Genomic DNA, 57,671 nt, shown 5'->3' with positions numbered 1-57,671 from the left:
TTTCGGATTGGCGTGATTTTTGCCTACTGATGTCTGTAAGCGGTACGGTTGAGAGAAAACAGGATCATGGACACTAAGGGAATCGACCAGATGTTGAGTGTGCTTCGGGCGACCGCAGCACAAGCCGGTGGCAAGCCTGCCGAGGTTTCGGAGGGCGGCGCAGGCTCCGTTGATTTTGCGCAGGTCTTGCAGAATTCGATCGCGCAGGTCAATCAAACGCAGCAACAGGCGGAAACGATGGCGGCAAATTTTGCCGCCGGAGACAATTCGGCGAATTTGCATGAGGTCATGGCCTCGTTGCAAAAGGCGAATCTTTCGTTTCAGGAAATGGTGCAGGTTCGAAACAAGCTCGTGACGGCCTATCACGACGTGATGAACATGCAGATTTGAGTGGCTGTTACGAAGTATGTGGTAGTAATAACGGCACCGGAAGGTGCCGTTATTACATCTTGCCAAGTCCGCTGAGTCGGGCCTTGCGTTCTCGCTCGATTCGGGTGATGTAGCGCTGGACCATGTTCAGCCGGGATTGCGGTGTGTCTGTAAATTCGCAGCCGACCCGGACGAATTGACCGCCGCTCCGTGTCGTGACATCGAATTTGTTGCGGACGATCATGTTGGCGACTAACAGGCCTTCGTCCGGGAGTTGAATTCGGCAATCGGCCAGTGGGTCACCTCTTTCGAAACTGGCAGCAATTTCCGGGTCGGTCATCAGACCGACGCCGCCGCCGCTGATATCGAATAGCGGGATATCGACGCTCAACGGGCTTCCTTCTGGCGATTGGATGATTGCGCTCATGATGACGGGCGTGGCGATCGGCGTCGACAGGCGGAAGAACTCCCGACGCTGCAGGCGTAGCACCGCATCGGGCAATTTTCCCTGGAAAGCCGGGCGCCCCTCGTATTCAATCGGCGTCAACCCGTCGGCACTGAACTGGACTTTGACCTTGTCCACGACAGCGGTCAGGATGAGCTTGTCGGCCAGTGCTGCGCGCTGGTTCATCTCGCGACTCGCCCCGACATCGAGGATGAAACCCGTGTCGCTATCGGTGAGTGCGAGCATTGTCGTTAGCAGGAAGGACTTGCCATGATCAAAATGAACCGTGATCAGCGCTGCTTTTTGGATCAGCGTCCGCAACACTGCCAGGATCTCCGAGCGCGAATAGAGCAGGTAACGGCTGTAAATGTCCGTCTGCTCGAGTTCGATCCGGGGTGGTGCGTTATCGGGTTCTGGAAGAACCTCGGGGTCTGCCATGTTCGATCCTGTCCACGACGTTGGCACGAGAGTGTACTGTATATTCTAGGCCGGCGGTGCCACCAAATTATCGTTGTTTTGATTGATTTGTAATCGGTAGAGGGAGTGCGGCAAGGGGAGCGGCGGCCCCTGTTCCGTTTTCGAGTCGGTAGATCCAGGCAAGTAATTCGGCGACTGCGACATAGAGCTGCGGCGGAATTCTTTGGTCGAGGTCAACCTGCATCAGCAGTGACACGAGTTCCGGCGATTCGTGCACATAGACGCCGTGTTCTTTGGCGCGGACGATGATCTGCTCGGCAATGATCCCCCGCCCTTTAGCGACCACCCTCGGGGCGGCATCCGTTTGCGTATAAGTCAGTGCGACGGCGCTTTTTAGCGAATCACGCTTGCTCGCCATGTGCGTCCTCCTCTGCGCTAGCGCTGACGCCGAAACTTGTCAGCGCAAGGCCCGCCGCATCCAGTTGTTGCGTGAGCAAATTGCCGTTGGCGCGCAGGAGTTGCTCGGTGTCAGCATCTCCCGTTCGAAGCGAAACGGTGATTCGGTTACCTCGTAATTGAAGTTGTGCTTCGACCTCGCCAAGCGATGGTAGCCTCAGACGAAGACGCGTGGCCCAAGCCATTCCGCCCGGCTCGTCGGTTTGCGCGTGCGAAGCATCTTCGTCGATTTCCCACTGCATGTTCTGCCCTGGCCAAATTTGACCTTGCCAGACAAAGTGTTGAGTGGCGAGCGCTTCGAGTTGTTGTTGGACGAGTGATTGGAGTTGCGGCGCGATCGTTTGGGCCGGGGATTGTGCCGGCGTGCTTGTCTCGCTACGGACGGCATTGCTACCGGTACTATCGGTCGCCGGAGAGTTCGCCGGCTGTCCAGCCACATTGACCGAGCCAGCGGGAAGCATTGACGCTTGGTTGTCCGTTGTCGGTACGGTGGCGGGCGTCAGTTTTCCTTGTGGCTCGCGCAACAAATCTGCCTTGTCCAGACGGCCTTCCACCCATTCGGCCTGGTGCGATTCGTAGAACATGCCGCTCTGCTGGAGTGCCTGCTTAAGCAAGGGCGCGATTTCGCCGCCATTTTCGGGGGCTGCGTTCAATATCGGCAGGTTGCTATTGAGGGTCAGCATGGCCTCCTTGTCAGTCGGCTTGCGGGCATCGGAATACAGGCTGCTGATGAGTTGGGCGGTCTGGCTCAATGTGGCCGATGCTGACGTCGTTGCAGCCTTGTCACCATCCGGCCGGGATAGCACAGCGAGCGCAAGTTTTCCGTCCGTCTCAGTGACTTCGAGTTCGAGTGAATCCCCTGCCTTCGCTGAGAACGGCAAAGCCAGCGTGACTGAGCGCTGTGCGATGACAGCGCGATAGACCCCATTGGGCAGTATCGCTTGAATCTCGGCCACCACTTTTTGGCCAGCGACCAGACCGGCTAGCTTGTCGCCGATGTCGTTGGTGTGCGACGAGGCCCCGCGGGTGGCGGAAACCGAGTTTTGCAACTGGCTGACAACGTCTGCTGGGATCATGAGGTACTGGTGCTCGCGAAGGGCAAGGCGTTACTGGCCGGAGGTTTCCGGTGTGCCGGAAGGCTCAATCTTCAGCGTCTGGCGCCGGAAGGGGGTGCGTCTTGAAGCTCTGCAGCAAGGGGCGGGCTTGCTCCATCCAAGGGAGGATGCGATCAAGCATGCGATTTTGCAGGGTCAGCACCCGGTGTAGCGATTGGAAAGCCGCGTCCCGTTCGGCCTGCGGCAATGCCGGTAGTGTTATTCTTTTCAGATCGGCGAACTTTCGGGCCGTGTCTGGCCACATTTGCGTGACGCCATCCCAATCGAGTTGGTCTGCCAGGCTGGCCATGCGTTCGTGGCTGGTCTCAAGTTCTTCCAGGAGTGCGCGTGCGGTTGTCATATCTCGGCGAGGACTAGGAGGACGACGCCCCGTTAGTCTTATCGCCGATCGAAACCCAGGCTTCGTGGATTTCTGACAGCAGTTTGAGAACTTCGTCGAGCGCGGCCGTGTCGTTTTTAAGGTTGGCGTGCAGCAGTCTGCGCGCCATGTAATCATAAAGCGCATAGAGGTTTTGCGCCACATTGCCGCCCTGCTCGAGGTCGAGGCTGGCCCGCAATCCGTTCAGGATGATATCGATCGCCCGAGTAATCGCGCTCCCTTTTCTCGGAACGTCGCCGGCTTCGATTCCGGCGCGGGCGACGAGAATTGCCTGTCTTGCCCCTTCGAACAGTAACGTGACCAGTCCGTGCGGACTCGCGCTCGCGACGTTGGTCTCGATGCTGACGTTCCGGTAGGCGCTGATAGGTGTGCGACTTGTTCCAAACATCGGAATGTGCTTTCGAAAGACTAGGATGAACTGCTCTTCGACAAGGATGAGAGTTGTTGTGTCAGGTATGTCGATGTTGTTTGCAACGATGACAGCAATGTTTCCAGCGCGGTGAACTGGGCCTCATACCGGGCCTGCACGGTTTTCAACAGACGCGTCATTGCATCGATCCGATCGTTCAGATTTGTCGATGTTGTGCTCAGACCGCTGATACGGTTGGAGATAAGTCCATCCGTATTTGTCATATTGGTCGTGAGCGTGTTGAATGCGTCGCCGTAGGCTGCAACAGACTTGGCTACGGAAGCAAAGTCCGATGTCATTGCGGTTTCAAGCGTGCTAGTGTCGAGGCTCAGTGTGCCGTCATTCGATGACGAAATGCCGAGTTGAGACAAATACTGGTATGAACTGCTGACGCCGGAAGGAGAGGTCGATAACAGGCTTCTTAACTGGTTGAGTGCCGTGGCGACCGTGCTGTCGCCATTCAGTACACCGGTACTCGATCCTGTGGAGTCGTATTGTGAAAGCGTCTTAAGCGTGCTGCGCGCCGAGTTGTAAGCGTCAACGAAGGCCTTCGCCTTGGTCTCGAGGCCTGACGAGTCGTTGGCAACAGTGAGTTGGGTCGTGCTGCCGCTTCCTGTCGTTCCCTTTAAGGTGAGTGTCACGCCGGTAACCGCGTCGGTGATTGTGTTCGACGTGGTGTTCGCGATCGTGATGCCGTCGATTTTGACGATGGCATTCTGAGCGGCGGTCACCTGGCTCATGTTTTCCGATGAACTGGTGTTGTCCGGGTCGAATCCCAAGCCGCTGATGGTGGAATCGATCTTTATCTGGTTGGTCTCGCCGCTTTCCGAACTGGTGACGACAAGATGATTGCCGTCCGAGCCGCTGATGACGGTCGCAGTAACGCCTGCATTGGCCGAGTTGATCGAAGAGGCGATGTCTGACAGCGAGGCATTGGCGGCAACGTTGACTGAAACAGCCGATGTTCCCGATTTCTCGACGAAGCTTCCGGAGGCAGTGCTGCCGAGCTGGATGGTCAGCGTGCCGCCAGAAGAAGTGTCGATACTCGCGGATGATTTGAGCTTGTGGTTGGTGGCGAGTTGGTCGACTTCCAGGCTGTACGTTCCGGCAACAGCGCTGGATGTCGTCGACGCCGAAGCAATCGAGGTGTCGGCGACGCTTCCGGTGTAGGTGTAGAGGTCGCTGCTCGTTGCAATCGCGCTCGCCGCATCTTGTAGCGAGGCAATCGCGCTCTTGACCTTGCCCATTGCCGAAATCTGACTCTCGACCGTACTGAGTTGCGACTGGAGTCGGGTCAGCGGCGCCTTTTCGACAGCCATGAGCTGCGAGACGATGCTCGCCGTATCGAGTCCGGAGGCAATGCCGGTTGTTGTTTTTACCCCCATGTTTTGACTCCGTCGGGAATGCCGATTTCTTTTTAGGCTTTTTGCCTAACTAAAATACCCTGCAGCTTGTCAAGCGCCTTGGCCAGTTGAATCATGTCTTCGGACGGAATCTGAGTGATTGTCTCGTTCGTCGAGCGATCGATGACTTTGATAACCGTTACACCCAGATCCTTATCCACCGTGAACTCTAACTCATTGGTGGCGGAGCCGACAAATTGTTTGACCTTGTCGAGTGCGGAATTGAGGTCGTTCGAGTCGTTCTCCGCTTTTCCTTTCGTGGAATTCGCGGTGACAGCTTGCTGGGTCAGGGACTCAGCGGCGATGGCATTTTTTCCGGCTGCAGCCACGGATGAGGCCGATACGGCACTCTGAGCGCTTTCGGAAGGGCTCGCTTGTCTGGGAGGGGCAGTGATATTGGTGATGCCGTTGATTTCCATGATTCTCTCCGCTAACTGCGCGAATCCGGCACAGAGAAACTCTGCGCCGGACTCAAGATCCTACCCGTCCTGATTACTTGAGCAGGGACAGGACGTTCTGCGGCAGCGTGTTCGCTTGCGAAACCATGGCGGTACCCGCTTGTTGCAGAATCTGCGCGCGAGTCAGCGAGGCGGTTTCCGCGGCGAAGTCGGCGTCCAGGATGCGGCTTTTTGCAGCGGTCTGGTTTTCGATCGCGCCTTCCAGGTACGAGACGGTGAAGGTCAGACGGCTTTGCGAACCGCCGATTTGCGCACGGTTGGTCGCGACGCTACCGAGCCAGGCGTCAATGCTGTCCAGCGCTGTCGAGGCGTTGCTGCTGGTCGTGACGTCGGTTCCCGTAACTCCAACGCTCGTGAATGTGCCCGCGACGGTATCGCTGGCGCCAGCGCCGACCTGGAAGGTGAAGGTGCCGAACACGGAAATGTCGTTAAGCTTGGCGGCGCCTTGAATACGTGACGCTTCGTTTTGCAGCGCCGTGTATTCTTCGTTGATCTTCGAGCGTTCGGAGTCGGAAAGCGTGCCGTTGAGTGACTGTGTGGCCAGTTCGCGCATCCGTTGCAGTTGGTCGGCGACAGTTGCCAAAGCGGTGTCGGCCGTTTGGGCGAACGAAATGCCGTCTGAAGCGTTGCGCGAGGCAACCGTCATGCCGTTGATCTGCGACGTCATTTTGGTGGCAACCGCCAGACCGGCGGCGTCGTCCATTGCCGAATTGACGCGAAGACCCGAGGACAGGCGCTGAATGGCGGTCGTAAGCTGGGATTGCGACTTGTTGAGATTTCTCTGAGCATTCAGCGACAGGATATTGGTGTTGATAACTTGTGCCATTTCAAAACTCCTCTTCGGTTGGTGTCCTGCGCTTGTCAGTCGAAGCGCCTAGCATATTTACGAACGGTTTGGTCCGCCGTCAGGAACTCTCACGGCCATCTTTCAGAAAACTTTAGGGGAGGATGAAAAAACATTGCATTTACCCTGACGCCCCGTCGCTGAACGGCCTATCACTTCTTTCTGACGTGCTGATAGACTTCGATGCTAGGAGTGTTCTTGGGAATGTGGCAATGATGATGCAGTACGGTCCGGATCGTAGGCAGCGTCTGATGAGATTTGCCGAATGCTTTGATCGAGGCGCTTATGAGGAAGCGGAAGAGTGGATTCGGCCGCTCTTCGACTCGGCAGGCGCTGATGGCGAGGCGCTTTTTGCATTGGCACAGGTGGTGTTTCGACAGGGGCGTCGGGATGAGGCTGTGGCGCTGATGGAGCGCTTGTTGGCATTGGATCCTGTTCAGGCCGTTTACCATAATGACTATGGCGTGATGCTCGGCACACTGGAGCGCTGGCCGGATGCCGAAGCGGCGCATCGCGTCGCCCTGGTGTTGGACGGCGCCAATGTGGATGCCCGTTTCAATCTGGCGCTCGCGCTCTTTCGTCAGCAGCGGGATGGCGAGGCATTGACCGTTCTCGATGAGCTTCAACGGTTGGCGCCTTCTTTTGCCGAGCAATATGTATTACGTGGAGAGTTGCTTCAGTCGAAAAAACAACATGCCGATGCCGTTGCCGCGTTTTCCCGGGCTGTCGAACTTGGCCTGGAGCGTGCCGATGTTCTGGTGAATCTCGGGCTTGCGTTAAGTGATGCAGGCAACAAGAACGAGGCGCTCGCCTTGTTGGTGACGGTCGATGGCTTGGCGGGTGACGACGCGACGGCAAGTTTCTCGCTGGGCAATCTGCTTCGGGATCAGGGAAAACTTGACGAAGCCATCAGATGCTATCGCAAGGCTGTCGCTTTGCGGCCCGATTTTGCCGAGGCCCACAATAACCTCGGGCTTGTCCTGCAGGCGCAGGGGGATACGGTGGGTGCCGAGGTCGCTTTCGCGTGCGCGCTTTCGGCCGCGCCGGATATGGGGGCCGCCCATAACAATATGGGGAATGCACGAATCAAGCAGGGGCAGATGGACCTCGCTTTGGCCTGTTTCAGGAAAGCCATCGAGTTGTCGCCGGATTCTGCCGAAGCTTGGAACAATCTGGGCGAAACCTACTACTGCTTGTTGTGTCTGGATGAAGCGGAGGCTGCGTTTTTGCAGGCGCTGTCGATACGCTCCGATTGCCATGAAGCCCGGCTGAATCTTGGGATATTGTTGTTGCTCAAAGGTGATTTCGAAAGAGGCTGGGACTATTACGAAACGCGCTGGGAAATGCCCCGGCGACGCGAAAATCGTCCTCGTTTCGTTCAACCGGAGTGGACGGGGGAGCCACTGGACGGCAAAGCCTTGCTGATTTACGTCGAGCAAGGCATGGGCGACAACCTTCAGTTTGTCCGCTTTTTACCAGAACTGCGACACTTGTATCCGAACGCCCGGTTGTATTACTGGGGCCTGCGCCCTCTGATGCGCTTGTTCGACGACCTGGCGACGCGTTACGGGATTGAATTGTTGCCGGAAACGGTTGCTGGCGGCGTTCCTCCGATTGACTATCACATCGCTTTGTTGTCGATTCCGCGTTGTTTGGGCACGACCTTGGAGACGCTTCCAGCAGCGGTACCTTATCTTGCTCCTCCGAATGATTTGCAGGCGAAATGGTGCGATAGGATGCGTGCCTTGTCTGGCTTCCGGGTCGGTTTGGTCTGGGCTGGAGGCGATGTGTATCAGTTCGACGTGTTCCGGACCTTGTCATTGTGTTCGCTCATGCCTTTGTTCGATATCGAGGGGATTTCCTGGGTCTCCTTGCAGAAAGGTCCTGCGGCCGGTCAGATCGAGGTCGAGGGCGTGAAAGGTCGTTTGGCGGACTGGATGGATGAGGTCGACGATTTTGCCGATACCGCTGCGATCGTTTCACAACTGGATCTCGTTATCAGCGTCGATACTTCGGTCGCGCATCTGGCAGGGGCAATGGGCAAGCCTGTCTGGTTGCTCAATCGCTTCAACACCGATTGGCGTTGGATGTTGGATCGGGCTGACAGTCCTTGGTATCCGACGATGCGCATCTTCCGTCAGGCATCGTTCGGCGATTGGGGATCCGTCGTTGCATCGGTCGTCGATGCGCTGCGTCAGTGCTGCGTAGCTCATCGCGGCAATACGACCGCCTGACGGGCAAACGCGCGCGCGAAGCGAATTTCTTTTACTCGACCAGAAGGCGTCGATATGATGATCGCCTTCGAGCGTAAGGGGGCAAACAGAGCGGTCGCATCGATCGATGTGCCAGGCGATGTCTTGTGGATGCGGGGCCATGACGAACTTTGATTCTCCGATGATTGATGCGGGTCTGGCGGCGCTATTGAGCAACCGGCCGGGCGATTATCGGGCACTGTGCGAATATGGGCTCGTCAGCCAGCGGCGGGGGGCGTTCCAGATAGCCCGGCAAAGCTACGAGGCGGCAGAGCGAATCGCGCCGCCGTCGCGCGAGTTGTCGCACAACCTCGGCGTCGTGTGTCGTCGTCTGGGCGATGTCGATGCGGCCAGAGCTTGCTTCGAACGGGCGTTGGCGATCGATCCGCATTCGCTTGCGTCGCTTGAAGAGTTGGCGCGCGTTTGCCAGGAGTCTGGCGATATCGCGGGCGCGCTGCAGTGCTATGAACGGTTGCTGAGCGCAGATCCGCACCATGCGCGCTCCTATGCCGGCATGGGAATGGCTTTTTCCGATGCTGGTTGGGAGGCGGATGCGGTTCGCAGTTTCGAGACCGCCTTGTCGATCGAACCGAATAACCTCGAAGCGCTGAATGGTCTTGCCGTCGTTCTCAAACGACTGGGACGCTATCCGGAGGCTATCTCGCTGTTCGAGCGGGCTTTGACGCAGAGTCCCGGCGAGGCGGGCGTGCTATGTAATCTGGCGATGTCCCTGGGGGCTTGCGGCTGTATGGCAGAAGAGGAGGCGATCTATCGCCAGATTCTTGCCCGCGATTCTCAGGATGTTCGCGCGCATTTCGGACTCGCCTGCGTATTGCTCGTGACAGGCCGGTTGGCGGAAGGTTGGCGCGAGTACGAATGGCGTTTTGTGGCGGGCGAAGAAGAGGGGGCTGTCCGTCCCCCGCCGACGCGCTTGCCGCGCTGGTCGGGCGAGCCGTTGGTGGCGGAGTCAGCCGGGCTGGTTATTTATGCGGAACAAGGCTTCGGCGACAACATTCAGTTCAGTCGCTTTGTTCCCCTGGCAGCCGAGCATTTCGGCCGAGTGCGACTGCTGACGCGCAAACCCTTGTTGCGATTGTTCCAAAGGACGTTCGGCGATATTGCTGTGGTACTTGACGATGCGCCCGATGAAACCGGTTTTACGTACCATTGTCCGGTAATGAGTTTGCCGCTCGCCTTGGGGACGACGCTCGAATCCTTGCCGAATGTGGTGCCGTATTTGAATCCCGACAGCGCACTTAGGGCTGCGTGGCAGGGAAGGCTCTCCGCAGCGACTGGGTTGCGCGTCGGGGTGGCGTGGGCGACTGGCAAGAGCGGGCGGCACAAGCGCAATTTCGAGCTAACGCCGGAAGAATTGTCGCCGTTGCTGAAGGTTCCGGGCGTTTCCTGGGTCAGCCTGACCAAGGAGCCGCCGATGCCGGCAATGAAGGATGTATTGGCGTCGCATGGGGTTGCCGACTGGACCGACGAACTTTCGGATTTCGACGATACGGCGGCGCTCATCGATGTGCTCGACCTGGTCGTGTCGGTCGATACGGCGGTGGCCCATCTGGCCGGGGCGATCGGCAAGCCAGTATGGTTGTTGAAGCGCGCCGAGAACGACATGTTCTGGTTGCGTGAGCGCGAGGATTCGCCCTGGTATCCGACGATGCGACTGTTTCGCCAGCAGCAAAGCCGGCAGTGGGCGCCGGTTGTGGCGGCAGTCGTACAAGCCTTGGTTGCGCTTGCGGAGACAAAACGATGAGTGCCGCCAAGAAGGCTGCGGCAGCGCAGCTGTTCGCCGAGGGGCTTGCGCATCAGCGCGCCGCTCGCCTGGATGAGGCGAGGCATTGCTACGAGCGCGGCCTGGGGTTGGATCCCGGGAATCCGGATGCCCTGTTCTTGTTAGGGCAGGTGTTGTTCGACAGCGGCGACACCGGCCTTGGTGAGCGGAAAATGCGGGCCGCCCTCTCGGTCCGTCCGACGGCCGGGAATTACCGCGGCGGATTGGCGATTTCCTTGTTCAGAATTGGCAGGTTCGCCGCTGCCGCGAGCGAATTTGCTGAAGCGCTTCGATATTTGCCGGGTGTCGCCGAACTCTGGCGAGGCTTGGCCTTGTCTTCCGCTCAGGTCGGCGATGCGGCGACGACCTTTCGCGCCGCGGCCGAATGGCAACGGCTGGCGCCGTCGGATGCCGATGCGCCCGGTGTTTGGCGTTCGGCGGGAGCCCAGTTGGCGTATCGGGAAGGGCTGAAAGAGGACGAGCGGGGGTGCTTCGAATCAGCAATCGAGGCGTACGGTCGGGCGCTGGAATTCGATCCGCTGGCCGTGGCGATTCAGGTCGCGCGCGCCAATCTTCTTGCCCGGATGGGGTGTTCGGCTGACGCCAGGCACGCCTACGAGGCGGCGGTGGCGGTGCATCCCGACAATGCGGCGGCGCATTTCAATTTCGCCATGTTCCATCTTGACGAGGGGCGCCGTCTGGATGCGCTTGATCATTTGGAGATGGCGGCGCGCCTCGATCCGGAGAACGGTCTTTTTGCCACGCATCTGTTGTTTCAACTCATGCACCTGTGTCGTTGGGCGGAGATGGAGGATCTGATTCGGCGGGTCGTTGCGGCGATCGAAGAGGATTCAGCGGATATTCCGCCGTTTATCGTGCTCTCGATGCCTGGCACAACGCCGCGGTTGCAGCGAAAGTGTGCCGAGAATCATAGTCGGCGGTTGAGTCGTGTTGATGCCGGAAGCCCGTCGAAAAGTGTGCGGGTAAGGCGTCCGGGGCGGTGGCGAATCGGGTATCTGTCGTCCGATTTCAAACAGCACGCAACGGCATTCCTGATGATCGAAATGCTGGAAGCACACGACCGATCGCGCTTCGAAACCTTCGGCTTGTCCTATGGCGTCGATGATCGAAGTGAAATGCGCGGCCGCATCGGTCGGAGCTTCGAGCATTTCCTGGAGTTGTCCGCAGCGCCGGAAATCGAGGCGGTCGAGCGAATTGGTGCGCTCGATCTGGATGTTCTGATCGATCTGAAGGGCTATACCGAGGGGAATCACAGCGAATGGTTGCAGCATCGGTTGGCGCCGGTGCAGATCAACTGGCTCGGTTATCCCGGCACCCTCGGTGCGCCCTGGGTCGATTATCTGATTGCCGATGCCGTCGTGGCGCCCGAGGCGAGTCAGTGGATGTACAGTGAGCGGATCCTGTATTTGCCAGGGACGTACCAGCCGAATGCCCGTGTGCGGGACTGCGAGCCGGCAACGACGCGGGCGGATGAAGACTTGCCGGAAGACGCGCTTGTCTTGTGCTCCTTCAACCAGACCTACAAGATCACGCCGGAGATCTATGGCGTTTGGCTCGATTTACTGTGCTGCGAGCCACGCGCCGTTCTGTGGCTTTGGGCGTCGAATCCCTGGGCTGAAAAGGAATTGCGGAGCGTGGCGGCGCATGCGGGGATTGCACCGGAGCGCATCATTTTCGCTGAAGGTCGTCCGCAGGCAGCGCATTTGGCGCGTCTCTCCCTGGCCGATCTCGCCCTGGATACCTTTCCTTGCAATGGCCATACGACGACGTCGGATGCACTATGGGCTGGCGTTCCGGTCGTCACGCTCTGCGGCGAAGCGTTCGCCTCGCGCGTGGCGGCAAGTCTCTTATATGCTGCCGGATTGGGGGACTTGGTCGCTACGGATGCCGGTCAGTATCGCGCCATCGTCAAGGCGTGGCTTTCCGATGCGACGCAACGGAGGCGCCTGCGCGCTATCGCCGCGGAGTTCAGGGGGCAGTCGCCCGTGTGTGACAACCGGCGGTTTGTCAGAAATTTCGAAGACCAGCTGGCATCTCTGGTGTAAGTCAATGATTTTATTGTAGTTCGACGTTCTCCTTCGCTGGCGGATGAGGAACCTGTTTGGCGATGTCGTGTCCTATCGGGGATGGCGTTGGATGCTTTCCTGATTTGTCATCTATAGTGAAAACCCAGCTGGCAAAAGTGACAGGTAGGCACAATCCTTCGTCATCTCTTTTCAGGAATAAATGGCTAAAGTTTCCTGAATTTGTGCCGTATACAAATTAGGGTACTCGTAACGTTATGTTTTTTTTGAGTTCCTAATTTTTTGCCGGCGATTATGGGGGGGCACCCCCGTGGAGAAAATCATGACGTCATCCGTTGTTTCCTATTTGTCGACCGATCAGATTGCCGCGTTGTCGACATCGCAAATTGTGACGCTTACCACGGCGGACATTCGTGCGTTGTCCACCGCGCAAATTGCGGCCTTAACAACGGATCAAGTGGCGGCCTTAAAGACCAGCCAGATCGTTGCCTTGACTACAGGGCAGGTTAATGCGGGTTTGACGACCGATCAGGTAGTCGCGCTCACAACCGCGCAAGTGCAGTCGCTGACGACGTCAGAATTGATGGCCTTGTCGACGAGCCAGATCGCCGCGTTTGAAACGGCCGATGTGGCGGCACTGAAGACGGGCCAGTTGGCAGCGCTGACGACAACGCAGGTCAACGCCGGTCTGACGACGGATCAGGTGGTCGCCCTAACGAGTGTACAGGTCGGCGCACTGACGACATCTCAAGTCAAGGCGCTGACGACGGATCAGGTGTCGGCGATCGAGACTGCCGACATCGTGGCGCTCAAGTCGAGCCAGATACAGGCGCTGACGACGACACAGATCAACGCCGGTTTGAGTACGGATCAAGTAGCGGCGCTGACAACGACGCAGGTGGCGTCGTTCACGACGTCGCAGGTGAACGCAGGACTGACAAGTGATCAAGTTACAGCGCTGACCAGCTCCCAGGTGCAGTCGCTGTCGACCGCCCAGATTCAGGCGCTGACGACGAGCCAGGTAGCGGCGATCGAAACTGGCGACGTAGCCGTCTTGAAGACGGGCCAGATCGCAGCGCTGACGACAGCGCAAGTAAACGCAGGACTTTCCTCTGATCAGGTCGTTGCCCTGACAAGCACTCAGGTTGGTGCGTTGACGACGGCGCAGGTCAAGGCTCTGACGACGGATCAGGTGTCGGCGATCGAGACGGCGGATATTGCTGCGCTGAAGTCGAACCAGATTGCGGCGCTGACGACGACGCAGATCAACGCGGGTTTGAGCACGGATCAGGTGGCGGCGCTGACGACGAGCCAGGTGGCTGGTTTAACGACGACGCAGGTGAATGCTGGCCTGACGACCGATCAGGTGATCGCGCTGACGAGTTCTCAAGTGCAAGCCTTGACGAGTTCTCAAGTTCAGGCGCTGACGACGAGCCAAGTGGCGGCGATTGAGACGGCTGATGTGGCGGTATTGAAGACCAGCCAAGTCGCAGCCCTGACGACAACGCAAGTCGCTTCCGGTTTGACGACGGACCAGGTGGTGGCGCTGACAAGTTCGCAGATGCAGGCGCTGACGAGCACGCAAGTGCGTGCTTTGACGACGGATCAGGTCTCGGCGATAGAAACCGCGGACATCGCGGCGTTGAAGACCGGTCAGGTGGCGGCGCTAACGACGACGCAGATCAATCTAGGTCTGAGTACGGATCAGGTCGCGGCGCTGACTACTGTTCAGACACCTGCTTTGACGACGACGCAAGTGACGTCGGGTCTGACGAGTGATCAGGTGACTGCGCTGACGAGTGCGCAGGTACAGGCTTTGACGAGTTCGCAGGTGCAGGCGCTGACGACGGGTCAGGTGGCGGCGCTGGATACGGCGGACGTGGCGGTGCTGAAGACGGCGCAAGTGGCGGCGCTGACAACGAGTCAAGTGCATTCCGGCTTGACGACTGATCAGGTGATTGCGCTGACGAGTGCGCAGTTGCAAGCGCTGACGAGTACGCAAGTGCGTGCCTTGACGACGGATCAGGTGTCGGCGATCGAGACGGCGGATATCTCGGCGATGAAGTCGAGCCAGATCGCGGCTTTGACGACGACGCAGATCAACGCGGGTTTGAGTACGGATCAGGTGGCGGCGCTGACGACGAGCCAGGTGGCCGGTCTGACGACGGCGCAGGTGAATGCGGGCCTGAGCACGGATCAGATGATTGCGCTGACGAGTACGCAGGTTGGAGCGCTGACGAGTGCGCAGGTGCAGGCGCTGACGACGAGTCAGTTGGCGGCAATCGAGACAGGCGACATCTCGGCGCTGAAGACGAGTCAGATTGCGTCTTTGTCGACGACGCAGGTGAATGCGGGTCTGACGAGCGATCAGGTGATTGCGCTGACGAGTTCGCAGATTGGTGCGCTGACGAGTTCGCAGGTGCGTGCGCTGACGACGGATCAGGTTTCGGCGATAGAGACGGCCGACATCTCTGCCATGAAGACGGGTCAGATCGCGGCCTTGACGACGGGTCAGATCAACGCGGGCTTGGGTACGGATCAGGTGGCAGCGCTGTCGACGACGCAGATTGCCTCGCTGACGACGACGCAGGTGCAGGCGCTGAGTTCGGATCAGGTGGTGGCGCTGACGAGTACGCAGGTCCAGGCCTTGACGAGCGCGCAGGTGCAGGCGCTGACGACGAGCCAGGTGGCGGCGATCGAGACGGCCGACGTTGCGGTGCTGAAGACGGCGCAAATTGCGGCCCTGACGACGACGCAGGTGAATAGCGGCCTGACGACGGATCAGATCATCGCGCTGACGACGGATCAGGTCGTGTCGCTGACGAGTTCGCAGATGAAGGCGCTGAGCACGGACCAGGTTGCGGCGCTGGAGACGTCTGACATCGTGGCGCTGAAGACGGGCCAGATTGCGGCCTTGACGACGGGGCAGATCAATGCGGGTCTGAGCACGGATCAGGTGGTAGCGCTGACGACGACGCAGGTCCAAGCGCTGACGACGGCGGAAGTGGCGGCCTTGTCGACGAGCCAGGTGGCGGCGCTGGAGACGGCCGACATCGTGGCCTTGAAGACGAATCAGGTGGCGGCGCTGACGACGGGTCAGATCAATGCGGGCCTGAGCACGGATCAGGTGTCTGTGTTGACGACGGCGCAGGTGGCCGGGTTGACGACGACGCAGGTGAATGCGGGTCTGAGCACGGATCAGGTGATTGCACTGACAAGTGCGCAGGTGCAGGCCTTGACGAGCGCGCAGGTGCAGGCGCTGACGACGAGTCAGGTGGCGGCGATCGAGACGGCCGACGTGGCGGTGTTGAAGACGGGCCAGATTGCCTCCTTGACGACGACGCAGGTTAGCGCGGGTCTGACGAGTGATCAGGTGGTGGCGCTGACGAGCACGCAGTTGCAGGCGCTGACGACGACGCAAGTCAAGGCTCTGACGACGGATCAGGTGTCGGCGATCGAGACGGCGGATATTGCCGCGATGAAGTCGAGCCAGATCGGCGCGCTGACGACGGCGCAGATCAATGCGGGTCTGAGCACGGATCAGGTGGCGGCGCTGACGACGAGTCAGGTGGCCGGCTTGACGACAACGCAGGTGAACGCAGGTCTGACGACGGATCAGGTGATTGCGCTGACGAGTTCGCAGGTTGGCGCGCTGACGACGGCGCAGGTGCAGGCGCTGACGACGAGTCAGTTGGCTGCGATCGAAACGGCGGACATTTCTGCACTGAAGACGGCGCAGATTGCCGGGCTGTCGACGACACAAGTTGCTTCGGGCTTGACGACGGATCAAATGGTGGCGCTGACGAGTGCGCAGGTGCAAGTCTTGACGAGCGCGCAAATCAAGGCACTGACGACGGATCAAGTGTCGGCGATCGAGACCGCCGATGTGGCGGCACTGAAGTCGAATCAGATTTCGGCGCTGACGACGACGCAGATTAATGCGGGTCTGAGCACGGATCAGGTGGCGGCGCTGACGACGAGTCAGGTGGCCTCGCTGACGACGGCGCAAGTGCAGGCGTTGAGCACGGATCAGGTGCAGGCACTGACGACAAGCCAGGTGCAGTCGCTGACGACGGCGGAAGTGGCCGCCTTGTCGACGAGCCAGGTTGCAGCGATCGAGACGGCGGATCTGGCGGCGCTGAAGACGGCTCAAATTGCGGCCATGACAACGACTCAGATTAACGCAGGACTTTCGTCGGATCAGGTGATTGCACTGACAAGTGCTCAGGTTGCTGCACTCACGACGGCGCAGATCAAGGCGCTGACGACCGATCAGGTCGCGGCGATTGAGACGGCGGATATCGGCGCGATGAAGACCGGCCAGATCGAAGCGCTGACGACGACACAGGTCAGTGCGGGCTTGAGCACGGACCAAATGGCGGCACTGACGACGAGCCAAGTGGCGGCGCTGACGACCGGTCAGGTGCGCGCGCTCAGTTCGGATCAGGTACAAGCCCTGACGAGTTCGCAGGTGCAGGCGCTGACGACGAGCGATGTCATCGCGCTGACGACGAGTCAGGTGGCGGCGCTGGATACAGTCGATGTCGCAGCGTTGAAGACGGGCCAGATTGCGGCCTTGACGACGTCGCAAATCAACGCCGGTCTGACGAGCGATCAGGTGGTGGCGCTGACGAGCACGCAGGTGCAGGCGCTGACGAGCACGCAGGTACGTGCGCTGAGCACGGATCAGGTGGCGGCGATCGAAACCGCCGACATCGTGGCGCTGAAGTCGAGCCAGATTGGGGCGCTGACGACGACGCAGATCAATGCGGGCCTGAGCACCGATCAAGTGGCGGCGCTGACGACGAGTCAGTTGGTTGGCTTGACCACTGGGCAGGTCAACGCGGGTCTGACGACCGATCAGGTGGTGGCGCTGACGACTGCGCAAGTGCAGGCGCTGACAAGCGTTCAGATGCAGGCGCTGACGACAGGTCAGGTGGCGGCGATCGAAACGGCGGATGTGGCTGTGCTGAAGACGGCGCAGATCGCGGCCTTGTCGACGACGCAGATCAACTCAGGTCTGACGAGTGATCAGGTGGTGGCGCTGACGAGTTCGCAAGTGCAGGCGCTGACGAGTTCGCAAGTGCGAGCGCTGACGACGGATCAGGTTGCAGCGATCGAGACGTCTGATCTCGTGGCAATGAAGACCAGTCAGATTGCCGCGCTGACGACGACACAGGTCAATGCCGGTTTGAGCTCCGATCAGGTGGCGGCGCTGACGACGAGTCAGGTTGCGGGCTTGACGACGACGCAGGCGCGTGCGCTGAGCACCGACCAGATCGTGGCGCTGACGACCGACCAGGTCCGCGCGCTGACGACGGCCGAAGTGTCGGCCTTGTCGACGAGCCAGGTGGCGGCGATCGAGACGGCGGATGTGGCTGTGCTGACGACGGGTCAGATTGCCGGCTTGACGACGACGCAGGTGAATGCGGGTCTGACGACCGATCAGGTGATTGCGCTGACGAGTTCGCAAGTGCAGGCGCTGACGAGTTCGCAAGTCAAGGCACTGACGACCGATCAGGTGTCTGCAATCGAGACCGCGGATATTTCGGCGCTCAAGACGGCGCAGATTGCGGCACTGACGACGACGCAGATCAATGCGGGTCTGAGCACGGATCAGGTGGCGGCACTGACGACCATCCAGGTGGCAGCGCTGACGACGACGCAGGTGAATGCGGGCTTGGCCACGGATCAGGTGGTTGCGCTGACGAGTGCGCAGGTGCAGGCGCTGACGACGTCGCAGATGCAGGCGCTAACGACGAGCCAGGTGGCGGCGTTCGAGACGGCGGATGTGGCGGTGCTGAAGACGGCACAGATCGCTGCACTGACGACGACGCAGGTCAATGCAGGTCTGACGAGTGATCAGGTGGTGGCGCTGACGAGTGTGCAGGTTCAGGCGCTGACGAGTACCCAAGTCAAGGCGCTGACGACCGATCAGGTGTCGGCGATCGAAACCGCGGATCTCATCGCTCTGAAGACTGGGCAGATCGCTGCGCTGACGACGACACAGATCAATGCGGGTCTGAGCAGCGATCAGGTGGCGGCGCTGACGACGACCCAGATCGCGGCCATGACGACGGCACAGGCGCGTGCGCTCAGCACGGATCAGGTGGTGGCGCTGACGAGTGCGCAGGTGCAGGCGCTGACGACGGCGGAAGTGGCGGCCTTGACGACAGGTCAGGTGGCAGCGATCGAGACAGCAGACGTGGCGGCTCTGGGGACTTCGCAAATCCAGGCTCTGACGACGACGCAAGTGAACGCTGGTCTGACGAGTGATCAGGTGATTGCACTGACGAGCGATCAGGTGCACGCTTTGACGAGTGTGCAGATTCAGTCTTTGACGACAAGTCAGGTAGCGGCGCTTGAGACCTCCGATATCGTGGCGATGAAGACAAGTCAGATTGCAGCCTTGACGACGACGCAGGTGAATGCCGGTTTGTCGACCGACCAGGTGGTGGCGCTGACGAGTGCGCAGGTGCAGGCTCTGACGACATCGCAGGTGGTGGCCTTGTCGACGAGTCAGGTTGCCGCGATCGAAACTGGGGATCTCGTCGCGTTGAAGACCGGCCAGGTCGCGGCGCTGACGACAGCGCAGATCAATGCGGGTCTGAGCACGGACCAGGTGGCTGCCTTGACGACGAGTCAGGTGGTGGCGCTGACGACGACTCAGGTCAACGCGGGTCTGGCGACTGATCAGGTGATTGCGCTGACAAGTGATCAGGTTCGGTCTTTGACGAGCTCGCAGTTGCAGGCGCTGACGACGAGCCAGCTGGCGGCGATCGAGACGGCAGATGTGTCTGCGATGAAGACGAGTCAAATCGCAGCACTGACGACATCGCAGATCAATGCGGGTCTGACGACCGATCAGATTGTGGCGCTGACGACGGACCAGGTGTTCGCCTTGACGACCTCGGAAGTGGCGGCCTTGTCGACGGATCAGGTGGCTGCGCTCCAGACCGATGATATCGTGGCCTTGAAGACGAGCCAGGTGGCTGCGCTGACGACCGGCCAGATCAATGCGGGTCTGAGTACGGATCAGGTGCGGGCACTGAGCACGGCGCAAGTGTTGTCGCTGACGACGACGCAGGTGCATGCGTTGAGTACGGATCAGGTGGCGGCACTTGAGACGGCGGATATCGCGGCGCTGAAGACGAGTCAGTTGCAGGCTTTGACGACGGACCAGATTAATACCGGTTTGACGACGGATCAGGTGCAAGCGCTTACAACCGCGCAAGTGGTGGCACTGACGACGACGCAACTGCAGGCGCTCAACACCGATCAGATCCAGGCGCTGGAAACGGTCGATCTGAAGGCTTTGCAGACGAGCCAAATCCTGTCGCTGACGACGACCGAGATTCAGGCGCTGACGACGACGCAGGTGCATGCGCTGACGACGTTGCAGGTGGAGGCGCTGACCTCGACGCAAGTCCAGGCGATGACTACGGATCAGATCGGGCAACTGGCGTTTGGGACCCCGATCATCCTCGACCTGAACGGTGACGGCGTGTATTCGCAGAGCATCCAGTCGGGTGTGAGCTTCGATCTGTTCGATACTGGCACGGCGGTGAATACCGGCTGGGTGTCGGCGGAAGACGGCTTGCTGGTACTCGACCGGAATCAGAACGGGGCGATCGACAACGGTAGCGAACTGTTCGGCAGCGCGACGGTGCTGGCGGACGGAACGCAGGCGGCGGATGGCTACCAGGCCTTGAGCCAACTGGACTCGAACGGCGACGGTGTGCTCAATGCGTCGGACAAGGTGTTCTCGGAACTGAGCGTGTGGGTCGATGCCAACTCGGATGGCATTACCGAGAGTGGCGAGTTGAAGACCTTGGATTCGTTGGGGATCACGCAGCTCAACCTGAACGCGGCGAGTTCGTCGGCCAAGGACAATGGCAACCTGGTCGGGCTGGTGTCGAGTTACACGACGAGCGACGGAACGACGCAAGGCATGGCGGACGTGTGGTTCGTGGCGGACGGGTCGGCATCGTCGGGCAGCGGCGGAAGCTTGCAGTCGCAGGTGAGTGGCTTGACGCAGGCACTATCGAGCTACGGCACGGCGTCGGGAAGCGCTACCGGAACGAGCGGATCGCTGTCCGTGGATAACGGTGGTACGTCGGCGACGCAGGGCGTGGTGGCAAACGTCAGCGGGCTGGTCGATGCGATGAAGCAATTCAACGCTCCGGGTGCGGCAGCGGGAACGACAGGTGTGGTGACGGCGACGTCGCTGACGCCGCTGGACCCGACGCAGATCGTGCAAGCCGGTGTGTTGGCGGCCCCCAAGTAGTCGAACTTAGGGTCTTGTCGTAGTTAGGCTGGCAGCGCCGGGAGGTACTGCCAGCCTTTTTGCTTAAATTTGGTGCCCAGGGGCAAAGAAAGAAACCATCGGACGAAATTTGTTCTAAACATAAAGCGTGAAGGAAGATTCCGTGTCGCGGTGCGGGCGTGTTTCCGTGCAGGTGTCGTTGCTTCTCTCTAGGGGTTTGTCCAGACATTGTTTTCCTTGCGTTTTGACGGAGAATGTCGGATTGGCGTAGGGGTCTGCGGTGGGGGTCGTGGTGTATAGCGAATGGTGTTGTGAGCCGAAGGATTGGGTCGTTCAATGAATCGTTGCGATGCCTTGGCGGTTGTGATCGGTGCTGTTCGTCCGTGTGGCGGCACCGAGCATGAGTTCGTCCGGTAGGAGAGACGCATGGCATCAATTGTTATCGGCATGACGACGGATGAAATCGCTGCTTTGACGGCGGCGCAGATTGCCGATCTGAAGGCGGCGGATATCCGTGCGCTGACGACCGATCAGGTGGCGGCTTTTTCCGTAGACCAGCTCCAGTCGATGACGACGACGCAGATCACAGCCCTGACGGCGGCCCAGATCCGTGGGGGACTGACGACGTCACAAGTCGCCGGGATGACGACGACGCAGTTCGCCTCGCTGACGACGGCACAAGTGCGTGCGCTGACGACCGATCAGGTGGCGGCGATCGAGACCGAAGATATTGCCGCGCTGACGACGCGGCAGATGCAATCCCTGACGACGGCGCAAATGGGCGCGCTGACGACGGCGCAGATCGTTGCGCTGGAAACGAATCAGGTGATCGTCCTGTCGACGGCGCAGATGAAGTCGCTGACGACCGAGCAGATTGCGGCGATGGAAACGACGGATGTCGCCAAGCTGAAAGCAGCGCAACTGACGGCACTGACGACGGCGCAGATCGTCGCCTTGACTTCCCAGCAGATCGGCGCGCTCAGCACCAGCCAGGTAGCGGCGCTGACCGTCGTCCAGGTAAAAGCGCTGACGACGGATCAGATCGTCGCCCTGGAGACAAACCAGGTGGTGGCGCTGACGACGGCGCAGGTCAAAGCACTGACGATCGCTCAGGTGGCGGCGTTGGGAACGGAAGACATCGTGGCGCTGACGACCAAACAGGTCGCGGCGCTGACGGTGACTCAGGTGAAATCGGGTTTGACGACCGATCAGTTGAGCGCGATGGCGACCAATCAGTTGGCTGCGTTGACGACGGCGCAAATACGTGCGCTGACGACTACGCAAACCCTGGCGCTGGAAACTGCCGATGTCGCCGCGTTGACAATACGGCAGGTTCTGGCCTTGTCGACAGCGCAGATCGGGGGAGGCTTGACCTCGGCGCAGGTCACGGCGCTGACGACGAATCAGGTGGCGGCACTGACGGCGACACAGGTTCGGTCGATATCCACCGGTCAGGTGACCGGTCTGACCACGGCGCAGGTGGCGGCCCTGTCGGCGACGCAGGTCAAGGCGCTGACGACGGCGCAGGTCGGAGCACTCAGCACCGACGATGTGGTGGCACTCAGTGTGACGCAGATTGCAGCGCTGACGACGTCACAGGTGAGGTCCGGGTTGGTGACGGATCAGATCGTTGCGTTGACGACGGCGCAGATCGCCGCGGTGACGACAGCGCAGGTCAAGGCGTTGACGACGGCGCAGGTGGCGGCGATGGAAACCGTCGATGTCGCGTCCCTGTCGAGCCGTCAGATGGCGATGCTGACGACGACGCAAATCAGTGCCGGGCTGACGACAGCGCAGGTGAGCGCCTTGGGAACGACGCAGGTCAGCGGCCTGACGACCGGGCAAGTGCGCGTACTTACGAGTGATCAGATCAAGGTCTTGTCGTCGGATCAGGTGGTAGCGCTACAGACGGCACAGGTTCGGGCATTGACTCCGACACAGTTGGTGTCGCTCGGCACTGCGGCGATGACATCGCTGTCGTCCGCCCAGATCGGCGCATTGTTGCCTGCGCAGGTGAGCGCCGGACTGACGACCAGCCAGTTGGTCGTGCTCGATACGAACCAGATTCAGGCCTTGCCGACGGCGGATGTCGCCGCATTGACGACGGCGCAGGTGAGTCTCGGCTTATCGACGGATCAAGTGGCGGCGCTGTCGACCGGGCAGATTGCCGCGTTGACGGGGACGCAGTTGCGCGTGCTGTCGACGGATCAGATGGCAACGCTGACCACCGACCAACTGCGCGCCCTGACCAATGTGCAGCTTCAGGCGCTGACGACCCAGCAGATTGTCGGCATTGAAACGTCAGACCTGGCGGCGTTGAAAACGGGCCAGGTGGCGGCGTTGACGACCTTGCAGGTTGGTGCCTTGCTCACCGATCAGGTCGTTGCTCTGAGTTCGGATCAGGTCCGGACGCTGACCTCGGCCCAGATTCGAGCGCTGACGAGCGATCAGGTGGCAGCGATCGAGACCGGCGATGTCGCTGCGTTGACGGCAAAGCAGATACAGTCGCTGACTGCGCAACAATTCTCGGGACTGACGACGGATCAGGTGCAGACGCTTCAGACTGCACAGGTTGCAGCGTTGGCGACGGCTCAGATTGCTGCGGGGCTGACGACGGTCCAGCTACAAGCCTTGACGACCGATCAGGTCCGCGCCCTGGTGAAAGGGCAGTTGCAGACGTTGACGGGGACGCAGGTGCAGGCCCTGACGACGGATCAGATTCATGCACTGACGATCAGTCAGGTCCAGGCATTGACGACGGCCCAGATCGCTGCCGGGCTGACGACCGACCAGGCCATGGCGCTGACTTCGGATCAGGTGCGGGCGCTGACGACGCTGCAGTTGCAGGCGCTGACGACCGACCAGATGATGGCGGTCGGAACCGACAACGTGACGTCCTTGGTGACGGCGCAATTGGCAGCCCTGACGACGGCCCAGGTGAGCCAAGGCCTGACTACCGATGAGTTGATTGCGCTGACGACCGACCAGTTCCGGGCGCTGACGACGACGCAACTGCGGGCGCTGACCAGCGATCAACTCGTGGCGGTGGAAACTGTCGACTTGGCGGCCCTGAAAACCAGCCAGATCGGGGCCTTGACGACGCTGCAGATCAATGCCGGGCTGACGACGGATCAGTTGCAGGCCTTGCTGACGAATCAAGTGGCGGCGCTGACGACTGCACAGGTGGCGCTTGGGCTGACGACAGATCAGGTCCGTGCGCTGACAAGCGACCAGGTACGGGCGTTGACGACGCAGCAGTTGCAAGTCCTGTCGACCGATCAGTTGTCAGTTCTTGATACTGATGATGTGACGGTGCTGAAGACGAATCAGGTGGCGGCGCTGACGACGGCGCAAATCAATGCGGGGCTGACGACAGAGCAGCTGCAGATGCTGCAGACGCATCAGATTGTCGCCCTGACAACCGCGCAAATCGGGCAGGGGCTGACGACGGATCAGGTGGTGGCGCTGACGAGCGATCAGGTCATGGCGTTGACGACGGCGCAAGTCCGGGCGTTGACGAGTGACCAGGTCAAGGCACTGGAAACCGATGACGTCGGGGTATTGAAGACAGGCCAGCTGCTGGCGCTGACGACGGCGCAGATCGGTATCGGACTGACGACTGATCAGTTGCGCTCACTGACTTCGGACCAGGTTCGTGTGCTGACGACGGCGCAAGTGCGTGCACTGACGACGGACCAGACCTTGGCGCTTGAGACCGACGATCTGGCGGCGTTGAAGACGGATCAGGTGGCGTCGTTGACGACAGCACAGATAGCCATCGGCCTGTCCTCGGATCAGTTGGCGGCGTTAGACAGCCATCAGATCGGCGCGCTGACTTCGGATCAGGTCCGCGCACTGACGACGGACCAAATGACGACCTTGGGCACGGATGATCTCGTCACGTTGAGAACGGGGCAGATCGCTGCGCTGACGACGGCACAGGTCAGCATGGGACTGACGACGGACGAAATTCGCGCGCTGACCACGGACCAGGTGCGTGCGCTGACGACGGCGCAAGTCCGCGCGCTGTCGACCGATCAGGTGATGGCTATTGAGACCGAGGATCTGGTCCTGCTGAAGACGGCGCAACTGGTTGCCTTGACGACGGGGCAGATCAATGCAGGCCTCACGACCGATCAGCTACAGGCACTGAGTACGAACCAGGTGTCGGTGTTGACAACGGCACAGGTCGGAATCGGGCTGACGACGGATCAGGTCGTCGCGTTGACGACGGATCAGGTAAAGGCGCTGACGACGGATCAACTGCGCGTGTTGACGAGTGGCCAGTTGGCGGCGCTTGAGACTGACGATCTCGCGGCACTGAAGACGAGTCAGCTGTCCGCGCTGTCGACCTTCCAGATGAATGCCGGGTTGACGACCGCTCAAATCGCGGCCTTGACGAGCGATCAGGCGATGGCGTTGTCGGCGGCGCAGCTTCGCGCCTTGACGACGGATCAGGTGGCAGCTCTCGAAACGGACGACGTGACGACGCTGAAGACGGGGCAGATCGCCGCCCTGACGACGCTGCAAGTCAGCACGGGACTTACGACCGATCAACTGAACGCGTTGACGACAGACCAGTTCGTGGCGCTGACGACGGCCCAGCTTCGTGTGCTGACGACCGATCAGGTGATGGCGTTAAATACGGCAGATATCCTGGCGTTGAAGACGAACCAGATCGCGGCGCTGACGACGGCGCAGATCGCATCGGGATTGACGTCGGATCAGTTGCAGGGCTTGCAGACGAATCAGGTGGCGGCGCTGACGACGGCGCAGGTCGCTTTTGCATTGACGACCGACCAGATCCGGGCGCTGACGACCGACCAGGCGCGTGCCCTGACCACAGCGCAGTTGAGGGCCTTGTCCTCGGATCAGGTGAGTGCGCTTGAGACGGACGACCTGGCGGCGCTGAAGACGGCGCAGATTGCGGCGCTGACGACAACGCAGATTGCGACAGGCTTCACGACGGACCAGGTGCAGGCGCTGAATACGAGTCAGCTGGCAGCACTCTCGGTGACCCAGATTGGCGCGGGCTTTACGACGGCCCAGATCGCGGCGCTGACGACGGCACAGGTTCGGGCGTTGACGACAACGCAGTTGCGGGCGCTGACCAGCGATCAGGTGACGGCGCTGGAAACTGACGATGTGGCGGCGTTGAAGACCAGCCAGGTGGTCGCCTTGACGAGCAGCCAGATTGGCGTCGGGATGACGACCGATCAGGTGGCGGCGCTGACGAGCGACCAGATGCGGGCGCTGACGACGGCGCAGATCAAAGTGTTGACGACGGACCAGGTGGCCGCCGTCGACACGGCCGATCTTTCGGTCCTGAAAACGGCGCAGGTGGCCGCGCTGACGACGTTCCAGGTCAGCGCGGGGCTGACGACCGACCAACTCACGGCGCTGACGACGGCGCAGGTCAGCGCACTGACGACGGCGCAGGTCAAGGCATTGACGACGGATCAGGTGGGGGCGCTGTCGACCACGGATCTGGCCGCGCTGAAGACCGGTCAGGTCGCCGTGTTGACGACGGATCAGATTGTCAGTGCCGTGACGACGGCTCAGCTGATCGCGCTGACGACGGCCCAGATGCAGGCGCTGACGACGGCGCAGCTCCGGGTGCTGACGAGCGACCAGGTGATGGTGCTCGAGACGCGGGATGTTGCGGCGCTCAAGACGAACCAGGTGGCCGCACTGACAACGGCTCAGGTGGGCTATGGACTGACGACTGATCAGCTGGTGGCGCTGACGACCGATCAGATCCGGGCCTTGGTGACGGACCAAGTGGCGGCGCTGACGACCGATCAGATTGCGGCCATGGAGACGCGCGACGTCACTGCCTTGAAGACGAACCAGGTCGCTGCCTTGACCACGGCCCAGGTTAATCTCGGGTTGACGACGGCGCAGATGATTGCGCTGACCTCGGATCAGACGCGGGTGCTGACCACGGCGCAGCTTCGGGCACTGAAGACCGATCAATTGGCAGCTTTGGATACCGAGGATGTCGCTGCCCTGAAGACGGCTCAGCTGGCGGCGCTGACCACGGCGCAGGTCAAGCAGGGACTGACGACGGATCAGGTGCAGGCACTGCAAACGGCACAAGTAGCCGCGCTGACAACGGCGCAGATAGGACTGGGGCTGACGACGGATCAAGTCGCAGTCCTGACGACGACGCAAGCGATGGCGCTGACGACCGCGCAAGTCTTGGCCTTGAAAACGAGCCAGGTGGCAGCGCTCTCGACCGACGATGTGGCAGCGCTGAGAACAGGCCAGGTGGCCGCCTTGACGACGGCACAGATCAGCCTCGGCATGACGACGGCTCAAGTCGCGGCCTTGACGTCGGTTCAGGTGAAAGTCTTGAGCACCGCGCAATTGCGGGCGCTGACGACCGGGCAGGTGGCAGCGCTCGATACCGACGACGTGGCCGTGCTGAAGGCGAGTCAGTTGCAGGCCCTGACAACGGGGCAGATCAATGCCGGACTGAGCACGGATCAGGTGCGGGCGCTGACGACGGCACAAGTGCTGGCATTGACGACGGCGCAGGTCCGAGCCATGAATACCGATCAGGTGGCGGCGCTCGATACGGAAGACGTGGTCGCTTTGACCACCGACCAGTTGCGGGCGCTGACGACGGCGCAAGTGCAGGCGCTCAACACCGATCAGATCCAGGCGCTGGAAACGGTCGATCTGAGGGCTTTGCAGACGAGCCAAATCCTGTCGCTGACGACGACCGAGATTCAGGCGCTGACGACGACGCAGGTGCATGCGCTGACGACGTTGCAGGTGGAGGCGCTGACCTCGACGCAAGTCCAGGCGATGACTACGGATCAGATCGGGCAACTGGCGTTTGGGACCCCGATCATCCTCGACCTGAACGGTGACGGCGTGTATTCGCAGAGCATCCAGTCGGGTGTGAGCTTCGATCTGTTCGATAGTGGTGAGAAGGTCAGCACCGGTTGGGTGTCGTCGGGAGATGGCTTGCTGGTACTCGACCGCAACCAGAACGGGGCGATCGACAACGGTAGCGAACTGTTCGGCAGCGCGACGGTGCTGGCGGACGGAACGCAGGCGGCGGATGGCTACCAGGCCTTGAGCCAACTGGACTCGAACGGCGACGGTGTGCTCAATGCGTCGGACAAGGTGTTCTCGGAACTGAGCGTGTGGGTCGATGCCAACTCGGATGGCATTACCGAGAGTGGCGAGTTGGAGACCTTGGATTCGTTGGGGATCACGCAGCTCAACCTGAATGCGGCGAGTTCGTCGGCCAAGGACAATGGCAACCTGGTCGGGCTGGTGTCGAGTTACACGACGAGCGACGGAACGACGCAGGGCATGGCGGACGTGTGGTTCGTGGCGGACGGGTCGGCATCGTCGGGCAGCGGCGGAAGCTTGCAGTCGCAGGTGAGTGGCTTGACGCAGGCACTATCGAGCTACGGCACGGCGTCGGGAAGCGCTACCGGAACGAGCGGATCGTTGTCGGTGGATAACGGTGGCACGTCGGCGACGCAGGGCGTGGTGGCAAACGTCAGCGGGCTGGTCGATGCGATGAAGCAATTCAACGCGCCGGGAGTGGTGGCAAATACTGTGGCGGCGGGAACGACAGGGGTGGTGACGGCGACGTCGCTGACGCCGCTGGACCCGACGCAAATCGTGCAAGCGGGCGTGTTGGTGGTGACGAAATAGTCGAATTCAGCGATTTGTCCTAGTCAGGCTGGCAGCACCGGGAGGTTCTGCCAGTTTTTTTGGTATATTGTCAGGGCCGTTCAGCCGGTCCGCGCTCGGCGCGAACCCTTGGCCGGCCTGGGCATGCCGCGCAAGAAAAACAACAGGCGAAAAACCATTGGAGGTCCTGTGTCAGTCGAAGAGCGTTACGGGGCGACCTTATTGCAGGCTTGGAATAAGGCGCTGGATTTTTCGCAGTTGCTTTCCTATGTGGCCGAACTGGAGGCCCAATCCCTGTGGCCCTTGTCGGCGGTGTTGTACCAGACATGGCTGAAGCATAACGAGTCGCCTTATCTGCACGCGGGATATTTCAACCTCGGCATCGCCCTAAGCAACGCTGGCGATCTCGATGGTGCCGAGGGTGCCTACCGCCAGGCGATTGCCCTTGCGCCCGCTTTTGTCCATCCGCGCCTGAATCTCGCGAATCTCTACGAACGGCGCGGCCAGGTCGACCAGGCGCTGACCGAATGGCGATGGGTCGACGAGAACGTCAATGCCACGATCCCGGGTAATGCGCCATTGCTGATCATGGCCTTGAACAGCCTGGGGCGGGTCCTGGAAACGCAAAAACAATATGATCAGGCGTCGGTGTATCTGACCAAGAGCCTCGCCCTCGACCCAAGTCAGCGGCAGGTGCTGCATCACTGGGTCTATCTGCGCGAGAAACAGTGTCTGTGGCCGGTGTATGTGCCGCTCCCGGGTGTCGATCCGGCGCTGATGCGCGATTCGACCTCGGCGCTTGCCATGCTGAGCCTTTCCGACGATCCTGCGGCGCAACTCGAAGCGGCACGGCGCTATGTCGAAAAGAACATCGACATGAACCTGGTGCCGCTGGCATCGGGCAAGGGATATGGACACAAGAAAATTCGTATCGGGTATCTGTCTTCGGATTTTTCCTTGCATCCTGTTTCGATGCTGACGGTGCAGATGTTCGAACTGCACGATCGCGAATGCTTCGAAGTCCATGGGTATTGCTGGAGTCCGGAAGATGGCTCGGCGATGCGTCAGCGGGTCATTGCGGCGATGGATCATTTTGTTCGCATCCACCAGATGAGTGACGAGCAGGCGGCGCGGAAAATCCGCGAGGACGAGATCGATGTGCTCGTTGATCTGCAGGGGCAGACTGCCGGCGCCCGGCCGAATATTCTTGCCAACCGGCCCGCACCGATCCAGATCACCTATCTTGGCTTGCCTGCGACCACTGGTTTGCCCTGCGTCGATTATGTGATTGCCGATCGATTCCTGATCCCGGAAACGCTGGCTTGCCATTATTCGGAAAAGCCGCTGTATATGCCAGATGTTTATCAGGTGAGCGATCGCAAGAGGACCGTGGGGCAGCCTCCGACGCGTGCGGAATGCGGTTTGCCCGAAAGCGGCTTTGTGTTTTCGTCATTCAACAACAACTACAAATACACGCCCGAGATGTTCAGTGTCTGGATGAATATCCTGAAGCGTGTGCCGAATAGCGTTTTCTGGCTTCTGGCCGATAACCGATGGGCGCAGGAGAATTTGCGACAGGCCGCTGCCGTGCAAGGCGTCGATCCGACACGGCTGATCTTCGCCGGACGGGTGGCGCCAGAAAATTATCTGGCGCGCTATCTGAACGCGGATCTCTTTCTCGATAGCTTCCCGTTCAATGCCGGAACGACCGCCAACGACGCGCTGTGGATGAGCCTGCCCGTGCTGACGCTGTCGGGAAGAGCCTTTGCCTCAAGAATGGCAGGAGCCTTGCTGACGGCAGCCGGGTTGCCGGAGTTGATTGTCTACGACACCCGCGCCTATGAAGAAAAGGCCGTGGCGCTCGCCTTGAATCCCGATGAATGTCGTCGTTTGAAGGAAACCTTGCGGGCCGTCCACGAAAACGGCGTTCTGTTCGATACGCCCTTGTTCGTGAAAAACCTCGAGACGAGGTTAAAGGATCTGGTGGCCGCTTTATGATTCGGGATAATTGTTTGACCCTATTTGCGGAGGATTGATGCCGAACCGACTGAAACTGTATTGCGTCGGGCACACCTTGCCCCTGTTCGAGCCTTCGGCACCATTCGAAATGCTTTGCCCAAAGAGCCTCGGCATTGCCAATGAACTCGTCATTGACGATGATCGCTTCGGATCGGATGTCGACGGTGCGGCGCTTGCCGAGTATTCGCAGCTTTTCGGTCTCTACGACATGCTCTGTGCGGGAGACGTGGTCGCAGACGATCTCTTTCTGTTCCAGTATCGAAAATTCATTTCGCCGGTGATCGGTGGTGGCCTGGAGTCGGTGTCGCCCTGGGTCCGCGTGTTGACCCCTGAAATGGCGCCGCCGCTGTTTCCAGGGCTCGAGCAGTTGGCAGCCTTGAAGTCACGCCTGTCGGTCGGGTCGGTTTTCGATTTTGGCGAGAGCCTGTCGGCGAATTATGCCCGCGTGCACGTGGTCGACGATTTCGTAATGTTCGTGGCAGCTTGCGCCGAGAGCAGCCAAATGAGTTCCGCTGACGTCAAGTCCTTCGCCACCATCCGTGGGATCATCCCGTCGCCCGCGCTCTGCTATATCGAGGTGGATCTTTTCATCCGCATCATGCGGATACTCAAGGATGTTTGGGAGCATTACAGCGCGCATTATCAGCTGGCGCGCTCCGGGTATCAGCGGCGGGTCTCGGGTTATCTGCTCGAGCGGCTGCACAGCTACCTGCTATGCAAATGGCTTCTCGACAACACCGAGCCGGATATCAAGGTCTGGCAACGTTACGTCATCACCGACAGTCTTGCTGTGAGCGCGCCGGGTACTGTCAAGGGGAATGAGGAGTTGAAATGAACGCTCAAGTGAAAACCATTTTGCTCGACGCGGTGTTCTTTCAGTACAACCGTTCGGGCATCGCTCGTGTCTGGCGCTCGCTCCTCAAGGAATGGGGGCAGTCGGGATTTCCGGCGCGCCTCGTCGTGCTTGATCGCATGGGCACGGCGCCGCGCATCCTTGGTATTAGCTATCGCGTCATTCCCGCGCACAGTTATGCCAACGCCGAACAGGAATGCGCCATGCTGCAGAAGATCTGCGACGAGGAGAATGCCAGCCTGTTCGTGTCGACCTACTATACCCATCCGATCACGACGCCCTCTGTCTTCATGGCTTATGACATGATTCCCGAAGTCGTCAATTGGGATATCCAGGGGAGTCCAGTGTGGCGCGAAAAACATGCCGGCATCCGTCATGCCAGCTCGTTCATTGCCATTTCGGAGAATACGGCGCGCGATCTTTGCCGTTTCTTTCCGGCGATTCGTCCGGAGCAGGTGGCCATCGCGCATTGTGGCGTGGATTTCCGTGCGCCCGACGCGAATGCGATCGAAGCATTCAAGGCGCGTCGCGGCATTACCCGGCCGTACTTTCTCCTTGTCGGTAGCCGGGCGGCCTACAAGAACGGCGAACTGTTCTTCCGCGCATTTTCCCTGCTTGGCGACAACCGGAAAGACTATGCCATCGTTTGCACCGGTCCTTGGGCGAGTCTTGAGCCCGAGTACGCCGCGTATGTAGGTGAAGCCAATGTGCACATGATCGAAGTCGATGACGATGAACTGCAATGCGCCTATGCCGGCGCTGCCGTGCTCGCCTATCCTTCAATCTACGAGGGCTTCGGCATGCCGATCACGGAAGCGATGGCCTGCGCCTGCCCGGTGATTACCTGCCCGACCGGTTCGATTCCGGAAGTGGCTGGCGATGCGGTGATCTACGTCGAACCGCACGACGTCATGGCGATGGCGAAGGCCTTGCTGCAGGTGCAGAACCCGACGATGCGCGCCGTGCTGATCGCCAAGGGATTGTTGTGCGCCTCGCGCTATTCCTGGGAGAGGATGGCCGAAGAGGTCAAGGCGGCTTTGCTTAATGACCTCGAAGTTGGCGCCATATCGGCATAGCGATTTGTCCTTGCGTTCGGACATGTTCATTCCGGCAAGGATTTCTTGCCGGAAATGCCAATTGGCTGAGCCCGGTTGTCTCGGTATGAATTTGACCGTACGGCTCAGTCGGTTTCGTCAAAAATAAAGTCCGCGCCGGCGACTCTGCCCTGCCAGTTGCCTTGCCGACCGAGGTGGCTGCAGATGAAGCCGTCGATGGTGAAGCGGGCGGGAAAGTTTTCCAGGAACTGGATGTCGCATTTGCTCGCGTCGGATGAAGGAACATAAAACTCCTTCTTCTTGTAGAGCTGGAAATACCCTTGCAACTGGTTGCCCCAGGGGTAATCGAAATAATTCTGGCGCGCCTTGTAATCGCTGTATTTCTGGTAGTCGTGCCGGTTCAGGGCCCCATAGATCGCGTTCTGATCGAGCGATGTCATCAGGCCATCGACGGTGCTGAATTCCTCCGACAGGCAGATGTCGGAGTCCAGCAGCAGATACCAGTCGTCGGGATAGTGCTTGTAGGCGAAATTCTGGGCGTGGGCGATGGCGCCCCCCTTGTCGAAGACCCGGCCATTATTCTTGAAATCCCAGTACAGGACGATCACGTTGTATTGCGCCAAAAACTCGATCGTCTTGATGTCGTTGATGTCGGTAATGAATATCCAGCGCTTGAAGAACTTCAGATTGGCCGGTACGGTGACACGCAGCAAATCGTGGTAGTTCGTCGAAACGGTTATCGCAATCATCACGGGATCTCCAGGAAGTATCGCTGCGCCGACGGCATCATTCGCGGTGCCGGGTGCTTCGGGCAGAAGGTTGCAACCTGCCGCATCGGTGCGTCGGGTTGCGTGGGGTACTTATTTCGCATCTATGCCTGTGCCATCGCGGCGATGACTTCGGTCATCTGGTACTTGGCTTTCCAGCCCAGGATGCGCTCTGCTTTCTCCGGATTGCCGCCGATATACAAAGGGTCGGTCGGGCGGAGCAATTCGGGCGATTGCCTGACGTGTCGCTTCCAGTCAAGTCCGAAATAGTCGAAGGCGGTCGCGACGAACTGCTCGAGCGAATGTGTGACGCCGGTGGCGATGACAAAGTCCTGAGCGGTGTCCTGTTGCAGGATCCGCCACATTGCCTCGACGTATTCCGGTGCCCAGCCCCAGTCGCGTTGGATGTCCAGTCTGCCGAGGAGTAGCGTTTCGTCCGACCCGGCGGCAATGCGCTTGGCCGTGCCAATGATCTTTTTTGTGACGAAACGGGTTGGGCGCAGCGGCGATTCGTGGTTGAACAGTATGCCGGTGCAAGCGTGGATCTTGTAGGCATTCCGGTAGTTGTCGAGCAACCAGTGAGCCGAGGCCTTGGCCACTGCGTAGGGGCTGTTCGGACGGAATGGGGTGTGCTCGTCGGCGCGCTGCCCCTGCGTGTCGCCGAAGCATTCGCTCGATCCGGCGTGATACAGGCGGATTGGATAGTCGACCAGTCGGCAGGCCTCAAGCACGTTGAGAACACCGACGACCGTGCTTTGCATCGTTTCCGCCGGTTGTTCAAAAGACAGACTGACCGATGACTGGCCAGCGAGGTAGTAGATTTCGTCTGGATGGCTGTTGCGGATAGCGATGAAGACGGAGCGAAAGTCTGTCGGTACCAGCGACAGGATTCTTACCGAGTTTCGTATGCCGAGTGAGTCGAGGTTCTGCAGGTTGACGCCTTGCGGATCGCGCGACGTGCCCCAAACCTCGTAACCCATGCCGAGCAGAAACTTGGCCAGGTAGGCGCCGTCTTGTCCGGTGATGCCGCAAATAAGAGCTGTCTTTTTCATGACGGATGTATTAAATTCGTGGTCTCGAACGAGTCAAGATGCCGATTATGCGGGAGGTCGGCCATTGAGTGCCAGCTTGCCGATGGCTTGGCGCGAGACGAAGCCGGCGTAACCGTTGCCGATGTTCGCCGCCGACAGAACCAGTTCGTAGTCCTCGTTCTTCAGCAGTGCCAGCAGGCTGGCCCTGTTCTTGTAGGTTCGCGTGCACCCGAGCAGGATGATCGGGGCGCCGATGAGCCGTTTCAATTCGGCATGACCGGTGAATTCCCTGCCGTTGATGATGACTGCATCGAAGATAGGCTGGCCGATCGTTTGCAGGATGTTGCCGATGCCGTCTTCGCCGATTTTTTCGGGCGTCTGCATTTCCGCGATGTCGGCGCGGAACCAGCCCAGTACTTGGCCAAGGGGGTAATCGCTCAATTTATCGGGGGTTTGCCTGTAATAATCGATGACGTCCGATTCGGGCGGAAACTCTGCCAGCGGCACCGAACTTGCATGATGGCAGTCGGCAAAAGGCACTTTCTTGAGCAGTTCGGAGAACTGCCGGTGGGCGTTGGCCGACGACTGCAGACAGTGCAGGCGCGGCGCCGAGAGGTTGCCGGCGAGGGTCTTGATCAAGGCTGTCAGGACTTCTTCAGGAAGTTCGCCGATTATCAGCGCATGCTTGAGTTCCGGCCAGGCGGCAAAAGTACGGACAAAACGTGTGAGTCCGGCATCATCATCGGTTATTTTCCGAATGGCATAGTCCTGCCGGTTGCCGTCGGCCATCACCGCTATCGTACCGTGTTCGGCTTCCAGGCTGCGGGCGTAGTCGCGTATGCCGGCGTTCCTCGCGATTTCATGCTGGATAGCTACACAGTTCAGGGGGCTGACGAAGCCGCCGTAAATATGACGATGACCCCGATAGCTCTCTTCCGCGGTGAGATTGGCGAAGTCGAGTTTCGATTGCACACCGCCGAGGAGACCGAGGCAATGTCCTTTCCAGGGAAGACCGTGGCGGGCGAACCACTTCTGCACGCCAAGCACCATCGTCCGGTTGATCTCGTAAGGGTCGATGATGGCGCGGAAACTGCTGCTGATTGCGCCGTCGATATGGTCGTGCGCAAGAAGACGACGGATGCTGTCGGTCAGTGCCTGCTTGTCGGGGGGCGTCCGGAAAATGCATTTCGGAAGCTGTTGCGACAGTTCCTGTTGCGGGCCGCGGATGTCGTCGCAGAGGAGGACCGGGACATCGCTGATCAGGGCCTCCATGATGGCGTTGGAGATGCCCTCGGTCGTCGATGTGTGGACGAACAGGCGACAGCGGCCAAGATAGGAGGAAACGATGCTGCTGTTGGCGCCGATCGGGCGGCCGTCGATGACAATGCGGCCGTCGATACGGATCAGTGCATACGGGTCGAACGGGAGGTGGAAGTATTCGATGCTTTTTCCAGCCGCCTTGACGAGCGCGAGGAGATTCTCGAACTGCTTCGGGTCGCCGCCGAAAGAGTGGGCGAACAGGTAGGCGCTGGCGTTGGAATCGATCAGTGATTCAAGAAGGAGTTCGCCGCGCTTGAGCGGCACCGGCGAAAAAACCGAAACGACGTCCAGCGTCCGCAGCGCGCGTGGCACCGTTGCCGTGAACGGCAGGCCGGCATTGTGCAGGTTGTAGGGCGTCTCCTGGCTGATGTTGCGCAGGAAGCGGGCGCCGACGCCTTCGAAACGTTCAATGACTTTGTCGGGGAAAGCAGCGCGTGCTTGGGCAACGGTGCCCGGATGGCCGAACATCGCGCCGATGCAGCGCGGTTGCGGTAACCAGTCGACGATGTCCTGAAATCCGTTCGCGGCGGTGAGCACGTAGTAATTATGCTTCTCGAAAAAACCCAGGCGTTCGGGCGTTGGGCGCCAGTCTCCCTGGCAGAGGATGACGACGCCAGGGCTGTCTTCGCAGCGTTCCTTGAATATCTGTGCGTCCTGATAGGCACGCTCGGGCATCAACCGGTCCTCCGCGTCAGGAAGTTGCGGAATTCGCCGAAGGTCATCGGCGGGATGCGCAGCGGGGTCTTGCCGGCGACTGTCTCGTTCCAGTAAGTGCGGAAGAGCGTCGAGAAGTCGAATTTCTTCGCGTACGTCTCGCTCGCGTAGGCTTGCATCGTGTCGCGATTGAGCAATGACCAGTCGTCGATGATGAGTACTGGCAGGTCCGCGAAGAGGGGGGCCAGGGGATTCCGTTTGACGATCGGGATGCAGCCGAGGCACAGGGCTTCCCAGGTGCGGTGACAGTCCATGCCGGCGCCTTCGGGACTGGCGACGAACATGCATTCGGCTTGGCGCATCCAACTGCTATGGCGTGGAATCGCATTGGGCTCGAAGAAGCAGGACGTCTTGTCGCTCTTTTCGAAGCATTCCTGTCGATCGCCGCGGTGCAGGGCAAAATGCCAATTGCAATAGGCCGTCATGTAACGCCGGTTGAATTCCGGCGATTGCGCCAGGATGTTGATCAGCGCGTTCTCCTGGGCGACCGGCGAGATGGCGGTGATGCCCCAGAAGCCGGGACGCTCCCACATGGTGTGATAGTCGAGGCCGATCGGCAGCGGGTGGAGCTTGTCGTGCGTCGTGGCAAGGTTCTGCGCATACCACCCGATCAGTCGTGGGTCGTCGAGCAGGCTGCGAAGCGACGGATCGGACAGAAACGCCTCCGAGATCGGCTGATCGCTATCGCCGCTCAGCAGGACGAAGGGGGAATGAATTTGCGATAGGAAATTGTCGGCAAAATTCTTGAGAGCGTCGGTACACACATAGACCGAATCGCCGGGGCCAAGATTGCCGAGCAGCGACTCGTCGATCTGCGGAACGCTCGATACGGGTTGTGCGTTGTGCCTTGAGCATGACTTCAGCATGCCCCGGCTCGAGACGAAGGTGGTCAATCGCTCCATGGGGCGTGCTCTCAGCGGCCGAGCGTCGAACTGAAGTAGTCGATGGTCTTTTGCAGTCCTACATCGAGCGGAATTGACGGTTCCCAGCCGAGATGCTGCCTGGCGCGGGTGAGATCGGGTTTGCGTTGGCGCGGATCATCCGATGGCAACGGCTTATGCACGATCCTGGAACTGCTACCGGTCAGCCGCAGCACCTTCTCGGCCAGTTCCTTCATGGTGAATTCGCCCGGGTTGCCGATGTTTACCGGGCCGGTGAAGTCGTCTGGCGTGTCCATCATTTTCAGCATGGCATCGATCAGGTCATCGACGAAGCAGAAGCTGCGCGTTTGTTCGCCATCACCGAAGAGCGTGATGTTTTCGCCGCGCAACGCCTGCATGATGAAATTGCTGACCACGCGTCCGTCATCGGGGTGCATGCGCGGCCCATAGGTGTTGAAGATGCGCACGACCTTGATCCGCAGTTTGTGCTGGCGGAAATAGTCGAAGAACAGCGTTTCGGCGCAGCGTTTGCCTTCGTCATAGCAACTGCGGATGCCGATCGGGTTGACTCGTCCCCAGTAGTCCTCGTTTTGCGGATGCACTTCCGGGTCGCCATAGACTTCGGAGGTTGATGCTTGCAGGATCTTGGCCTTGCAGCGCTTGGCCAGGCCGAGCATGTTGATGGCGCCATGCACACTGGTTTTGGTCGTCTGCACCGGGTCGTGTTGGTAATGGACGGGGCTTGCCGGACAGGCGAGATTGAAGATTTCGTCGACCTCGACATAGAGCGGGAAGGTGACGTCGTGGCGCATCAGTTCGAAGTTGGGCTTGCCGAGCAGGTGCGCTACGTTGGCCTTGCTGCCAGTGTAGAAATTGTCCACACAGAGGACATCGTCACCCCGTGCAACCAGCCGATCGCACAAGTGGCTTCCGAGGAAACCGGCACCGCCGGTGACGAGGATTCTCTTCTTCCATTTTTCGCGCATTGTGACTCTCCTCGCTTAACGTTGTTTGTCTGTAGGTCCGCAAACGATCGTGGCCCGTCGCCTTCTGCCAATTCGACTGGGCCGGGATTTCAGGCATCGACGGAAATTATAACGATCATGTCGTGCTTTGACTGTGCCGGGCGCAGGGTATGCGAACGGTTCATGATTTCATCGCCTTGTTGATCTGCTTGACGAGGGCATCGGCGCGGCGCTGGCCTTCGCGGACTTCCTGGGCATTCAGCATCGATTCGGCATGCTCACGGTTGGCCTGTGCAGCATCGTTGCCACTGCGTGCCGCGACCGAGAACCAGGCATACGCCTCGACGAGGTTGGCGCTTCCCAGTCGCCCGGTGGCGTTGAGCAACCCGAGCCGGATCTGGGCGATGACGATGCCTTGTTCGGCGGCCTTGCGTATCCAGTCGGCGGCAGCGGCAGCATCGGCCGGCACACCGACGCCCTTGTCGTACATCATGCCAAGGTTGTATTGGGATTCTGGGTCGCCCTGCTCTGCGGCCTTGGTCCACCAGTAGATCGCTTGCTTGCGGTCTTGCGGGCAACCGTTACCGGACGAAAGCATCAGCGCAAGCGCTGCCTGTGCCGGCGCGAATCCGGCTTGCGCTGCCTTGAAGAAGCAGTTGTGGGCGGTTTCCAGATTCTTGACGACGCCGTGATCGCCCTTGATGTGCCAGCTGCCGAGCTTCCACAGCGCAGCGGGGTTGCCTTGGTCGGCTTCGGCCAGCACGCGTGCGTGTTCGGAGCGTTCCTGCTGCGAGACGCGCTGGCTTGAGGCCGCCATCGGTCGCTGCCGTTCGCGTTTGATCGCGGCGGGGCTTGTTGCCGTCTGTTCCGGGACGGCGGAGGGTGGCGGCGGTGTCTTGAGTCCGGCCATCGAAGCCAGCATGGCCGTCATGTGTTCCGCCGAGTGTTCGTTCAGTTCGGTCAGGCGGGCCAGTGCCTCCCGGTTGCCTTGTCCCGCGGCCAGGAGTAGCAGCGAGAGGCTTTCGCTGGTCAGCGCACCCTTTGCTTTGTTCTGGAGAATCCGGGCAAGGTCGAGCTGGGCTTGCGCGACTTGGCGCTCGGCCAGTTTGCGCAGAATTTTTTCCGCTTTTTCGGGCGCCGTCTGTCGGTGCATCTCGGCCAGCGCGATCATCGCCCGCTCATCGTTGCCTTGCTCGGCAGCGCGTTGGTACCAATGCTCGGCGTGGTGCTTGGCTACCGGGCCGGCGAGGCCGCGCTCGAAAAGCTGGGCGACCTGGTACTGCGCCTCGATGTTGCCTTGCTCCGCCGCCTTGAGCCACCAGGCCGAGGCTTGTTTGTAATCCTTGGGCACCGCCGTGCCTTGTGCGTAGAGCGCTCCCAGCGCCGCTTGCGCCGGAGCGAATCCCTTCTTGGCCGCCGTTCGGTACCAACTGGCAGCTTCGGCGAGGTTTTCCTGGCTAGGGCTCTTGGCCATGAAAATTTCGCCAAGCGCGAATTCGGCTTCAGGCAATCCGCTTTCTGCGGCTTTCAGATACCAGGAAACCGCTTCGAACTGGTCTTCCTTGGTGCCCTGGCCCCGCATTAGGCGATTGGCCAGTATGTACTGCGCTTCGACGACCGAGAGTTCCGCCGCTTTGCGGTACCAGGCCGTGGTCAATGTCACGCCTTCCCGGTCGATCCATTCGGCCAGCGCAAGATAGGCCGAAGGCTCGGCACGTTCGGCGGCCTCGAGCAGGCAGGTGAAGGCGCGATCGACATCGTGGGGGACGCCACGCCCTTCCGCGTACATCCCGCTCAACCGCAGCAGCGCTTCCGTGTTGCCATTGTCGGCGGCCATTCGATACCACGAGGCCGCTTCGTCGTCGATGTTGTTCTCTTCGCGCAGACGTCCGATATGCAGTTGCGCCGAGGGATTTCCCTTTTCTGCGGCGCGGGCGTACCAGAGGTCGGCCTGGGCCGGGTCCGCTTCGACGCCGGTGCCGCTTTCGTACATGAGTGCGAGCTGGAACTGCGCTTCTCCATCGCCCTGTTCGGCGGCTCGGGAGAACCAGGTAAACGCCTGTCGGTTGTCCTTGGCGACGCCTTCGCCAAGCGCATAGAGGCACCCTAATCGGGTCTGTGCTGCAGAAAATCCTTGTCGCGCGGCTTTGCGGAACCACGTCAGCGCTTGCGGCAAATCGGGCGCATCGCCGATCTTGCCATTTTCATAGTAGGTGCCGAGGCGATATTGCGCGCTCGCCGATCCCGCCTCGGCAGCCTTGACGTAGAGGTCGAGCGCTTGTTCCGGCAGCGTCTCTCCGGCGCCGACGGCTGCAGCGACGATGCGGTTGCCGATGGCGACCTGCGCATCCGGCAGGCCTTTCTCGGCCGCTTGCCGGAAGCAGTCCTCGGCGAACTGCTCGTGCGGTACGTTGAGTAATTGACCGAGACGGAATATTGCGCGCGCATAGCCGCGGCTGGAGGCGCGCAAGTACCAGGTGAGCGCCTGCTTGAGGTCCTGTTCGACGCCTTGCCCGCTGGCGTATTTGCCGGCCAGGATGTATTCGGCGGCGGGATTGCCGCGGTCGGCTGCCTTGTGATACCAGAACAGAGCCTTGCTGAAATCCTGTTCGACACCGACGCCGTTGGCATACATCAGGCCCAGGTTGAATTGGGCCGTACTGTCGCCCGCCTGGGCGGCGTTATAGGTTTCGCGAAAGCGCGTCGTATCGTTGTTCGTCGTGGATTGCATCAACGCAGCATCAGGGCTCATGGCTCGCGGATCGATTCATCCAGGGCGCGAATCAGGGGCCAGATCAGGTAGGAGCCGACCGAGCGCTTGCCGACGGCGATCTCCGCAGACAGCGTCATGCCCGGCAGCAAGCGGGCATGCTCGGGCATCGTGCGCAGGCGTGTGGTCTTTAGGCGTATGCGAGCGGTATAGAACGCCTCCATGGTGGCGCTCGGGTCGGAGTCGCGGCGGAAGGCGTCTTCACTCAGTGTGCGCAGTTCACCGCTCAGGCCGCCGTGTTTCTGGTACGGATAGGCATCGAGCTTGATGCGGGCATCGTCGCCGATCTTGATGTAACCAACGTCGATGGCATCGATCTTGACCTCGGCTTCGAGTTCGGAGGTCAGCGGCACGAGCGTGAACACCGGTTCGGTGGCCCGGGCGACCGAGCCCGGCGATAGCTTGGCGACTTCCAGAACGACAGCATCGACCGGCGACGACAGCGTGACGAGTTCATTGCGCTTGTCTGCTTTCAGCAACTGTTCATTCACCGAGTCCCGTTCGCGCGAGATGCTGAGCAGTTCTTCCATGATCTTTTGCCGCCAGCCGGTTTCGAAGGCGACTTTCTCGGCTTCGGCAGAGCCGAGTTCCTTGCGCAATTCCTGCGCGCGATTTTGCGATGTCTGCTGGCCGCGCTCTGCTTCGAACAACCGGTCCTGCGCATCGAGCAGGCGGGAGCGTATGGCCAGTTGCTGTGAGACAAGGCGCTCCTGGATACCGGCATTTTCGCGCAGCACGGTGACGCGCGAGGAAAGCATCTGCTGCTCCCCGCGGTTGGTCTCGATCGCTGCTCTTATGCGGGCAATCGCTTCGTCGAGCCGCCGGCTTTGTGCGTTGAAGCTGGCGCGCCGCTCTTCGGCCAGGCGGGCCTGCAGACGCGTGTCGGGATCGGTGGCTTCCGGTGCCTTGATCGGTTTGCCGCTCAGTTCGTATTCCAGCCGCCGCAATTGGGTATCAAGGCTGTGGAGGCGGCTGCGCAACTGGGTTTCGTCGGCTTCGGTAAAAGTCGGGTCGAGTGTGGCGAGTCGTTCGCCCTTCTTGACGACTTGGCCCGGCCGCACTTCGATGCTCTGGATGATCGAAGTGTCGAGCGGCTGAACGACGATGTTGGGCAGCGGTGTCACCAGCCGTCCGCGGGCGGAGACGATCAGATCGGTTTCGGCGAGGCTCGCCCAGATGATGAATGCGAGGACTGCAAGTCCCAGGACGTGCAGTGTGATTCTCGCCTGGCGAGGCAGCGGGCGCCGCTCGATTTCGTCTGCGTCGGGCAGGAAGTCGAGCGCCGTCTTGTCCTCTTGCGCTTTCTTTTTTCTGATCACAGGTGGCTCGTCTGCTGGTTCCAGAGTTGTTGATACGTCTCACAGCGTGACAGCAATTCCTCGTGTCGTCCGCAATCGGCGAGGTGCCCGCGCTGCATGACCAGGATGGCATCGGCATCGACCAGAGTCGACAGCCGGTGTGAGATCATGATAACCGTTTTGCCGACGGCGATCTGCGACAGGTTGTTGATGAAGATTGCTTCGCTTTCCGGGTCGAGTGCACTGGCGGCTTCGTCGAGGATCAGAATGCGGGGTTTGGCGAGCAATGAACGCGCAATCGAGAGGCGCTGCTTTTGTCCGCCGCTCAGGTTGGAGGCGTTTTCCTCGAGGATCGTGTCATAGCCTTGCGGCATGCGCTCGATGAACTCGTCGGCGCCGGCGGCCTGCGCTGCCGCGACGATCTCTTCAAAGGAAGCGTCGGGCTTGGTCATCGTGATGTTGTCACGGACGCTGCCGCGGAAGAGGAAGTTCTCCTGCAGGACGACGCCGACCTGGCGACGCAGGTGGGCAAGATCGATTTCGCGGGCATCGATGTTGTCGAAGCGGATGATGCCTTCCTGAACCGGATAGAGGCCCTGAATCAGCTTGGTCAGCGTGGTTTTTCCCGAGCCGCTGCGCCCGACAATGCCGATGACCGAGCCGGCGGTGATGGTGAAGGAGGCGCGGTCGAGCGCGGTGGCACTCGATCCCGGGTAGCGGAAGGTGACATTGTCGAAAGTGATTTCACCGTTGAGCTGGGGGCGCAGGGCGGCGACACCGCCGCGGCCTTCCGAGGGACGGTTCATGACTTCGCCGAGCATGCGTACCGACAGGGCGGTCTGCTGGTATTCGTTGATCAGGCTGACGAGCTGGATCAGCGGGCCGACGACGCGCCCGGACAGCATCTGGAAGGCGATCAGCGCACCGACGCTGATGGTGTTGTCGAAGACGCCCTGGGTGCCGATCAGGATGATGGTGACCGGCATCAGCTTGCCGAGCAGGTCGGTGACGGCGCCGCCGGAGAGCGAGAGCTTGCCGAGCCGGAAATGGGTGGCGATCGCTTCGGCCGAATACTGGTCCCACAGGCGCCGCTGCATCGGTTCGATGGCCAGTGCCTTGACCGTGCGCATGCCGTGGATCGTTTCAACCAGCAGTGCCTGCCGGCGTCCTTCGGCCGAGTAGAGTGCGTCGAGGCGACGACGGTAGGTCGGCAGCAGCCCGGCAATGACGCCGGCAATCATGCCGGTGAAGCCGAGGACGATCAGCGCCAGCTTGAACGAATAGGCGAAGAGCAGCGGGAAGAAGATGACCAGCGAGGCCGTGTCGAGCACCGTGAAGAACAACCGTCCGGTGAGGAAACTGCGGATGCTCTCAAGTTGTTGCATGTGCCGGGTGATGACGCCGGCAGAAGCCATCTCGAAATAATCGATCGGCAGAGACAACAGTTTGCCGAAGACGCGGCGCGTCAGTTGCATGTCGATCTTGTTGGTCGCCGCCAGCAGCATGAACTGGCGCAGGTAGCCGAAGGTCGAATCGAAGATCAGGGCGATAAAGACGCCTATCGTCAGCACCCAGAGTGTCGATTCGGTCTGGTGCACCAGGACTTTGTCAATGACCGCCTGGAAAAACATCGGCGAGGCCAGTGCCAGTACGTTCATCGCCATCGCCGCGATGGTGATGTCGCGGAAGGCAGCCTTCTGCTTCAGGATCTCGGGGATGAACCAGCGCAGACTGAAGGGCTGGTTCAGGTCTGTCAGCGAATGGACGCGTTTCAGGAATATGACGCGGCCATCCCAGACCTCTTCCGCCTCGGCTTTGCTGTATTGCCTGATCTCGGCCATGTCGGCGCCAGGATCGAGGAAGGCGATCTTCTTGACGTCTTCTTCGCTGCGCAGCCCGACAATGATGATTGCCTTGCCGTTCTTGAGCAGCGCCAGGATCGGAAAAACACCTTCCTGCGAGAAGATGCCATCCCAGGAGAGTCGGTCGGCTTTCGCCTTCATGCCGACCTCGGTGGCCATGCGCAGGATCAGCGTTTCTTCCGGCTCGTCGTCGCCCAGCGCGTAATCGTGGATCAGCCGTTCCGGGTTGATCGGCAGTCCATGGTGCTGGGCGATTGCCGACAGGCACTGTACGACGGTATGGGTGGTCTTATCGAACATGAGGGGTCGCCTGTTCAGAAAGAGGCCGGACGGTAGCGCCTGCTGCGTTCAGCAAGGGGGCGACGTCGATCGTGGCCAGCTTGCCCTGTTCGTCGAGCAGGGCCGGGACGAGAACGGCGTGCGTGCCGGACTGCCGGTGGATGCTGCGCACCTGGCTCAGTCCTTCCTGGCGGCGGGTGTGTGCGCCAACCCGGACGGCAAAACGCAGCTTGCCGAGCCGGTCGGCCATTTCGCATACGTAGGCGGCATAACCGCGGTTGATCCATTCGGCATAGGCCGCGGCGGCGTTCTCGATCGTCGCGAAAGCGCCGAGCTGGACCGAGAAGCGCGGCGCTTGAGCTTTCCTCGCCACGGCGGCTTTCCCCGTCGGCGGTGTAGCTGCGGGAGGTTCGGTGGCGATGCTCGGCGGTTCGGGGGCAATGATCGCTTCGTTCGTCGGTTCGCTTGCTGCCGGGGGCGTCGGCGCTGCGACGGGGGCGATGGGCGTGACAGGCGTCGGCGCAGGGGGCGCTACCTGTGTCGGCGCCGATTCGGCGACAGTTTCGGCCGTCAGCAGTGGCGCAGGCGTTTCGGCGGGTGCTTCTGCCACCTTGACGGTGTCGGTCGTCGCTGCTGTTGGTGTTGCCGGTAATGTGACCGTGCTTTCCGGCCGGTAGGCGACGACGAGGGCCGAGATTTTTTCCTTGCGTCCGAGTTGCAGCGCCAGTGCCGATGCGTCGCGCCGGAGACGGAATTCGCCGCTGCGGACGGCGAGCCAGCCGTGACCCTGGCTGTCGGTCAGATTGACGAGGTAGGGGATGAGGCCGCGTGAGCGCCAGAACTCAAGCGCCATCTGCGCGTTCTGTTGGTTGGAGAACGCGCCGAGTTGAACGGCGAATCGTGCTTTTTCGCTGCTTCGTGGCGTCCCCTTTTTCGTCGGCACTGGCGGATTGGTCGCTTCGGCGAGCCCGGTCGGCGTAGCCTCCGGAAGCTCGGGGCGGAGTTCGGGCTCCGGCGTCGACTCCTGTGCGGGTGACGTGATGCTGGCGAGTTCCGACGGCGCCAGTTTTTCCGGCGAGCCGTCTTCGTTCAGCGGCGTCTGGACGAGGACAGCGGGCGCGTCTTCCTTGTTGCGGATATCCCTGGCAATGTCGGCGCCCTCGCTCTGTTGCCGGTAAGCGCCCGTCCGCACCGCATACCATTCGTTGCCGCTGGCATTCTTGGTCCTGACAACGTAGGTGTCATGGCCTCGCGATTGCCAGGCCGCGCTCGAAATTGCGGCGTTTTCGAGATTCGAGAAAATGCCGAACTGCACGGCATAGCCGCTACGGATCGCTTGCTTGGATACGGCGGCCAGGGGCGCGTGTTTCGCTTCTGCTTCGGGGTTCTGTGCGGATGCGGTCTCGACTGTCGGCTCGGCAGGCGCTTTGGCGCTGTCGGTCGCTGTGCCCTTTCCTGCGACCGGAGGCTGCGCCAGCGGAATCTTCTTGTCGCCGCTCTTTTCGTCGCCCTGAGACGAGACGACGCGACAACGTTCCTGGGCCGCCAGCATGGCGTCGCAGAACTTTTGCGCTTCACTTTCGTCGTCGAACTTGGCGATGTACAGCCGGTACCAGGCCTCCTGTCCGCCTTCTCCGCTGTCGTCGATTTTTCCACTTAACCGTGGCCGCACGATTCGTCCCGACATCAGTTGAGGATAGCGGTCGCGCAGGTCGCGCCAAGCAGCGCCGACGGTGGTCCGGTGATACAACCCTGGAAGTTCGATCTGCCAGAATTTTTCGATTTGCGCGCCGCCCGACGCGGCGGCGCCATTCAACTGCCAATCCATGCCGTCCGCCTGGCGTGCGGCGAGCGGCACCGCTGCACGACCGGCGCCGCCTGAAACGGCGGGGCCGTTGTTGGCGACCGTCGGTCTCCGCCCGTCTCCCGGAATCGTGCCGGCCGGCCGGACGCCGCCGCCGAGCGCCTGAAAGAGCGAGATATAACCGCGGTATTGCTCCATCTGCGAGCGCTGATATTCGTCAAGCATGCGATGGTAATTGCGTTCGGAGTCGAGGAGCGCCGTTTGATCGACGCCGCCGATAGCGAATGCCTTGAGGTTCAATTCCCAGCCGCGCTTTGCCGCGCCGGCAGCGTCCTGTTGCGCTTGCAGCCGTTTGTTGGCGAGATTGACCGAGGACAGCGCGCTCTCGACTTCGCGGATCGCCTGGTAGATCGTCCTTGCGTAGGTCTCGACCATTTCCTCATAGACGGCTTCGGCATATTTTTTCTCGCCCCGGCGACGTCCGCCGTCGAAAATGCTGGTCGTCAGGTTGGCGATGGCCGTCCAGAAGAATTGCTGCGGCTGGAAGAACTGCGCCAGGTAGTTGGCGCTGTAGCCGGCCTGGGTGGTCAGGTCGAGCGGCGGCAGGATGCGAGCGCGAGCGACGTCGATGTCGGCATCGGCCGACAGCAGCCTGGCCTCGGCCATCTTGACGTCGGGGCGGCGTAACAGTAACGAGGACGGGAGTCCGGGGACGATCTCCGGTACGGCCAGGCTCTCCAGCCCCTGGTCGGAGAGCTTGAGCGCGCCCGGTACGGTGCCGACCATGAATGCCAACGTATTGATCGCGTCGATACGCTGCTGTTCCATGGTCGGGATGGTCGCGCGCAAGGCGAAGACGACCGCGCGCTGCTGTTCGACTTCACCCGCCGTCGCGTCACCGATCTTCAGCCGTTCTTCGGCGATGCGCAGCGTCTTGCTGAGGGTGCGCTCGGTTTCCTGTGCGACGCGCAAGCGGTCGTTGAGGGTGACGAATTCGATGTAGCTGGAGGCAATCGCTGCCGTGACGTTGCGCTGGACGTTGTCGCGTTCGAAAGCTGCGCGCCAGAGTTGCAGTTGGGTCGATTCGAGCAGCGCGGTCTGCTCGCCCCAGATGTCCGCGCGCCAGTCGCCGCGCAGGCTGCCCTGGATCGCGGTAGTGACGTCGCGGCCGGTGGCGCCGACCGGGACCGATCCGACATAGCCGCCTGGCATCTGGCGGGCGATAACCATCGGCGAGCTTAGGCTCGGCAGCAATCCACCCGCTGCCTGGTCGCTCCGCACTTTTGCCTGCGACAGCCGGATCGTGGCAATGCGCACGTCCGGATTGTTGGCGAGTCCTCGGTTGATCAGTCCTTCCAGTTCGTTGTTGCCGAAGAAACGCCACCAGTCGGCAAAGCCGGCGTCCTCATTGCTCTGGGTGGTCGCCCCGGTTTTCGATGACGATGCAGTATCGCCTTCATCGGCCTTTTTTTCGTTATGGAACTTAGCCGAGAGCGGGATTTCCGGGACGTCGTAGGTGCTGCGTTTGGTCATGCAGCCGGGCAAAAACGCGGCCGTCAGGGACCATAGCATCGCGCACGCGAGCGGCGAAAGACCAGGCCGCCATTTCGCAGTCATGGATGATAAGTTCGACGTCCCCGTCGTGGTGTTGTCTTTGCTTCCACGCATGCTATGTATCGTATCACAGTCGAATTTTAAATATCCCGGGTATGTGCTTATTTTTACGGGATAATGGGGCGTTCGCCATGCAAGAATGCGAATGCGTGTGCGCCCGTCGGCGCGATCGTGGCGCGGCTTCGGACGGTTATCCGATTACAACGCGGTTCTTGCCCGTCTTCTTGGCGGTGTACATCGCTTCGTCGGCGCGCTTGGTGATCGTCGTTTGCGTGTCGTCAGGGCGGAAATCGGTCACGCCGGCGCTGAAGGTGATGAGGACCTTCTCGTTGTCATGCAGGAAGAATCGCTTGGTCAGTTCGCGCTGCAGCCGAACGAGCGCCTTTTCGGCGTCGGCGATCGCAGTATCGGGCAGCAGGAGGATGAATTCCTCGCCGCCGAAGCGGGCGACGGTGTCTTGCGGGCGCAGGGTTTCGCGGATTGTCGTTGCCAGGTGGATCAGCGCCGCATCGCCGGCATCGTGACCGAGCGAGTCGTTGAGTTTCTTGAAATTGTCGATGTCGAGGAGCGCCATGCAGAGCGGCGTATGGCGGCGTCGCGAACGTGCGAACTCGCTGTCGAATGCTTCTTCGAGACCGCGTCGGTTGAGCGTTCCGGTCAGCTGGTCATGGCGCACCAGCGTGCTGGCACGGTCCAGTTCTTCCTGCAGTTCGTGGATTCTTCGTTCGGCATCTTCGACCCGCTGCCGGCTCGCGTTCAGGTCGTCGCGCGAGCGTTGAGTGCTGAGCTGGATGATGCGTGTGGCATCGATGACTTCGGAAAGGACGCTTTCCAGCTGCGAGATGTCGTCGGCCTGGCTGATCTTCTCGACGCAGCGTTCGATCTTGTCATGGTAATCGGAGGTCGTGCCGGCGAAGTCCGCCAGGTGGTCGACGAAGCCGGCGAGCATGGTCTTGAGTGCCTCGCGGGCTTCGGCGAGACTGTGTTTGAGCTGGCTCTGCTTGAAGATGACTTCCTTGATGCGATGTTCCGCATCGTTGATGGCGCGGATATTCATCGGGCGGGCGACGATGTCGCGGACGATGGCGATCTGGCCATTGAGCCAGCGGTCATCGACGACCAGTTCGCTGACGTTTTCGATCATGATCTGCAGCAGCTTGAGGAGTCCGCTGCGCAGCTCTTCCCGGTCTTCGGCGACGAATTCCAGCCGATATGCCAATCGTTTGACCGCGGTTAGCAGTTCCTGTGTGGCCTGCAGGGTGTTGGCACTCCTCACCATGACGACCAGGTTGCGCGCTTCTGCGGCAAGCTCGGGCTCATCCTTCAGTTGGCCAATGACGGCGGCTTCGAGGGCAAAGGCGAAGGTTTCGCGTAGTTCCGGCAGCAGTTCGCTGGCACGGCTCGGCATCCCGCTGGCGGCCATTCCCGGCGCGCGAGGCGATGGAGAAGCACCGTCTTCGAGGGGCGTCATCTCTCCATCGACAAGATCGATGTCGCCACTCTCTCCTCGATTGGCGGCCCATGACTTGACCAGCCGCTGCAGACGTTCGAAGAGCAGGTCGCTGTTGCTCGAGGCACTGGCGAGAATATGCTCGAGTGATTCGCGCTTGCGCGCCGGGGTGATGTTGGCCTGCTTTGCTTCCCAATGCCGCATGAGGTCGGCGATCAGTTCGCCCCATCCCCGGCTTGTTTCCACTCCTTGCTCGGCGACATAGTCGGCGAGCGTCTTGCGCCAGTCGTTCCAGTTCTGGTTTCTGATGGCCTGTTCAAGTTCGCGGGCCAGTCGCTGTTGTTGTGGAATTTCCTTCGGCAGCGCGCCGAGCAGGGCTCGCAACTCCCGTTCCGGAAAGGCGTCGTCGGCCTTTTCCGTCTCGCCGGCGATCTCGCCGTAGATCGCTCGGTAGTTATCCGGAGTCGGCGCCATGCGCCGTGTCATCAGCAACTTGAGCGTTTCACGGGCAATTTCGGCGGAGGAAGCAGGTTTGGACATCGGCATGGCGCTGGTCAGTGGGTCGGTCTAAGCGTGCGCGACTGGGCATCATCGCTGTTGCCGGGACATTCTACGCCGTCCGGACGGCGCACGAAGCACCGATGATAAGCTATAATTCGCCACCGCGTTTGGCGGGCGTGCCCCTGTAGCATGAAGGTCGTGCAGTTGATTTGTAATCATCAGGCCGTGGTTCGATTCCGCGCAGGGGCACCATCAGCATAAATCGTCGCGCATGCCGGTGATGCTTCCCCGTTCTGGCATGCGATCATCAGGCTGACTTCATCCCGCCGCATGCAACTCCATCGTCATCAATCCATCCCGATGACAGGCAGCGGGGACTGGGTTGGGCGTGCGGCTACCCGATGGCTTTTTTTCGGCCATGCCGATCCACGATGATGCGGTTGTGCGCGATCGAAAGATGATGCCGGTGGCGGTTGTATACGCGGGAAGCGCTTCTCCGCATTCCTTGCCGGAGAAGCGCAAAAAAAAGGCCGGCGAGGGATTTCTCCATCGCCGGAACAACCCGACTCGGACAAGAGCCAGGAGGGATGTTGCCTAGAGAGTCAGACTGGGTATGTAGGCAAACAGCAAGGTCGTGCCGAGCGCTACCGCGTAGAACGGGAAGAGCTCCTTCGAGGCTTTCAGGATCGATACCCGGGCGATCGAGCTGCTAATGAACAGCGTCGTGCCGACCGGTGGTGTGTACAGGCCGATGGCCAGCGTCAGCACCATGGTCAGACCAAGCGTGGTCAAATCGAAATGAATCGCTTCGGACAGTGGCACGAAAATCGGACCGAGCAGCAGGATGGCCGCTGGCAGATCGATGAACATGCCGGCAATCAGCATGATGACGATCATTGCCATGATGATCAGCCACGGATCCTTGAGCGTCGCCAGACACCAGGCAGCGAACAACTGCGGCACCTGCGCGTAGGTCATCATCCAGCCGACCACCGCCGAGCCCATGATCACCAGCATCACGACCCCCGTCGCGACGCCCGCCGCGATCAGCGAATTCAGGAAGCGCTTGATCGTCATGTCGCGATAGATGACGAAGCCGGCGAACATCGCGTAGAACACCGCGACGACCGACACTTCCGTTGGCGTCGCGAAACCGAAGCGCAGCAATACCAGGATCATGAACGGCATGACCAGGGCCGGGAGCGCACCGATGAAGAGCGACTTGCACTTCTTGGCGTCGAACGGCGTCTTGGTCATTGGGAAGTCGCGCATCCGGGCGGAAATGTTGCATACCCCGGTGAACCCAGCGGTAAGCGCCAGCCCAGGCAGTACGCCTGCCACGAACAGGTCGGCAATCGACACGTTCGATACCAGCGAATACAGGATGAACGGAATCGACGGCGGAATCAGGATGGCGATCGATGCGGCCGCCGAATTGTTGGCCGCGGTAAAGCCGGCCGGATAGCCTTCGCGAATCTGCCAGGGGATCAGCATGCCGCCGAGTGCCGTCGCATCGGCGACCGCCGATCCGGACACGCCGCCGAAGACGCAGCTGCCCAGCACGGTGACCGAACCGAGACCGCCACGGAAGCGCTGAACCAGTTCGGTGGCGAAACCGATCAGCTTCTCGCCGAGTTCGCCGCTCATCATCAGGCTGCCGGACAGAATGAAGAACGGCAAGGCCAGCATCGGGAACGACAGCGTCTGATTGACCATCTGCTGCGCCACCAGCATGACCGGGAACTCCTGCGAATAGATGATCGCGGCGCCCGAAGCCATTACCAGCACATGGGCAACCGGAATCGCCAGCGCTAGCAGGCCGAAGAAAGCAAAGACAAGCACGGTGATCATACGACACTCTCCTCGGCAGCGCCTTGCGGCCGGGCATCGGCACCGAGCAGGAAGACGCGGATGGATATGGACAGGGCGCCGATGGCGGTCAGGATCGAACCGATCGCCAGCGCATAGAACGGCAGGCTGTTGGGCGTGCCGAGCATCGGATTGCGTTCGGCGGCGGTGATTTCGGCAACTTCCAGCGCGGTGAAGAACAGGTAGATATAGGCGCCGCAGATCAACAGGTTGGTCACGCAAATTAGGACGCGCTTGGCCGGCGAATTGAGGAAGTTGTAGATCAGGTCGACGGCGATATGGTTGCCTCCTTGCAGCGCGAGGACCACCCCGGCCATGATGAACCAGGAGTAGAGCTGCTTGGGCAATTCTTCGGCCCAGTCGACGCCGCCAACGTCAATGACATAGCGGGCGATGACACCAACGATGATGGAAACAAGCAGGGCGAGCCCGGTGGCAAGCACAACGGATTTGCAGATTGAGCCGATGAAACGGTCCACGCCATCCAGAAGCTGGATGGTCGTGGAGCGTTCATTGGCCGTCACGATAGAGTCGGCCATGTTGGATTTACCCCAGTACGGTCTTGCGCAAATCCTTGACGAAGGCGCCGAACGGCTTTTCGTTGGCCCATTTGTCGAAGACGGAAGCGGTTTGCTTGCGGAAGGCGGCGAGATCAACTTCGGAAACCGTCAGCGCCTTGTTGGCGCGGAATTCGCGGAGCAGCTTGGTGTTGGCTTCTTCCGAGAGGTTGATCTGCAGCGTCGTGCACTCGGCCATCGCTTCCATGACGATATCCTTGGACTTGGCATCGAGGCGATTCCAGGCCATCTTGGACATCAGGACCGGGTTGCATTCCCACTTGTGGGCCGACAGGCTGATGAAGGGATTGACTTCATAGATCTTGGCGCTGGCGATGTTGGTCAGCGGGTTTTCCTGACCATCGACGACGCCCTGTTGCAGCGCCAGGTACAGTTCGGAAAATGCGATCTGCGCCGTGGCGGCGCCGAGCGCCTGGAAGATGTCGATGGTAGCCGGATCAGGCGGCGTACGGAACTTGAGGCCTTTCAGATCTTCCGGCGTCTTGATTGCACGCTTGCTGTTGGTGATGTGGCGAATGCCATTGTCCCACCAGCCGATCGGAACGAGGCCGAGCGCGTCAAATTTGGGCTTCAGCAAGTCGCCAATCTTGCCGTTCAGGACCTTGACACCATCGGCGCTCTTGGCGAACAGGAAGGGCATACCGAGTGCGGCGAGTTCGGGAACGACCGACGAGGTGGCACCCTGGCTGTTGGCCGAGATGCCGAGCGTGCCGGTGCGCAGGCTGGTGAGCATGGCAGCGTCGTCGCCAAGCATCGCCGATCCCGCCACGGCAACCTCGATCGCGCCGCCGGATCTGGCTTTGACGAGTTCGGCAAACTTGTCCGCAGCGATCGAGCGAGGATTCCCCGCCGCTGCGCCGTGTCCAAAGGTGATCTTCAGCGGTGCCGCGCGCAGAATCGTCGGTGCGCCCATCAGCGCTACCGCGCCAATCGCCCCGGTTCCCTGGAGAAACGTCCGGCGATTCATCTTTATGTCTTTCATACTTCCCTCCTGTTTATTTCAAATGAGTACTACCTGACACAACCGGCGCTATGCCGTATAGTCGCCTCCGCAGGGGATCCGGGTGAAGTTGCCGCCCTGGATTCCCCGGCGCAGGCGAGAAAACGCGGCAACGCGGCGCCCGTTGCAGGCCACCGCGTTGCTCACCCCTAGTGAATGTGCATGCCGCCGTTGACGTCGAGGCAGTGACCGGTCACGTAAGCGGACAGGTCTGAGGCCAGATACAGATAGGCGGCCGCCACGTCATCGGCAAAGCCCAGTCGGCACAGCGGGACGCTGGCGGCGATTTCGGCCTTCTTGTCCTCGGTGATCTTGCCGGCGCTGATATCGGTCTGGATGAGTCCCGGTGCGACGCAGTTGACGCGAATGTTGTCCGGACCGAGTTCGCGGGCCATGGCTTTGGCCAGACCCAGGACGCCGGCTTTGGCCGCGGAGTAGTGGGGGCCGCCAAGAATGCCGCCGCCGCGCTGCGCCGATACCGACGACATGCAGACGATGGAACCCGCCTTTTGCTTCTTCATCTGCGGCAAGAAGGCTTGTGAGAGATAGAGGACGCCGCGCAGATTGACATCGAGAATGCGTTCCCAACTGACCGGATCGATTTCCTGCGTCTTTACCGGTTGCGTGATGCCGGCGTTGTTGATCAGGATGTCGATCTTGCCGAATTCGGCGATGGCGCGTTCGGCGGCCGACTTGCAAGAATCGAGATCGGCGACGTTGCAGCCAAAGCCGCGGTGCTCCGGGCCGATCGATGCGGCGGCCTCGGCCGAGGCTTTTTCGTCCAGATCCAGAATCACGACCTTCGCGCCGTACTTGGCGAACATCCGGGCCGTGGCGAGACCGATGCCGCGCGGAGAGGCTGCGCCGGAAATCACTGCGACCTTGCCTTCGAGAATCAGATTCGGTTGTGACATTTTATTCCTTTCACATATCAACGATGCGCGACACGCGGTTGTTCGTGCCGCGCCATTTATTCAGGATGGAAGCGAATTTCGTTCAGATCTTGCAGGACACAAGCGCCGCCGCCTTTTCAGCGATGGCCGCACCGGAAAGCCCGAATTTTTCGAGCGTCTTCTGATAGGCGCCGCTTTCGGCGAAGGTGTCTTCGAGGCCGATCAGTTCGGTCGGCACCGGACAGTTGAGGAGCGTCCACACGGCAGCTTCGTAGCCGAAGCCATTACGTTTCTGGTGGTTTTCGGCGACGACGAGCGCGCGGGTCTTTTTCAAGGACTCGTGCAGCGTCGCCTGATCCCAGGGCTTCAACGAATAGAAGTCGATGACTTCGGCATCGATGCCGCGCTTGGCGAGTTCGTCGGCGGCGACCAGGGACTGGAAGACCATGTCGCCGTAGGTGGCGATGGTGACGTCCTTGCCCTTGCGCACGATCTTGGAGCCACCGAGTGCAAACACTTCATCGGGCTTGTACAGATCGAACATCGGGTCGCGCATGAGGCGGGTGAAGACAGGCCCCGGCGTTTCCAGGGCGATGTCGAACGCCGCCGTCGCTGCGGTCGTGTCGGCCGGGACGAGAACCTTCATCTGTGGCAAGGTCGTCATGAAGGCGATGTCTTCCGTCGACTGGTGGGTGACGCCGTCGATCGCCGCCGTCAGGCCGCCGTGGCTCGACAGGAACTTCACGTTCAGATGCGGGTAGCAGATGAAGGAACGAATGGCTTCCACTGCGCGCATGGTGATGAAAACGCCATAACCGCAGACGACCACGTTTCTTCCCTGCGCCGCCATGCCGGCAGCGGCCGCGACGGTGCCGATCTCGGCGATGCCCATGTTGAAATAGCGTTCGGGATGCTTGTCCTTGAACAGGAAGGAATACGTGGATTTGGCCAGGTCCGACTCGAAAACAACAAATTCCTTGTCCGTTTCACCGCGTTGCGTCATGCGTTCGGCAAACGCGCGGCGCGTCGGAATTTTGGCGGCAACTAGACTCATGCTTTGGCTCCTTCCATGTACTTGCACGCTTTCTCATATTGTTCGGCGTTGGGGGCTTTGCCGTGCCAGTCGAGTTGATGCTCCATGAAATCGACACCCTTGCCCTTGACCGTGTAGGCCAGCACACAGATCGGCTTGCCGGCGTGGGCATGCTTGGCCTTGCTCAAGGTCGTCAGCACGTCGGCCATGTCATGACCGTCCATGGTCAGCACATCGAATCCGAATGCCCGGAACTTGGCGTCCACCGGTTCGGTCGGCATCACCTCGCCGACCGTGCCGTCGAGTTGCAGATTGTTCATGTCGACGATGGCGACGAGGTTGTCCAACTTGTATTTCGCGGCGGCCAGAGAGGCTTCCCAGATAATCCCTTCGTTGATCTCGCCATCCCCGAGCACGGCATAGACCTTGTAGGACTTGGCGAGGAATTTGCCTTCCATCGCGATGCCAACCGCCTGGGCGTAGCCGATGCCGAGGGAACCGGTCGAGGCGTCGATGCCCGGCAGATAGGTCGCGATCGGATGTCCCTGCAGACGGCTGCCGTTCTTGCGCAGGGTCTTGAGTTCCTCGACTGGCAGGAATCCGCGCAGAGCGAGGGCGGAATACCAAATCGGACAGGCATGCCCCTTGGATAACACGAAGCGGTCGCGATCCGCCCAGTGCGGTTGCTCCGGCTTGATATCCATGAGGTCGAAATACAAGGCTGTGACGAAGTCGGCCGCCGACAGCGCGCCGCCGATATGCCCTGATTGTGCTGCGTAAACCATGTCCACGACGTTCTTGCGCATGGCACACGCAATTTCTTCCAAGCGCGCGACACGCTCGTCAAACGGAAGATCGGTGGGCAATTTCTCGTAACGATCCTTTGCCTCTCCGCAGATGCCGCTGTTCTTTTCCATATGCACAAAGCTCTCCAACTGGCCAGCCGATTCCGGATCTCTTTTGGCCTCGTGATGCCGATAAAACAAGAAAGTGCACTTTCGCCCGAGTCGTCGTTTGTCTTATTTGTCAGACCTTCGGCGAGTGAAGGAAAGTGTAGGGGCTTGACGAATGCGGCTCAAACGAATTATTAAGGCGTTTTGTTGAATTGATTTCATCTCAGAAACCTATGTCAAACCGGGTCTCGTTCAAGGCGGTGCAAGCATTCGAAGCCGCCGCGCGCTTGTCGTCTTTCGGTCTTGCCGCCGAAGAGTTGTACGTCACGCCGTCGGCGATCAGCCATCAGATCAAGTCGCTGGAGAGTCAATACGACGTTCAGCTCTTCCATCGTGTGCATCGTGGTGTGGTCCTCACCGATGCCGGGCGACGCTATGCTGAGGAAATATCGGCGGCTTTCTCGCGCATCGAGGCCGCCACCAAGGATCTGGGACGAACGACGAAGAGCGACATCCTGACGATTCATTCGACGCCGAGTTTCGCGACGCAATGGCTGATGCCGCGACTGGCGCGTTTCAGCGCCAAGTATCCGGATATCGATGTCCGCCTCAATGCCTCGAAAGACCCGGTCGATCTGATTACCCAGAACGTCGATGTCGATATCCGCTACGAGCACAAGAATATTCAACCGGCCGGCGTCAAGACGGTGGACTTTCCGCCGGAGACAATCGTGCCGCTGTGCTCGCCGTCACTCGTGAGCGGGGCCAATCCAATCCGTTGTCCGAAGGATCTTGAGCGTCATACGCTGATCCATAGCGAAGTCTGTCTCGTCAATTGGCGGGACTGGCAGCGTCGACATCCCGATGTCAAACTGGACCTCAAGCGGGGGCCGCGTTTCGACCGTTCATTCATGTCGATCAGTGCGGCGATTGACGGACTCGGGGTGTGCCTCGAGAGCTTGTTGATTGTTCAACGTGAACTCGAAACAGGGCGACTGGTTGCGCCGCTGGGCGTCGATGGTTTGAAGGTGAAGGGCTATACGTTCAACGTGCTGAAATCGTCGGCGGAATTACCCAAAGTACATGCCTTCCAGGAGTGGCTGTTTTCCGAAATTCCGGAAATTTCGGATCCGGGCCAGCCCCAGGCAGCGCCGGTACCGGTCAAGCGGCAGCGCAAGACCGTCAGCATCGAGGAAGCCTGGCAGGGGAATTTCCTGATCGAGTAGCCGTGCCGTTGCGATGCCGGCGTGCCCAGGCGCCGGGGATCCTCGTGTCTGAGGCAACGATGGCCGGTCGGCATGCCATGGTCGATGGTTGCGGGCGCACCCCGCGATCAATCGATCAGTGGCATGACACTCAAAAAAACGCCGCAACTTCGTAGGCATTGAAAAGCTGCGGCGCGAAGCCTTTCGGTCAAGTAGGCATGACCGGAAGGTGGCTAAGGAAGCTCGCCCTTCTTGTAGCGTTCGGCCATCTTGTCGAGGGCGATTGCCTTGATCTTGCTGGCCTGTCCGGCGGCGCCGAAGGCTTCGAGACGGGCGCGGACGACCTTCTTGGCGCCTTCGCGGGCGGGCTTGAGGTAGTCGCGCGGGTCGAACTTGCCGGGGTTCTCGACGAAGTAGCGGCGAATCGCCGCGGTCATCGCCAGACGGATGTCGGTGTCGATGTTGACCTTGCGCACGCCGTGCTTGATGCCGCGGACGATTTCCTCGACCGGCACGCCGTAGGTTTCCTTCATGTCGCCGCCGAATTCACGGATTTCGGCGAGCAGTTCCTGCGGCACCGACGATGATCCATGCATGACGAGGTGCGTGTTCGGGATGCGCGCATGGATCTCGGCAATGCGGTCGATCGCCAGGATGTCGCCGGTCGGCTTCTTGGTGAACTTGTAGGCGCCGTGGCTGGTGCCGATGGCGATGGCGAGC

At 60.4% G+C, this 57,671-nt stretch carries 35 protein-coding genes and 1 tRNA gene; 11 read left to right on the top strand and 25 right to left on the bottom strand.

From position 1 onward, the window contains the following. Positions 1-66: 66 nt before the first annotated feature. Entirely contained in the window at positions 67-390 is a 324-nt protein-coding gene (gene fliE, locus BLR25_RS13845; RefSeq protein ID WP_091938482.1) for a flagellar hook-basal body complex protein FliE, read from the top strand. Between the two features lie 52 nt (positions 391-442). Here fliE and BLR25_RS13840 read toward each other — a convergent pair whose 3' ends face one another. From BLR25_RS13840 to BLR25_RS13805, 8 genes are all read right to left on the bottom strand, one after another. Then, entirely contained in the window at positions 443-1,252 is an 810-nt protein-coding gene (locus BLR25_RS13840; protein WP_091938481.1) for a flagellar brake protein, read from the bottom strand. A gap of 67 nt (positions 1,253-1,319) precedes the next feature. Beyond that, positions 1,320-1,649 (bottom strand): EscU/YscU/HrcU family type III secretion system export apparatus switch protein, encoded by a 330-nt coding sequence (locus BLR25_RS13835; RefSeq protein ID WP_091938480.1) that lies wholly within the window; start codon positions 1,647-1,649, stop codon positions 1,320-1,322. Then, the gene (gene fliK, locus BLR25_RS13830; RefSeq protein ID WP_091938479.1) at positions 1,633-2,763 is read right to left on the bottom strand and encodes a flagellar hook-length control protein FliK; all 1,131 of its coding nucleotides are present in this window, start codon (positions 2,761-2,763) and stop codon (positions 1,633-1,635) included. Before fliK ends, BLR25_RS13835 begins: the two co-directional genes overlap by 17 nt. A 64-nt stretch (positions 2,764-2,827) precedes the next feature. Further along, positions 2,828-3,142, bottom strand: a complete 315-nt coding sequence (locus tag BLR25_RS13825; RefSeq protein ID WP_091938478.1) for a hypothetical protein — start codon at positions 3,140-3,142, stop codon at positions 2,828-2,830. A 13-nt stretch (positions 3,143-3,155) separates the two neighbouring features. Next, on the bottom strand, positions 3,156-3,569 hold the full coding sequence (fliS, locus tag BLR25_RS13820) for a flagellar export chaperone FliS (protein WP_091938477.1): 414 nt from the start codon (positions 3,567-3,569) through the stop codon (positions 3,156-3,158). Between the two features lie 20 nt (positions 3,570-3,589). After that, positions 3,590-4,975: a flagellar filament capping protein FliD gene (fliD, locus tag BLR25_RS13815; protein ID WP_091938476.1), complete on the bottom strand. Its 1,386-nt coding sequence runs from the start codon at positions 4,973-4,975 to the stop codon at positions 3,590-3,592. Between the two features lie 32 nt (positions 4,976-5,007). Then, the gene (locus BLR25_RS13810) at positions 5,008-5,412 is read right to left on the bottom strand and encodes a flagellar protein FlaG (protein ID WP_091938475.1); all 405 of its coding nucleotides are present in this window, start codon (positions 5,410-5,412) and stop codon (positions 5,008-5,010) included. Positions 5,413-5,485: 73 nt separating this feature from the next. Beyond that, positions 5,486-6,277, bottom strand: coding sequence for a flagellin N-terminal helical domain-containing protein (locus tag BLR25_RS13805; RefSeq protein WP_091938474.1), 792 nt, complete (start codon positions 6,275-6,277; stop codon positions 5,486-5,488). A 230-nt stretch (positions 6,278-6,507) separates the two neighbouring features. Here BLR25_RS13805 and BLR25_RS13800 point away from each other — a divergent pair, with 230 nt between their 5' ends. The 8 genes from BLR25_RS13800 to BLR25_RS13765 all read left to right on the top strand — a co-directional run bounded on the left by BLR25_RS13800 (position 6,508) and on the right by BLR25_RS13765 (position 32,245). Next, positions 6,508-8,529: a tetratricopeptide repeat protein gene (locus BLR25_RS13800; protein WP_176785898.1), complete on the top strand. Its 2,022-nt coding sequence runs from the start codon at positions 6,508-6,510 to the stop codon at positions 8,527-8,529. Between the two features lie 139 nt (positions 8,530-8,668). Further along, positions 8,669-10,309 (top strand): tetratricopeptide repeat protein, encoded by a 1,641-nt coding sequence (locus tag BLR25_RS13795; protein WP_176785897.1) that lies wholly within the window; start codon positions 8,669-8,671, stop codon positions 10,307-10,309. After that, entirely contained in the window at positions 10,306-12,393 is a 2,088-nt protein-coding gene (locus BLR25_RS13790) for a tetratricopeptide repeat protein (protein WP_091938471.1), read from the top strand. The genes BLR25_RS13795 and BLR25_RS13790 overlap by 4 nt, the downstream gene beginning before the upstream one ends. Positions 12,394-12,694: 301 nt before the next feature. Then, positions 12,695-20,659 (top strand): heme utilization protein, encoded by a 7,965-nt coding sequence (locus BLR25_RS21560; protein ID WP_218122751.1) that lies wholly within the window; start codon positions 12,695-12,697, stop codon positions 20,657-20,659. Between the two features lie 405 nt (positions 20,660-21,064). Beyond that, entirely contained in the window at positions 21,065-28,318 is a 7,254-nt protein-coding gene (locus BLR25_RS13780; protein WP_143009865.1) for a heme utilization protein, read from the top strand. A gap of 168 nt (positions 28,319-28,486) precedes the next feature. Beyond that, positions 28,487-30,295: an O-linked N-acetylglucosamine transferase, SPINDLY family protein gene (locus tag BLR25_RS13775; protein ID WP_245715565.1), complete on the top strand. Its 1,809-nt coding sequence runs from the start codon at positions 28,487-28,489 to the stop codon at positions 30,293-30,295. A gap of 76 nt (positions 30,296-30,371) precedes the next feature. Further along, positions 30,372-31,151 carry a hypothetical protein gene (locus BLR25_RS13770; RefSeq protein ID WP_143009864.1) on the top strand — a complete coding sequence of 260 codons (780 nt, stop codon included), beginning with the start codon at positions 30,372-30,374 and terminating at the stop codon, positions 31,149-31,151. Then, positions 31,148-32,245 (top strand): glycosyltransferase family 4 protein, encoded by a 1,098-nt coding sequence (locus tag BLR25_RS13765; protein WP_091938468.1) that lies wholly within the window; start codon positions 31,148-31,150, stop codon positions 32,243-32,245. Before BLR25_RS13770 ends, BLR25_RS13765 begins: the two co-directional genes overlap by 4 nt. A 104-nt stretch (positions 32,246-32,349) precedes the next feature. Here BLR25_RS13765 and BLR25_RS13760 read toward each other — a convergent pair whose 3' ends face one another. The 10 genes from BLR25_RS13760 to BLR25_RS13715 form a co-directional block, all read right to left on the bottom strand. Next, a complete protein-coding gene (locus BLR25_RS13760; protein ID WP_218122750.1) occupies positions 32,350-32,976 on the bottom strand; it encodes a hypothetical protein in 627 nt (208 codons plus the stop codon). A gap of 119 nt (positions 32,977-33,095) precedes the next feature. Further along, on the bottom strand, positions 33,096-34,043 hold the full coding sequence (locus BLR25_RS13755) for a GDP-mannose 4,6-dehydratase (protein WP_091938466.1): 948 nt from the start codon (positions 34,041-34,043) through the stop codon (positions 33,096-33,098). A gap of 45 nt (positions 34,044-34,088) precedes the next feature. Continuing rightward, positions 34,089-36,017, bottom strand: a complete 1,929-nt coding sequence (locus BLR25_RS13750) for a glycosyltransferase (protein ID WP_091938465.1) — start codon at positions 36,015-36,017, stop codon at positions 34,089-34,091. Next, positions 36,017-36,922 carry a hypothetical protein gene (locus tag BLR25_RS21305; RefSeq protein ID WP_218122749.1) on the bottom strand — a complete coding sequence of 302 codons (906 nt, stop codon included), beginning with the start codon at positions 36,920-36,922 and terminating at the stop codon, positions 36,017-36,019. Before BLR25_RS21305 ends, BLR25_RS13750 begins: the two co-directional genes overlap by 1 nt. Before the next feature lie 47 nt (positions 36,923-36,969). Continuing rightward, entirely contained in the window at positions 36,970-37,923 is a 954-nt protein-coding gene (locus BLR25_RS13740) for a UDP-glucuronic acid decarboxylase family protein (protein WP_091938463.1), read from the bottom strand. A 160-nt stretch (positions 37,924-38,083) separates the two neighbouring features. Then, positions 38,084-40,654, bottom strand: a complete 2,571-nt coding sequence (locus BLR25_RS13735) for a tetratricopeptide repeat protein (RefSeq protein WP_091938462.1) — start codon at positions 40,652-40,654, stop codon at positions 38,084-38,086. After that, entirely contained in the window at positions 40,651-41,991 is a 1,341-nt protein-coding gene (locus BLR25_RS13730) for an HlyD family type I secretion periplasmic adaptor subunit (RefSeq protein WP_245715564.1), read from the bottom strand. The genes BLR25_RS13735 and BLR25_RS13730 overlap by 4 nt, the downstream gene beginning before the upstream one ends. Continuing rightward, positions 41,988-44,132 (bottom strand): peptidase domain-containing ABC transporter, encoded by a 2,145-nt coding sequence (locus tag BLR25_RS13725; RefSeq protein ID WP_091938460.1) that lies wholly within the window; start codon positions 44,130-44,132, stop codon positions 41,988-41,990. The genes BLR25_RS13730 and BLR25_RS13725 overlap by 4 nt, the downstream gene beginning before the upstream one ends. Beyond that, on the bottom strand, positions 44,122-47,487 hold the full coding sequence (locus BLR25_RS13720; RefSeq protein ID WP_281245583.1) for an efflux transporter outer membrane subunit: 3,366 nt from the start codon (positions 47,485-47,487) through the stop codon (positions 44,122-44,124). The genes BLR25_RS13725 and BLR25_RS13720 overlap by 11 nt, the downstream gene beginning before the upstream one ends. Before the next feature lie 232 nt (positions 47,488-47,719). Further along, entirely contained in the window at positions 47,720-49,525 is a 1,806-nt protein-coding gene (locus tag BLR25_RS13715) for a GGDEF domain-containing protein (protein WP_245715563.1), read from the bottom strand. A gap of 133 nt (positions 49,526-49,658) precedes the next feature. Between BLR25_RS13715 and BLR25_RS13710 the strand changes: the two genes are divergently transcribed. Next, positions 49,659-49,732 (top strand) — tRNA-Thr (locus tag BLR25_RS13710). A 342-nt stretch (positions 49,733-50,074) separates the two neighbouring features. On the opposite strand, the gene BLR25_RS13705 is transcribed toward BLR25_RS13710, so the two are convergent. The 6 genes from BLR25_RS13705 to BLR25_RS13680 form a co-directional block, all read right to left on the bottom strand. Next, positions 50,075-51,331, bottom strand: coding sequence for a TRAP transporter large permease (locus BLR25_RS13705; protein WP_091938458.1), 1,257 nt, complete (start codon positions 51,329-51,331; stop codon positions 50,075-50,077). Then, on the bottom strand, positions 51,328-51,888 hold the full coding sequence (locus BLR25_RS13700; protein WP_091938457.1) for a TRAP transporter small permease: 561 nt from the start codon (positions 51,886-51,888) through the stop codon (positions 51,328-51,330). The genes BLR25_RS13705 and BLR25_RS13700 overlap by 4 nt, the downstream gene beginning before the upstream one ends. Before the next feature lie 7 nt (positions 51,889-51,895). Further along, the gene (locus tag BLR25_RS13695; RefSeq protein WP_091938456.1) at positions 51,896-52,909 is read right to left on the bottom strand and encodes a DctP family TRAP transporter solute-binding subunit; all 1,014 of its coding nucleotides are present in this window, start codon (positions 52,907-52,909) and stop codon (positions 51,896-51,898) included. A gap of 167 nt (positions 52,910-53,076) precedes the next feature. Next, a complete protein-coding gene (locus BLR25_RS13690; protein WP_091938455.1) occupies positions 53,077-53,841 on the bottom strand; it encodes an SDR family NAD(P)-dependent oxidoreductase in 765 nt (254 codons plus the stop codon). Between the two features lie 82 nt (positions 53,842-53,923). After that, a complete protein-coding gene (locus tag BLR25_RS13685; protein ID WP_091938454.1) occupies positions 53,924-54,874 on the bottom strand; it encodes a transketolase family protein in 951 nt (316 codons plus the stop codon). After that, positions 54,871-55,770 (bottom strand): transketolase, encoded by a 900-nt coding sequence (locus BLR25_RS13680; protein WP_091938453.1) that lies wholly within the window; start codon positions 55,768-55,770, stop codon positions 54,871-54,873. Before BLR25_RS13680 ends, BLR25_RS13685 begins: the two co-directional genes overlap by 4 nt. Positions 55,771-55,979: 209 nt before the next feature. Here BLR25_RS13680 and gcvA point away from each other — a divergent pair, with 209 nt between their 5' ends. Next, the gene (gcvA, locus tag BLR25_RS13675) at positions 55,980-56,972 is read left to right on the top strand and encodes a transcriptional regulator GcvA (protein WP_091938452.1); all 993 of its coding nucleotides are present in this window, start codon (positions 55,980-55,982) and stop codon (positions 56,970-56,972) included. Between the two features lie 212 nt (positions 56,973-57,184). Here the strand turns inward: gcvA and BLR25_RS13670 are convergent. Next, on the bottom strand, positions 57,185-57,671 hold a 487-nt coding region (locus BLR25_RS13670; protein WP_176785895.1), incomplete at its 5' end, for a class II fructose-bisphosphate aldolase.

The sequence above is a fragment of the Propionivibrio dicarboxylicus genome (genome assembly GCF_900099695.1).
Classification (GTDB): Bacteria; Pseudomonadota; Gammaproteobacteria; order Burkholderiales; family Rhodocyclaceae; genus Propionivibrio; species Propionivibrio dicarboxylicus.
This window is presented reverse-complemented; position numbering and strand designations above follow the sequence as displayed.

Excerpts from the sequence above, each read along its gene's own strand:
- BLR25_RS13695 (WP_091938456.1), bottom strand. The coding sequence starts at position 52,909 with ATGAAAGACATAAAGATGAATCGCCGGACGTTTCTCCAGGGAACCGGG.
- BLR25_RS13720 (WP_281245583.1), bottom strand. The coding sequence starts at position 47,487 with ATGCTATGGTCCCTGACGGCCGCGTTTTTGCCCGGCTGCATGACCAAA.
- BLR25_RS13790 (WP_091938471.1), top strand. The coding sequence starts at position 10,306 with ATGAGTGCCGCCAAGAAGGCTGCGGCAGCGCAGCTGTTCGCCGAGGGG.
- BLR25_RS13805 (WP_091938474.1), bottom strand. The coding sequence starts at position 6,277 with ATGGCACAAGTTATCAACACCAATATCCTGTCGCTGAATGCTCAGAGA.
- BLR25_RS21560 (WP_218122751.1), top strand. The coding sequence starts at position 12,695 with ATGACGTCATCCGTTGTTTCCTATTTGTCGACCGATCAGATTGCCGCG.
- fliD (WP_091938476.1), bottom strand. The coding sequence starts at position 4,975 with ATGGGGGTAAAAACAACAACCGGCATTGCCTCCGGACTCGATACGGCG.
- BLR25_RS21305 (WP_218122749.1), bottom strand. The coding sequence starts at position 36,922 with ATGCTGAAGTCATGCTCAAGGCACAACGCACAACCCGTATCGAGCGTT.
- BLR25_RS13735 (WP_091938462.1), bottom strand. The coding sequence starts at position 40,654 with ATGAGCCCTGATGCTGCGTTGATGCAATCCACGACGAACAACGATACG.
- fliE (WP_091938482.1), top strand. The coding sequence starts at position 67 with ATGGACACTAAGGGAATCGACCAGATGTTGAGTGTGCTTCGGGCGACC.
- BLR25_RS13685 (WP_091938454.1), bottom strand. The coding sequence starts at position 54,874 with ATGAGTCTAGTTGCCGCCAAAATTCCGACGCGCCGCGCGTTTGCCGAA.
- BLR25_RS13835 (WP_091938480.1), bottom strand. The coding sequence starts at position 1,649 with ATGGCGAGCAAGCGTGATTCGCTAAAAAGCGCCGTCGCACTGACTTAT.
- BLR25_RS13840 (WP_091938481.1), bottom strand. The coding sequence starts at position 1,252 with ATGGCAGACCCCGAGGTTCTTCCAGAACCCGATAACGCACCACCCCGG.
- BLR25_RS13755 (WP_091938466.1), bottom strand. The coding sequence starts at position 34,043 with ATGAAAAAGACAGCTCTTATTTGCGGCATCACCGGACAAGACGGCGCC.
- BLR25_RS13725 (WP_091938460.1), bottom strand. The coding sequence starts at position 44,132 with ATGTTCGATAAGACCACCCATACCGTCGTACAGTGCCTGTCGGCAATC.
- BLR25_RS13780 (WP_143009865.1), top strand. The coding sequence starts at position 21,065 with ATGGCATCAATTGTTATCGGCATGACGACGGATGAAATCGCTGCTTTG.
- BLR25_RS13765 (WP_091938468.1), top strand. The coding sequence starts at position 31,148 with ATGAACGCTCAAGTGAAAACCATTTTGCTCGACGCGGTGTTCTTTCAG.
- BLR25_RS13750 (WP_091938465.1), bottom strand. The coding sequence starts at position 36,017 with ATGCCCGAGCGTGCCTATCAGGACGCACAGATATTCAAGGAACGCTGC.
- BLR25_RS13690 (WP_091938455.1), bottom strand. The coding sequence starts at position 53,841 with ATGTCACAACCGAATCTGATTCTCGAAGGCAAGGTCGCAGTGATTTCC.
- BLR25_RS13680 (WP_091938453.1), bottom strand. The coding sequence starts at position 55,770 with ATGGAAAAGAACAGCGGCATCTGCGGAGAGGCAAAGGATCGTTACGAG.
- BLR25_RS13800 (WP_176785898.1), top strand. The coding sequence starts at position 6,508 with ATGATGATGCAGTACGGTCCGGATCGTAGGCAGCGTCTGATGAGATTT.
- BLR25_RS13700 (WP_091938457.1), bottom strand. The coding sequence starts at position 51,888 with ATGGCCGACTCTATCGTGACGGCCAATGAACGCTCCACGACCATCCAG.
- BLR25_RS13740 (WP_091938463.1), bottom strand. The coding sequence starts at position 37,923 with ATGCGCGAAAAATGGAAGAAGAGAATCCTCGTCACCGGCGGTGCCGGT.
- BLR25_RS13825 (WP_091938478.1), bottom strand. The coding sequence starts at position 3,142 with ATGACAACCGCACGCGCACTCCTGGAAGAACTTGAGACCAGCCACGAA.
- BLR25_RS13795 (WP_176785897.1), top strand. The coding sequence starts at position 8,669 with ATGACGAACTTTGATTCTCCGATGATTGATGCGGGTCTGGCGGCGCTA.
- BLR25_RS13705 (WP_091938458.1), bottom strand. The coding sequence starts at position 51,331 with ATGATCACCGTGCTTGTCTTTGCTTTCTTCGGCCTGCTAGCGCTGGCG.
- BLR25_RS13810 (WP_091938475.1), bottom strand. The coding sequence starts at position 5,412 with ATGGAAATCAACGGCATCACCAATATCACTGCCCCTCCCAGACAAGCG.
- BLR25_RS13715 (WP_245715563.1), bottom strand. The coding sequence starts at position 49,525 with ATGCCGATGTCCAAACCTGCTTCCTCCGCCGAAATTGCCCGTGAAACG.
- gcvA (WP_091938452.1), top strand. The coding sequence starts at position 55,980 with ATGTCAAACCGGGTCTCGTTCAAGGCGGTGCAAGCATTCGAAGCCGCC.
- fliK (WP_091938479.1), bottom strand. The coding sequence starts at position 2,763 with ATGATCCCAGCAGACGTTGTCAGCCAGTTGCAAAACTCGGTTTCCGCC.
- fliS (WP_091938477.1), bottom strand. The coding sequence starts at position 3,569 with ATGTTTGGAACAAGTCGCACACCTATCAGCGCCTACCGGAACGTCAGC.